The following is a 57671-nucleotide window of genomic DNA, read 5'->3' as shown; positions in this document are numbered from 1 at the left end:
GGGTCTGTCATTACTTCCAGATAACCGGTCATGGAAGTATTAAAAACAATCTCGCTGATGACTTCCCTTGCAGAACCAATGCTGGTTCCTGTAAATACATGGCCATCTTCTAATATCAGAAATGCTTTCATACAATCTCCCTTTCTTATGTCATTTTCTTTCTTATTTTATCCTAAATCTTCAAGATTGTATCATAGCAAAATGCTTTTTTCAACAAAATATGAGCAAAAAAAAATTCTGTTGTGCTGAAAAAAATTGCACAACAGAAAAAAGCTACTGGATCCGAGTCTGAATAAAAGAGACATCCTGTGCCTCACAGCCAACCTTATACGCAACTCTGGCATTCGTAACAAAAGAAAAAAAATAATGCAGGAGATGGGACTTGAACCCACACGATCTTGCGACCACAGGCACCTGAAGCCTGCGCGTCTGCCAATTCCGCCACTCCTGCATTTCTTATGTTTCAATCGCTCTCTCGCGACTGCTTGATTATAATACAACACATTCAGTCAAATGTCAACACTAATTTTCAAAAAAATTTGAAAAATTTAAAAAATATATTTTTGTATCCTTTAGGATTCCGACAGAGATTTGTTCTTAGTCCATTTTGGTCTTTTTACCTATTCCAGGGGAACCGCAATTTATAATGAAATCAACCGTTATCCACCTGTGGCTGACGGCTGATACTATTTATACTTTTACACCAGAGAAATGAAATATGACGTACAAAAGAATCAGAGAGCTGCGGGAAGATCATGATCTGACACAGAAATACATGGCTCACTATCTCAATGTGATCCAGCGTACCTACTCACGTTATGAACGAGGGGAAAGGATCATCCCTCCTGATGTCTTATGCAAAATTGCAGACTTCTATAATGTAAGTGTAGATTATCTGCTGGAACGCACAGATACAAAGCAGCCTTATCCTCCCTCACTGCTCTCCCGAAAAACAAAAGACACCTAGTGCACTGTGCCAGGTGTCTTTTGTTTTCTGTCTCAGATTATTTTTTCCTGTCTGAAAATAAATTTCCTGCTGCCCACAGAATGGTACCTGCAGCAATACATACGTCAGACAGATTAAATACGATCTTACGAAGTTCTTTGTTCTTCACATTCAGGCTCACATAATCTGTAACATATCCTTTATTTCGACGGTCTGTGTAGTTGGACATTCCACCACCCAGGATCATGGCAAGACCAGCTCTGCTAAGCTTATTTCCGCCGTGGAGAAGCTGGTGCCAGTATTCCCCTGCCACACAGCCCATACCAGCTGCTGCAAGCTCCTGACAATTCTCCCTGCCGATTTTTACCTTACCAAGAATCTTATCTTTATTGTGACAATTCCGAAGGAGCAGTCTGCCTCCCAGCACTTCTTCTTTGCTTCCCTGAAGGCGGGTACTGTCAATATGTTCTTTTATCTTATAATCCAGCAGAAAGATTCCACCGGCAATTGTTAGCGAAAGCATAGATGCTGCCTCCTTATTTACTAGGTAAATCCTGGTCACTTTCCTCAGTTTCTGTTGAAACCTTTTCTGCCTCTGCACCTGCCTCATTCTCTGCCAGCTTCTCTTCCGTCTCTTCTACAGGTTCTGCAGTCTCAGTGTCCACCACATCGCCCTCAGCTTTCTCTGGTTCCGGAGTCGGGCATACAGAGCCACAGTATGGACAAAAGGAGACACTTCTGTCTACAGATTTTCCACATGCCGGACAGATTTTCCGTCCCTTCATCTCCGCTGCTGCATCCTTATATCCGTCAATAATATCCAGATGCTGCTCAATCTCTTCGCAGAACCCCTTAAGAGCTTCTTCTACCTCTGCACCTTCTTTGTACTTCTCAAAGATCACATTTCCAATATCTGCTTTCAGTTTCTGTACCATCTGCTCTTCACTGGAAATCTTGCTTCTGATCTTCTGTGCCTCATAAAGCTGACCAGCTTTTTTTCCAAGATCTTTGGTTGTCCTTGTAATTGTGTCACTTAACTCGTCAAAAAAATCGCGTGCCATAATACTGTCTCCTTTACATATAAAAAGTGTTGTAACTATTCAGTACTTTTACGGCTAAAAGCTGTCTCCTGAACAGCTGCAAAGTGATGAAACACCTGTTTCCCTGTCTACTGAGCCATCCCGATCAGGGGAATTTCCTGTCCGCGAAGAAGGATTCTCGGACCGCCTGTACCTTCAATATATTCTCTGGTAATGATCACCTGTCCAATACTGTCATCTTTCGGAATCTCATACATGATATCCAGCATATATTCCTCCAGAATGGCGCGAAGGCCTCTGGCTCCAGTGTGCTTCTCCAGTGCCTTGGCCGCAATTGCGTGAAGCGCATCTTCCTCATAATCCAGCTTCACCTCATCCAGGGCAAGGAGCTTCTGATACTGTTTCAGAATTGCATTCTTCGGTTCCTTCAGGATCTGCACCAACATATCCTCATTCAGTCCGTCCAGTGTATATATAATCGGCAGACGTCCGATAAATTCCGGAATCATGCCAAATGCACGGATATCATCTACTGTCACTTTTTCCAGAATATGTGGATCATTGTCATATTTGTCCTTCAGGTCTGCGTAAAAGCCGATAGATGCCTGCTTATTCAGTCTCTCCTTGATAATATTCTCCAGATCCGGGAATGCTCCTCCACAGATAAACAGAATATTTCTGGTATTTACCGTTACCATAGGAACCATGGCATTTTTGCTGTTGGCTCCGACCGGCACCTCTACCTCACTTCCCTCCAGAAGCTTCAAAAGTCCCTGCTGAACCGCTTCACCGCTTACATCACGCTGATTGGTGTTCTTTTTCTTGGCCAGCTTGTCAATCTCATCAATAAAGACAATCCCATGCTCTGCTTTCTCCACATCATTATCTGCTGCAGCAAGAAGCTTGGAGATCACACTCTCAATATCGTCACCAATATAGCCTGCCTCTGTAAGAGAAGTAGCATCTGCAATAGCCAGCGGCACATCCAGAAGTCTGGCAAGAGTTTTTACCAGGTAGGTCTTTCCGCATCCGGTAGGTCCGATCATCAGCATATTGGACTTCTCTATCTCAATCTCATCCATAGTGTCTGTAGCCACACGCTTATAATGATTATAGACAGCAACAGACATTACTTTCTTGGCTCTCTCCTGACCAATTACGTATTCGTCAAGACTTGCCTTGATCTTATGTGGTGCCGGGATCTTCTTAAGATCAATCTCTGGCCTGGCATCTTCTTTTTTCTTCTTTACTTTCTTCGGACGGGGAATTGCATCCTGAATACTGCCCAGATTGATCATACTCACATTAGGCATATTAAGAAGATCGTTCAGATTCAGTCCGTTATTCATCTGCTGGGTCATGGTGTCAAAGCTTTTCTGCATACAATCATTACAGATATGTATATTGTTAGGAAGCTCGATCATTTTGCCTGCCTGGCTCTCCGGACGATGACAGAGAAAACAGAATTTCTCATAATCGCTGTCATCTTCGTGATCATCGTTCTTCTCTGTTATATCGCCATCGATGATTTCGTCTTTTTCATCGTCAAAATGTTCAGTCATATAATTATTTCCTTTCCTGCTGCTGTTATCAGGCTGACCAGCAGTCTTTCCTATCTTATGTAAAAATCATTTTTGTTTTCTTATTGTACCATACTTTTCTCTGATTTAGAAATTAACTTTTTATAAAATGTGAAAAGGGAAGCCTTATCTGGTTACTGTTCACTCCGTTCATAGTAACACGCTTCGCGATGCACAGAAATCATGCTTTGCATGATTTCGCGCCGCAACTCTCGGGTTTTCTGTGAACTTTGTTCACAAAAAACACCTCGCGGAATGTTACCAGTGAACAGTAACCTTATCTGCTCCCCTTGCATATTACTGATTACCATCCGGTCTTGCACTCAATGTAACAGTTACTGTCGATTCCTCATACTCTCCGTTATTTAACCGTGCCACCTCAATTTCGATTTCTTCACCAGCTGAATAATACTGAAGCTTATCGTTGATATCAGCCTTACTTGAAACCTTCTGGCCATCCAGCTTGGTAATAATATCGCTTTTCTGGATTCCGGCATTATCTGCTGCCTCTCCCGGATACACATCCATAACAAATGCACCAGATGGCATATTATACATCTGGATTGCTTCTCTGGAAAGATCGGCGAATTTAACTCCCAGATAGCCAATCTGTGACTCATCTGAAACTTTATCCCTTGTCTTACGATTCATAAGTTCTTCCAGAATGGGCTGTGCCTTGGAAATCGGAATGGCATATCCGGTTCCCTCTATACTGCTTGATGCAATTTTGGCACAGTTAATTCCAATCAATTCTCCCTGCATATTTAAAAGGGCACCACCACTGTTGCCAGGATTGATTGCTGCATCTGTCTGGATCAGCTCCTCATAAGTATTAGAATCGGACTGAACAGTGCGGTCCAGGGCACTTATCCAGCCAGATGTTACAGTCTGACCATAACCAAGTGCATTACCAATGGCAACCACCTGCTCGCCAACAGCAAGATCATCCGAATTGCCAAGCTGGGCAATTTTAATCTGGCTCATGGTTTCTTCCGGAATGTCACTTTTTTCAACTGCGATCACCGCAAGGTCTGTATCCTCGTCAGTTCCTTTTATCTTTGCGGAAACTGCACCATCAATATTCAAGTCTCCATTTCCATTTATATAATTCTCAGTTTCCTGTTCTGCACTTACCACATCACTTCCGATAAAGCAGACACTCAGTGTAGTGGCGCCCTCCACTACATGATTGTTGGTAGCAATGAGAAGTTCGTCATCATTCTCTCCGACAATAATACCAGAACCGCTTCCTGTGCTGGGATATTCCATTCCGTAGCCGAAAAAGCTGCGAATTTCCTGCATGCTTACTGAAGTGATTGCCACGACTGAGGGCATTGCAGCCTGAGCAACCCCTGCAACGGGACCTTTTTCATTTGCTACAATTTCTGCATTGATGCCTTCGCCTGCATCTGTGTTTTCTTCTGCCGTGGTACTGGCAGATGCTGAAGAAGTAAGTGTCTCTGCAGTTCCTACTGCAGTCTGAGTTTCTTTCTTAAAATATTTATCTGACACCATATTCACTGCCTGAAATACCAGACCTGCCACCAGACCAAAAATCACTGCCAGCGTAATGGTATTTCCTGCTTTCCTTCCAAAACCTGAAGATGCTGCCTTATCCTTATGAAGTCTGTGATGTTTTTCTTTTTTCTTTTCTTCTGGCTTCTTCTCCTGTTCATCAACCTGATAATGCGCATATCTGGGCTCCGAAGATTGAGACTGAAAATTGCTGTCTTTGGATGAATTTCCGGAAGTATCTGAATTATTGCTGGAAGCGTAATAATTTCCATTGTCTGTGTTTCCTGCACCATCTGAATTTCTGCTGCTGGTATATTTGTAATGATAAGTTACATTTTCATTCAGTTCATCTTCGGGGGCCGCTGTCTGATCCGATGCAGCCGATCCGGATTCACCTGTATTCTCTGGCTGTTGGGAGCTGCCATCCGTTTTCTCTGGCTCCTGTCCCCAATTCCATTCATCACTCATATTCTGCTCCCTTCTATGTTCATAAACAGTGCTGCTGTTCACGTTGGAATCTGCAGCATTCTGTAACATTTTCTTTTATTTATGGTACAAGTTTAGCAAGCAATTGTGTTGAAAATGTGATAGATTCATTAAGAAAAGGTGACACGAAAAAAAGTGTCACCTTTCATAGCCACAGTCCCTGTTCACGAAGTGCATAACTGTGAAGACACTGAACAATTACTCATTTTTCCAATATTCACGGTTCATAGTACAAAACAGGATCACCTTTTTCGGCAGCATTTTATATCTTTTTCCAAGAAAATATCCCATATATTTGAAGCCACTTTGCCCTGCCAGCTTGGGAACCAGCCAGATATGCCCTGTTTTTATAAGATAAGCCAGGCTCTTTTTCACAAGGCGAAGTCCCTCTCCCTCTGATGGTACTCCCTCAAAAATCTCCGGATGATCTGCCTGGGAAACACCCAGATCAAAATTCCGGTGAAACTGCTGTCTGCATGAATAATTGTGTGAATGAATCACACAGGCATCTGCAGCATAGGCAATTCCATATCCCCGCTTTGCCATAGTTCCTGCATAGATCATATCTTCATTAAAGATAGCTTTTTTTACAAATCCGCCAATTTCCTCATAAATACTTTTCTTATAAGCTGCACACACATTGGAGCAAAAATAAGTTTTTATTCCATATGTGTCAGTATCTTTTTCCCATTTTATAGAAGAAGTTTCCGGATAATTAAATCTTCTGGTGTATTTTTCCAGATAAGCACAGTCCTCCCGGGCCAGCTGTCTTGCGTAGGAAGCTCCAACTTTAGAATTTTCCTGCAGTGGACGAATCAGATTTCCAATCAGATTTCTGTCTGCCGGAACTGCATCCTGGGTCATAAATACCATAATATCTGAATCAGACAGTCTTGCTCCCTGGCATCTGGTTCCACCGTGGTCAAAATCTGCCTTTTTCAAATGTACCACGTTCACTTTTGGAAATTTTTTCTCCCAGGCCGTGTTCCAGAATTTTTCTTCTGTATTCATAACAAGAATTTTTTCCACTGGATAATTCTGTGTGGAAAGAGAATCCAACAACTTCTCAAATTCATTTCCCGGACGGTATGCGGGAATAATTATGTCAACTGTTTCCATAGTATCTCTCCTCTTTCAGGCTCAGCACGAATAAATATACTTTCGTAATATAGTAACAATGCTGGCAGAGCGCACGTCTTTTTCGCGAAAAAGGGACCACTTCCTTTCGGATGGTCCCTTTAAATTTTCAATCAAGGAATATTTATCTACTGATCAATATCCGCTTCCATCTTCGAAGCCTCCATCGCCGGAGCTGTCTCCACTATAATCTCCGCCGCTGTAGTCTCCTCCATTATCGTAACTGCTGCCAGAATCACTTCCACTGTCATAACTGCCATCACTATAATCGCCGCTATAGTCTCCACTATAGTCGTTTCCGCTGTCATAACTATTGTCGTAGCTGTTATCATAGCTATTGTCGTAATCGCTTCCACCATAATCGTTGTAATCATAGTTTCCGCTTCCGTCACCTTGCCATACAATATCAGAAGAATTTCCAGCTTCATTACTTGCAATCGGAGACTGGTCAACCAAGGTATCTGCACCGCCTACAAGCTCAATGATCCGGGCATTCGCCTCCACAATGTTCTGTGACGGCTGGTAATTCTCATCAGCACCATACAGAAACTTATGAAGTTCCTTTACATTATCCTCCAGCGTGTCTGCAACAACCATGCTGGCCTTCTTCACATCCGCAAATTTGTACTTGGCTGGGAAGCCGGTAGTATCTGCAATGTTATATCCCATCAGAGTCGGAATCAGATTCAGAATCTCAGTTTTCGTGATGGATGTGGAAATCATAGGAAATACCTCGTCCATAATATTGAAAATAGTGGTAATTCCTGCTGACTTTGCTTTGTCAACCATCATTCCGATCACACGGCGCTGACGCTCAGTACGTCCCATATCCATGCTTGCAGTGTAACGGATACGGCAGTAAGAAACTGACTGCACACCATTCAGATGGTATGTTCCAAGGATTTCTTCCTCATTCTCCGGCTTGGGATCTGGCAGTTCTACTGGTGTGTAGCTTTTGCCGGTCTCCTGGGAAGTTTCTACACAATAGTCATTCATAAACACCATTTCCGCATAAGAAAGAGGAATATCAAGACCGCCAAGTGCATCTATTGCAGCTACCATTGCATTAAAATTAACAGTTACGTAATCCGTAATTTTCAAGTCAAGCATGGTATTCAGCATGGAAATGGCCTGTTCCGGACCGCCATATGCGTAAGCTGCATTTGCCTTGGTATAAGTATCATTTCCAATATCCAGAAGAGTATCACGATATACGGAAGCAAGCTTCACCTCTTTGGTATCATTATTGATACTTGCAATGATAATGGTATCACTGTTCTGTGCATCAAGCGCAGCATTCTTGGAACGCTGGTCGATTCCGAAAAGTGCATAAGTTGTATAGCCAGACATCTGTGGTGCTGTCACATTCGTAACAATCTTGCTCTCATCCAGCTGAGGTGTCTCAATCTTGTTCAATCTGGAATCAATCTGTCCATATACATACAATCCGCCAATAAACAGCAAAAGACAGATAATTTCCACAATAAACAAAGCAGTCCTCTTTTTTCTACCAGGTCTTGCCATTTTTCTTTCCTTTCTCAATACGCATTCTTATTAATGAATCCTTTAAAGATCGTCATAAACATTATCTTGATATCAAGCCCTACAGTCCAGTTCTCGATATAGTAAAGATCACACTCAATCCTCTTGCGGATGGAAGTGTCACCTCTGTATCCGTTTACCTGTGCCCATCCGGTCAGCCCGGGTCTTACCTGGTGCTTCACCATATATCTCGGAATCTCTTCACGGAACTTTTCCACAAAAAATGGTCTCTCAGGTCTTGGCCCTACCAGACTCATATCTCCCTTTAAAATATTAAAAAGCTGGGGAAGTTCATCAAGGCTGGTTCTTCGCATAAATCTGCCGATTGCTGTAACCCTGGGATCATTTTTTACTGTCCAGGCTTTCTTCTCCTCTGCCTCCGGCTGAATCTCCATAGAACGGAATTTATACATCCAGAAAGTCTGATTATGGAGACCCACACGTTCCTGACGGTAGATCAGCGGTCCAGGAGAAGTGAGCTTTATCAGCGCACATAGTACCAGCATGATCGGCGACGCCACAATGATTCCAATAATGGAGCCACAGATATCCATTATTCTTTTTATCATGGCATTAAAAGTATTACTAAGAGGAACATACCGGATATTGATCACCGGAAGTCCCAGAATATCCTCTGTATATGGTTTCGTAGGAATAATCTTATTATAATCCGGAATAAATTTTGTATGCACTCCTGATTTCTCACAAAGCGCTACAATCTCCTCCAGTCGGTAATATTCACTTAATCCCAGTGTAATCGCAATCTCGTCAAGCCTGTTCTCCGGCAGGATCACGTTTAGATTGGCAATTCTTCCGATCACCTTGACGCCTTTATACATGGTACCTGCAGTAATATTGTCATCCAGAATGCCTCTTACCACATATCCCCACTGAGGGTTCTGCTGAATGCGGTCAATATACTCTTCTGCTGCCCGGCTGTACCCAACCAGTACTACCTGTTTCTGGTTCAGTCCTTTCTTTCGCATTTTGCGCAGGCTGTAGAAAATGAACATTCTTGCTCCCCAGCTTGCCACAATGCAGATTCCGTAAAACATATACAGTACGGAACGGGAAATATCGCCTTCTTCAATGGTATACAAAATAAATGTAGTGATCAGAATACCAAGAGAATTGGCTTTCACAATATTAGACAGCACAAGACGTCTTCCCTGCATACGCATTGGTTCATACAGCGAAAACGCATGATACAGCAGAATATATGCCGGCAGAATAAATACCAGTGCAGACATATACTGCTGGAAGCTTCTGGCCCGGACTGCATTTGCTGCAAAAGGTCCGATAAATCTCAGCGCCCAGGCAAACATATAAGATAACGTAATTACACAGGCATCTATAACGACATGGAGCCGACTGAAGTTCTTCTGATTATCTTTAATCAATCTCTGCCACCTCTGCCCTTCTTCGCATGTTGCTGGTTCTGTCACTCACAGCAACCTTCACAAACCTGTTCCTGCTGCGCGTTTCATCCACATCTCACGCTTTAAGCACTATCTGGTCTGTGACTTTCTCTATCTTATAATAGATAAAACAGAATTGCAATAAATTCTTCATACATTAATGTGAAAAATAGTTACGAAATACTAACGAATCACTTCTGCACAAACTTTTTATACCATAAATCTGTAAATTATATTCCACCACAGTTCCAGCTGGATTCTGGCGTATCTTCCAAGATTTCTCATGTGGAACTTCACTTTTTTATTTCTATGACTGATCTGGAACCCATTTTTGATTCCTGCCACATACTCCCTGCCCATTCCCTTCTGGGAAAAAAACAGGATCTTCATGCCAAAGCCCGGCACCAGAAAAGGAAGATTCAAAATAATCTGAAGAACCGGCATATTTTTGTAGATCAGATAAATATTATTTCTTGAAGAATATCTGGTCTTAAACTGATTGTATCTGGATCCGCTTGTTCCGCTGCCTACATGATAGACCAGTGCAGCTGGCACATACCAGTTCTCATATCCAAAGATCCTGGCACGATAGCCCACATCAATATCTTCCAGATATGCAAAATGCTCTTCATCAAAATATCCGATTTTCTCAAAAACCTTCTTACGGTAAATAGCTGCGCCAGCGCATGAAGCAAATATCCGCCCTTCCTTCTCAAAGGAATGAATATCCTTTCCTTTGCCCCGGGCATATGCCCAGCCAAGAGCAGAATAATAATTTCCTGCATCATCCAGTTTATTCCGGTCATGATAACAGATCATCCTTGCACTGCAGGAGAAGGCCTTCTTATGACGCTTTATAGCTGCCAGCATTTCCCCCACAAAATTCTTATCTACTTCTGTATCGTTATTCAAAAGGAGCACATAAGGTGTCCGTGATGCATAAATCCCCTCATTTACAGCTCTTGAAAAGCCGAAATTATCTGGCAGCTCCACAATGTGTACCCAGGGAAAGTTCCCCATTACAAAGGCAACGCTTCCATCTGAGGATCCATTGTCCACCAGAATGGTCTCAAAATTCTGAAACGCCTGCTGCTCCAGGCTTGAAAGCACACCCTCCAGATATGCCATCCCATTATAATTGGGAATAATGACTGATACTTCCTGCATAATGTCTTCTTAGTCTTCCTCCTTTTTGCCGGTCATGCCCGGAAGTGGTCTTAAAGAATAATTCCACTTGGTCAGGGAAAGATTCTTATTATAATTGGGATCACCGTTCTTCAGAATATCGATCCAGTTACATCTCATATATTCGATTTCCCGCTGGAAACGTCTGACTTTCACCTCATTGTTCTCTGCTCCGCGGGTCTTGGATTCCATATGGTAAAGCCTTGCATAAGGATCATAAACCACCAGATAACCTGCTTTCGTAGTCTTCAGGCACAGATCCACATCGTTAAAGGCGACTGCAAGTTCTTCTGTGAAGCCGCCCACTTTGTCAAAAGCACTGCGCTTCATCATCATACAGGCTGCAGTTACAGCGCTCATATCCTGTAAAATAGACGCCTTGTGGAGATATCCGGTACGATCCGCAGGCATATCCACAAACATATGACCTGCAATTCCACCAATTCCGATCACACAGCCTGCGTGCTGGATGGTATTGTCCGGATAGATCAGTTTCACACCTACTGCTCCCACTTCTCTTCGCTGACACACCCCCAGCATTTCTCCCATCCAGTCCTCTGTAATGACCGTTACATCATTATTCAGAAAAAGGAGATATTCACCTCTGGCATTTTTAACCCCAAAGTTGTTGATCGCGGAATAGTTGAATTCCTTTTTCCAGCAGATCAGATGGATCCTGGGATCCTCTGAAATCTTCCTGTAATAATCAAAAATCTCATCTGTAGTGCTGTTATTCTCCACGATAATGATCTCATAATTGTCGTAGAGTGTGTTCTTCTTAATAGATTCCAGGCATTTCTCCAGAGTTTCCTTCTCGTCTTTATTGGGAATGATAATGGAAACAAGCGGATGTCCCTGTACCGGGTATTTCACTCTGTAAAATCCAAGATCCGGAGTATGGCTTACAGTGCCTTTTACTCCAGTCCTCTCAAGATGCGCCTCGATAGCACGTTTGCCTGCTTCAAAAGCGTACATCTTACTTGCAGGATTATCAGCAGTAGATGCCTTGTGGGTACGCCAATGGTACAAAATCTCCGGTACATGCACCACTTCCCTGGCTTTTTCCACACAACGGAAAATAAAATCATAGTCCTGTGCACCGTCAAATTCCCTGCGGAATCCGCCCACTTCTTCTACCAGCTGCCGCCGCACAACAAAAAAGTGACAAATATAGTTATTGGAACGAAGCAGATCAATATTAAAATCCGGCTTCAGATGCGGCTGAAAATGCTCGTCCAGTTCAGCAGTCACTTTATCCTCATCTGTGTATACTGCATCCCCGTGCTCATGCTGGTTCAGTGCATTCACAACCTCGTAAAGAGCATTTGGCGCAAGAAGATCATCATGATCCAGAAGCCCTACAAATTCTCCCTTTGCCATGGCAAATGCAGCATTGGTGTTCTCTGCAATCCCTTTATTCTCAGTGAGCTCCTGCCAGCGTACTCTCCTGTCCCTGCTGCTGTATTCTTCCAGCACTTTTCTCATAGACTGATCTTCCGGACTTCCATTGGCAATGCAAAGCTCCCAGCTCTCATAGGTCTGTGCTTCCAATGAATCAATCATCTGCCGCAAGAATAATTCCGGAGTACGATAAGCCGGAACTACCACGCTGATAAGAGGTGCGTAAGCAAATTTTTTCTTTCTTTGTTTGTCAAGGACCGTCTGGTCCGGCACATATGCCGCGTACCAGGGACCATAAGGGATCTCCTCCGGCTCAAAGCGCTCGTGCAGCCGTATCCAGAACTCCCTGGGACCATAATGCTTCAGATACAAAAGTCCCTTCTGGATCATGTAAGGAGATAATTTTTTGAAGAAACGAGACCACTGGATCCGTCCCTCTGATCCGTTTTTATCGCTCATATTAAAATCCTTTGCTTTTATAATGACCCTATTTTAACATTGAAGAAACAATTTTGCAAGGAAGCTGTAAAAGAAAGGTTGAATTGAACCACATTTTAGGATATGATTATATTTGTATTATATTTTTTTATTTTACAGGAAAAATATACTATATGTTATACTTGCAGCAGAATTGTATCTGCACTGTCAGAAAGAGTGTTACGATGCTGTTCACAGACATCACTGCAGATACCATTATTTTAATACAGGAGTTCATTATACTATGAAAAAGCGAAAGATAACCTCAGTTTTTCTGGCTCTTGGTCTTTTCGCATCTCTTCTTTTCCAGGTTCCCATATCTGCAGAAGAGGCAGACCAGAGTGCAGCAGTTGAAGCATCAAGTACCATATCTACCAATTCCATTTCCGGATGGCCCCAGGCTTCCGATATTTCTTCTGAAGCGGCTGTAGTCATGGAGAATACCACCAATACCATTCTCTATTCCAAGAATGCAGACGAAGTACTTTTCCCCGGAAGTACAGTCAAGATCATGACTTGTCTTCTGGCTCTTGAAAATACACAGCTCACAGATGAGGTTACCATGACCGCCACCGGAGTTTCCGGTGTCACAGACGGTGGTGCCAGTATTTCCTCACAGGTTGACGAAGTCTTCACTGTAGAGCAGTGCCTGTATGCCATTATGGTTGCCTCTGCCAATGATATTGCACTGCAGATTGCAGAGCATGTAGGCGGTTCTGTAGACGGCTTTGTCCAGCAGATGAATACCCGGGCACAGGAGCTTGGATGTACCAATACCGTATTCACGAATCCCACCGGACTTCCGGATGACAACCAGCACACTACAGCCCACGACATGGCGCTGATCATGCAAGCCGCCATCCAGAATGAGTCTTTCAGAACCATCGCAGCAGCCACCAGCTACACGATCCCTGCCACCAATAAAGCGGCAGCCCGTAACCTGACCAGCAAATTCACCATGACAGATACTGGCAGCACTGGATTTTACGAAGGATGTATCGGCGGTAAGGAAGGTTATACGGAAGCCTCCGGAAGTACACTGGTATGTGCAGCCCAACGAAATGGCATGACTCTGATCAGCGTAGTCCTGAAAGGTGCTTCCGGTCAGACAGCTCCTGATGCAGCCTCTATTCTCAATTATGGATTCGATCAGTTTGTAACTTTATCCCTTGGAGACAGCGATTTCAGCATTATCTCCGGCGGTGACGTAGTAGTTCCAGCCGGCACCGGTGCCGATAGCCTTACCACAGAAGATTCCCAGAACGGCGACCAGATTGACCGCACCTACCTTTTTAACGGCACTTCTGTGGGATCTGCAGTCCTTGAAGTTGTTCAGTCTGATGATACTGCTTCCGTCCAGGAAGGTCAGCAGCACATGCAGGCGGCCAAGGACTACTCCGATAATCACACTGAAATTCCGTATTTTGTAATTGCCGGTGTATTCTTACTTCTTCTGATTCTTTTGATCTGGAGGATCGTGAAAATTGTAAAATCCTAATAAAAAGCCCAGTCAGGACAGGGTATCTTCCTCTCCCGACTGGGTTTTTATATTAGTTCTGCATCAAACTATTTCATCCTTCTTCTCATACGCCATCCTGAATGCACAATCCCCTCTCACAATACTCAGATTCGGATTGTAATACGGATCACCCTTTTTCAGAAAATCTCCGTAACGTTCCCGGAAATGATCCACCTCTTTCTGAAGACGCGCCTTCTTCTCCGGCGTATTCTCCAGTCCGCGTGACTTAGATTCATAATGGTACAGGCAGGCCTCCGGAGTAAATACAACCAATTTACCAAGTGCCCTTGCCCTAAGACAGAAGTCAATATCATTCAGTCCCACTGCAAAGCTTTCATCCAGCCCATGAAGTTCCTCAAAAACGCTTCGCTTCACCATCAGACAGGCGCCTGTTACTGCACTCTCATCCTGTGTAGTTGCCAGTCTCCACAAATATCCTGTGGCATATCTGTCATATCCGGTAAGAATATGTCCTGCAAAACCTGCGATTCCTACCACGACACCAGCATGCTGAACCGTATTATCCGGGTAAAGGAGCTTGGCACCTACAATGCCCACATCCTTTCTCTGGCAATAGCCCATCATGTTCTCCAACCACTCTGGAGTAATAACCTCTGTATCATTATTGAGCAGAAGGAAATAATCTCCATCCGCATATTTTGCACCAAAATTGTTGATTGCTGAATAGTTGAAGGGACCATCCCATGTAACCACTTTTACCTGAGGATACCGCTTCTCAAGTTTCTCATAATAGTGGAAGGTCTCTTCCCTCTCACTGTTATTCTCAATTACGATAATCTGGATATTTTTCCAGGTGCTCTTCTCCAGAATGGAAGTCACACATTTATTCAGATCCTCTGTATGATCCTTATTCGGAATCAGAATGGATACCTTCGGGTCACCCTCTATAACAAAACGGGTTCTGAAAACAACCGGGCATCCAGTGTATTCCACCTCTGCCTTAATTCCCATGCGCTCATAATGCCCTGCAAGTGCCTTTTCTCCTGCGATCACTGCATATGGCTTGTCATCCGGATTTCCCGCTGTGGAACCCTCATGGCTTCTCCAGTGATACAGAATTTTGGGAATATGGCGGATCTTCTCACTGTCTGTATGCTCCGTGCAGCGAAGCAGAAAATCAAAGTCCTGAGAACCGTCATATTCTGGCCGCAGAAGCCCTGTTCGGTCAAGAAGCGTTCTCTTTACAACCACCAGATGGCAGATATAATTTACGCAGCACAGATAATCAGGGTTAAAATCCGGCTTAAAATGAGGGAAAAGCCGATTTCCTCTTATATCAATAATATCCTCATCAGAATAAATAAGATCCGCCTCCGGATGCTGTGAGATTTCCTTTGCCATCTGATAAAAAGCTTCCTCTGCCAGGGTATCATCATGATCTGCAAATGCAATATAATTTCCAGTGGCAATTCCAATAGCAGCATTTGTATTGTCTGAAATCTGCAGCTGTTTCTCATTGAAAACAACTTTGATCCTTGGATCCTTTTTCTGATACTCTTCCAGAATACTGCGGATCGGAGAATCTGCTCCACTTCCATCTGAAAGGCAAAGTTCCCAGTTGCTGTATGTCTGCGCCAGCACAGAATCCACAAGAGCCTTCAAAAGATACTTATCCGTCTTATAGAGAGGAACCACAAGGCTAAACTTAATGTTCTCCCGAAAAACAGTCTTTCTCTGCTGATTCAGTTCTTTCTTAGTAACCCTGTTCTCCTTCAGCCAGGTCTGGTAAAGACCGTCTCCCTTGCTCAATGCTTCCAGCTTGATCAGCGACTTCCGGATCACAGTATGAATGCCATTGGAACGATAATTCTCCATTGCCTTTTTCGAATAAAGGCTGGCTTTTGCCTTAAAGCGTTCGCCCTTTGAAATACCAATCTGGTAGACTGCCTTTTTTCCGTTCTCATCCTTTGCAACAAGATAAGCCTTCTTTCCAGATACATTTTCTGCCTGGATATGGAATCCGCAATCCTTATTCACTTCGCATTCCCGAAACATTTCTGCCACGTCCATTCGGGTATTCCGCTTCAGGGTTATTTTCACAGGCTTTTTATTTTCATCATATACCTGCAGGGAAACCGGTGTAGTTCCTACCGCCCAGCCGGCAAGGATAACCTTCTTCTGCTCTCTGACTATAGATTCCCCATCAACAAAAAGCTGAGGTTTTCCCTGTTTTCTCATAAGATCCGAGGTTTTCATCTTATACCAGAGGAAACGCTCCTTTCCGTTAACAGCGTACACCTCAAGTTTTTTGTAATTCTGCAGATTTTCAGGCAGGGTAACTAATACCTCCACCCATTTGCCTCCTGGATTTTTCGTCTCCACAGCCCTCATAAATCCGGTCATCACAGTAATCAGGTTTGCCTCAGAAGGAAGGCGGATACCATCCAGATAACACTCTATATCTGCTTCCTTTGAAACCCTTCCTATGATCATATATTTGTAATTATCATTCAAAAGAAACCGTTCTTTTTCAACCAGCATTACCTTTTGATTCATTCTACTTTCCTTTCTTTGCAGAAGATTCCCAACCATTTTTCAAACGGCCCACTGCTTCTCTCGCCCGCTCTCCAAGCACTCCTTTAAGACTGTGGCTTCTCACCTCAAGGGAACAGATCTCATTCAGCATATCTTCCTTTGCCTCATCAATCTCCAGATTCAGTGTAAGATTCTTAGCACCTTCCGGAACCTCTATATCTACAATACAGGGATCAAACCGCGAAAGGAAAGCCCAGCTGCCGCAGATTGTTCCTTCGGGTGTCAGAACCCCGTCCAGGGAAGCTGGCATCCTGTCAAAACGGATTGCTGCAAGATGTACCGTACACGGATGATCACCTGGATCAATTCTAATAAACCTGCAGCTTTTCGGCAGATTCAAGGTGCATTTTACCTTTCCGGCCATAATAGGTCTTTTTACAGAACTTGCTTCGGAATACATACCTCTTTGTTCTGCGAAATATACCTGCAGCGGTCCCAGATTACTCAGGGACAAATATTCCACCCCTGGAGTCATTGTGGCATACATCTCCCTCATAGGAACATGCATGCCTGTAATATATACCTGAAAACCGCTTTCCATTCTGGAAAAACTGGTTCTCATCACTTCTGAAATACCAAATTTCTCATAAAATCCGGCTGCATTCAGCACTTCACGCACTTTATGCGTCTGTATATAGTAATGGATGATCCGATACAGTACAAATTCACAGGGAACAGGAAACTCAAATGTCCATTCATAGTCCAGAAGTGTATATGGACGGGTCATTACAACATTGTCACAGATCATATCAATATTCGTAACATCTGTACATGTCAGTCCGCCAGGCATAGGCACATCACCGAAAACATTTTTGAATTCCTCAGTTATTGTGAACGGCTTTTTGCTGTGAAGCTTCTGTACGTTTTCCAGATATTCCGTAAAAATTTTCTCAGCTTTTTCCTTTTCTCCCTTTCCCAGCAGATCATCCAGATATTCTGCAAGATTCTCCTGTTCCAGATACTCAAAATAAGCACAGTCTTCGCCTATCTCGCACTTGTTGCTCAGAAACGGAACTTCCCCATACATCTGATCAAGCTTCTGATTCCATTTTTTCATGCGAAGAACATGTTCTTTTCCTTCCGGATACAGCCATTTTTTCTCCAGCCATCTTTTCCCATCTTCTTCCACAATGTCAGTGCGAATTGCGAAGGAACGGCTTCTTTCATTGGAATATTTACTGAAAATAATCTCTTTCATTTGTTTTCCTTCCTTTCCACAATCACCAGGAATGAATTGGAAAATTCCTGAAAAAGTCCTGCATCAGTGAGGGAATCGTATACTTTCCCCTCATTGAACAATTGTATTCTGTTACGGTCAAAATTACAGAAATTATCCCGAAGCTCGCCTTTCTTCGGCAGACGCTTGTCTGAATAAATAGTCATCGGGAATTTATAATCCGGATATGGATAATAGAAAGTGGTCTTAAATTCACCAGCCTGGTCAATAATATCAGACAGTTCCTTTCTGGAAAAAGTCCGCACACTTCTGGTATCCGGATAGTTCTCCAGTCCTTCAAAATATTTTCCCACATGATCTTCGGTGCAGCCGGCCCAATATTTCAGGCCAAGTCGGTTCTCAATCGCGATCACGATTCTGCCTCCCAGTGCCAGATGGCGGGCAATGCGTCTGAGCATTTCCACATAAGGCTGTGCTGTCCCGATATAGCCCTGGGAATATTCAAACACACCGATCAGGGTAATGTAATCATATTTCTCAGTAAGGCTACTCTCCACATCCTGAAAATTTCCTACCATAATTTTCACATTATCACATTCGCGATTTCGATATGCATTGATGGTGCTGCGCATTTTTGACAGATCGATACAGGTGACACTTTTGGCTTTTCGCGCGAGAACTCCTGTGATCGGTCCACATCCGGATCCGATTTCCAGAACCTTCTGTTCTTTTGTGATAGGGAGCCACTCCAGAATGTTCTGGCGAATATGTGAAAAATGATAAAGAACCGGCCAGCTGTTTCGCTCATAGATCAACTGGTTTAGTTCCTTCTCCTGATAATTTTTCGCAATTTCAAGAAGCTCTTCTTCCACAGGACCATCGCTGTACAGATCCTCGCCTGGGTAATACTCATAATCTAATGTTACGTTTCCGATTTTTTCCTGCATATTTTATTATTCCTCTATCCACACTTTGGAATTCATATCGTAGAATCCAACTGTATTTTTGGAAGAAACCACAGTTATGTTGCATGCATCATATAAACGATGGAATACGGTAAAATCTCCATTCCGATAGCCGGTACAGCCAAAGGAGAGAAGATATTCCCCACCCTGCATATCCATTTTCTGCTCAAAAACCACTACACACTCATCCCCTGCGTCTGTGTGTTCCACATTCACACCTTCATACATAGTGTTGGTTCCTGTGATCTCAGTTCCCTGAATATTCTTGAATGTGAAAGCCATAATAGGCTGCTGAATGCTTTCATGAAAATGAATGCGCATTTTAATCTGAAATTTAGACCCCTTCTCGATCGTGTTGGTCTGAAGGCTCTTGGAATCCATTACAACGAAGTCTGTGATCTCAGCCTGTTTTTCCCCATACTCCAATGTGTTCGGGTTCACAAGGAATCCCTGTTTCCAGTCTTCTTTCTTTGTCTCTGAGCCTTCTGCCTGTTTCACCGGATCCTGATGTACCAAAAGCTGCTTATACATGTCTACCATAGCTTTAGGCGTACCCTCGTCCAGCATGACACCCTGATTCAAAAGAATAACACGATCGCAGTATTTGGAAATGCTTCCCAGGTCGTGACTTACAAACAAAATAGTTTTGCCCTGTTTCTTAAATTCCTCAAACTTATGATAGCATTTCGCCTGAAAAAATACATCACCTACAGAAAGTGCTTCATCCACTACCAGGATCTCCGGATCTATGTTGATAGCCACAGCAAAGGCCAGGCGTACAAACATACCACTGGAGTAGGTCTTTACCGGCTGATGGATAAAGTCACCAATATCTGCAAAACTGAGGATTTCATCCAGCCTTGCGTTGATTTCTTCTTCGGAAAAGCCTAACATGGTACCATTCAGGAAAATATTTTCCATACCAGAATATTCCGGATTAAATCCGGCTCCCAGTTCCAGAAGAGCCGAAATTCTTCCATTTACGGTTACGGTTCCGGTTGTAGGAGCCAGTACACCGGTAATAATTTTCAGAATAGTGGATTTTCCGGAGCCGTTTGTTCCAATAATACCAACGCATTCTCCTTCTCCAATATCAAAACTAACATCCTTAAGTGCATAATGCTCTTTATACAGCTTCTTACGACTAAGCCCCAGAGAATCCTTCAGGCGATCCAGTGGTCTGTTATAGAGCTTATACATCTTGGACAAATTTCTTATTTCAATGGCGTTTTTACTTTCCACGTTGTTTCCTTTCTTTTCTATCCGCATCATAACTGCTCAGTTCTTCTACAGTTCTGTACTTCATCGAACATGTCTCATGAGCCGTTACCTTTCCTCTTCGCTGAATACATTTCGATTCATAACTGCTTTTCTTCTTTTTACAGAACATCTGCAAAATGAACCCGAAGCCGCTTAAAAATCCAGTTTCCAAACAGGAAGCAGCAGATGGCAAATACCCAGAAATATAATGTCCAGACTGGTCTTTCGAAGAACCAGCGCTTGATAATAAATGCGTCACGATATCCTGATACAATATAAAATACAGGATTCAGCTGAAGAATTTTGTATAGAAGGCTGTTGGTACCGATCATGCTCTCTGACACCCACATAATAGGAGTCAACCATACTCCAACCTGTAATCCGATACCAATAATCTGGTTCAGATCGCGGAAAAGGACTGCAATTGCGCTGGTAGCATAGCAAAGTCCCAACACAAGAAAAAAGACGCATGCACTATAATACAATATCTGAAGGTAGTACCAGTCAGGAAATCTTCCGTTACATATATAAAGAATAATTGCCAGAAGTACAAAAAAGCCATGTACAAATAAAGCGGAAATTATTTTTACCACTGGAAGGACGCTAATGTTGAACACTACCTTTTTTACAAGGTAATTGTATTCCAGAAGCGAATTGGTACCTCCGGAAAGCGCATCAGAAAAGAAAAACCAGGGCACAATACCAGCTACCAGATAAAGCACAAAAGGGACTCCCAGTTCATCTGTGTTGGACCGGAACCCCACTGAAAATACAAACCAGTATACCAGAATTGTTACCACTGGCTGAACGAAAGCCCAGAAGGTTCCAAAATAAGAACCTGCATATCGGGTCTTGAAATCATTTTTTGCCAGTTTCATAACCAGCCGGCGGTTTTTATATAAATCCGCCGGCAGGGAAAAAATAGACTTAAGCATTTACAGTCTCCTATCTGTTAAGTTCCTTAAAGCTGCCCCATTTCTGATCCTTGTCAGAGAAGATCAGCTCCATACCTTCCGGAATCGGCCACTGTACATTGATGTCCGGATCATTCCAGATCAGACCGCCCTCATCGTTTGGATGATAAAAATCGGAGCATTTATAAGTAAACTCCGCATTCTCAGAAAGAACCAGGAAGCCATGTGCAAATCCTTTCGGAATAAAAAACTGTTTCTTATTCTCTGCTGAAAGAACAACTCCGTACCATTTTCCATAAGTTTTGGAGCCCTCTCTTAAATCTACAGCCACATCAAACACTTCTCCGTTTACTACGCGGACAAGTTTGTCCTGTGGATAATGAAGCTGGAAATGGAGACCGCGAAGAACACCATAACGTGAGCTGGACTGATTATCCTGTACGAATTCTACGTCAATTCCTGCCTCTTTGAAGTCATTGTAATTATAAGTCTCCATAAAATAACCTCTGGAATCTCCAAATACGGTTGGCTCGATTACTTTTAATCCTTCAATATCATCACAATTTGTTACTTTAATTTTTCCCATTTTCTTTTCTCCTTATTTATCTTTCATTTTATATTCAGTCAAATTTACAGTCTTATCGACTTCTTGGAACGTGTTTAAAAAGGTTTTCTGCAAGATGTGCGTCACAATTTGTGGGAGATCTTTCAAACACGCTCTAATATACATGATTCCGTCTGATAAATCAAGATTATTGGTTACTGTTACTGGTCATCCTATCTGTATTGTTTGGTACATACACCATTTTTGTTAAATACGGAAACGAGTCCATCTGCACTGGTCAGGCTCAAGTTCTGCGCACGTACTCCTGCGCCAGCACCCGTTCCGCGGTAGAAATAATATTTTTTTCCTTTGATAGTGTACCAGCCCTTATAAGCCTTTCCATTTTTTCCAAAATAATAAGTATTCTTCCTGCCATTCTCTGTGAGGGTGATAAACTTGTTCTTTGCACGGTAACCTTTACTTCCAAAATAGTAAATGCTGCCGTTGGCTGCTACATATTTGTAATTCTTTTCCATGGCAAAGGATGTAGTGCTGAAATAATAATATTTCCTGCCCACCTTGCGCATACCTGTCAGGGCTTTGCCATCTGCTCCGAAATAGTAGGTCTTGCCTTTCTTTGTCACAACTTTATTTTCTACACGTACGCCGTTTTTGTCCACGTAATAAGCAGTGCCGTCTTTCTTGATCAGCTTGCTTTTATATAAGTGTCCGTCTACGGAACTAAAGCAGTAATACTTGCCATCAATTTCCAGCCAGCCTTTGGCCTTTTTATCATTTGTGTAGTAATATTTTCTGCCTTTAACAGTGGTCCAGCCATTCTTGTGAAGCTTGGGATCTGAATATAAAGGCTGTTTTGCAGGGGTATAGCCTTCCTGAGAATTCCATCTGGGAACAACCTTGGTTGTATAATCTACATAGCCAAAGTTCAGATCCACATTGTTCTCTTTTGGAACACCGCTGATCAGCTTCTTGGTACTGATCATACCTGGAACTTCATCACCAGCTGTGCACTGCCAGATGGTGTATTTGTATTTGCTGGCGCTCGGTGCAAGAATTGTATCTCCGTAGCTTGCAATCCAGACATCCAGACCGGAGCCTTCCAGAACGTTCCAGTCTACAAAATTATTATACCAATTCAGATTCATGTAGAGAATTGGTGTATATCCTGCCTTGCGGATCTCATCACAGAATGTGAGAGCAATCTGGGAAATTTCCTTTCTGGTCAAGGTTCCCAATGTAGCTTCATCTTCCAGGTCAAAAGCTACCGGATAGGAAACCTTATGTCCCTGCATCTGACGAATAGCCAGCTGCGCTTCAGCAAGTGCTTCTTTGTTTGTCTTGGCAAGACTGTATACATAAGTTCCCACCGGCACATCTGCTGCTTCTGCCTCAGTCATATTATAGTCATAATAATCATCCAGATGTCTGGTTCCATAGGAAATACGCACAAAGGCAAAATCCAGATCTTTCTTGGCTTCCTTCCAATTGATCTTTCCCTGCCATTCTGAGACATCCATGCCTCTGGTAATGGCTCCTTCTACTTTCTTTCCGCTTCCATTGTAGCAGACTCCGTCAATTTTGTGCCATGCCTTTGAGCTTGTCTTGGAAGAGGAATCTCCTACACTTGGTGCCAGATGCGCATCTGGTGAAACATTTTCAATATTATATGGCTTATTTCCTGCATTGGCACTTACATCTGCAGTTGGTCCTGCAATTATTGCAGTTCCAAGCATAGCTGTAAATAAACCGGCAGACAGCCATTTTTTCCATTTTCCCATATCTCCTCCTGATAAACAGTTTCAGGTTACGTTCCTTACCGGACCAGTAGTGTTTACCGTTTACCCTTATTCGCTTGTTTCTTACAAGATGTTAAAAATGTGTTACTTTGTTATTATACAGTTTCCATTTTCAAATTTCAATGTTATTCTCCAAAACAGTAAAAAGGTGCCTTAAAATCATCAAATCTGATAATTTTAAGACACTCTTTTTGGCTTTTTATGTCGTTTTTTTATCAACAACTATCTTTCAGAGTAAGCTATTAAGCTGCCGGATCGGTCGGATCGTAGTATCCGCCATTCTTAATTCCCCTCAGCGGTGTAATTGCGCGACGTCCCAGCGGTCCTTTGAATACCTCATCAGATTTATAGGTTCCATCGAAAATATAAATAGTGGAACCATTGCAGTTCTCATATACCCATTTTGCATCGGCAACACAGGTACGGATACAGCCATGGGAAGCCGGGCTTCCAAGCTTAAGATATGCACTTACCGGCAAATTATAGCTGTTTGCTGAGCCGCATGCAATAGAGTGGACGAAAATTCCGCCCTGACCAGCACCATCTACATGAGTACCATACTGTCCCCAGGACGGTCCCATAAGCGCCTGCCATCTGCTGTATCTTGTCAGTTTATATCTACCTGTCGGAGTATCTGTTCCAGGATTTCCAACTGAAACACGAATGGTCTTAACCGGAATTGTACGGTTCGCATCTGCATAAATTGTCATAACACCATTTATACGGTCCACTTCAACTGTATATCCGGATTTGTAAATATTTGTCACGTCATTGATTCTGTAACCATTCTTATCAAAATAATACAGCTTACCATCAATCCACTTGGATTCATTTTGCACAAAGCCCTTCTTATCCGGGTTAATGTAACGAACCAGATTCTGGGAATTGTCTACAACCACCCAGCCTGTAGTGAACTTACCAGTAGCATCTACATATCCGTATTTTTTGCCTTTCTTCACGAATGCATTCTTCACAAGACTCATATTCTTGAAGTAATACCAGTTTCCATCAATCTTCTGCCATCCGCTCTTGCGAAGTACACCCTTAGAGTCTGCAAAATATGTTTTTTTCTTGTAAACAAACATTTCATTCTTAACCATCTGGCCATTTCTTGTATTAGATGTAGATGGTTTAAAGAAATAACTCTTGCCATTGATCACGGTAACTCCGCTGGCAAGTCTTCCGTCAGCTTTGAAATAATATCCGTTTCTCAGTGTATTGGCATAATGATTTCCTTTTTTATTGAACAGGAACCAGCCATAGAATTTCCCCTTAGAGGTGGTTACTTTCTGCCATCCGGTTTTCTTCACGATCCGGCCAGCAGTAGAACCAAAATAGTACATTCTGTTTCCAGCCCCAGGACAGCGATGCCATACCTTTTTCCAGGTTGCTCTTGCACCAGTTTCTGTTACATAATATTGTTTCTTTTTATAAGTGACAATACGATTCTTATAAATACAGCCATTCTTATCTGTCAGATAATATTTGCCATCTGTGGCTTTCTTCATAGTCTTCTTAAGAAGATAGCCATTCTTATCGATCAGATAGGAATTTTCCGCATCTTTACGTCCGTCAAGCTCTGTTACAATAACGCCATGAACCATAAGCTGTCCAATCTTACTGCTGTCCAGCTCACCGGAATCATAATATTTCCATTGCTCACCGGCTGTTCCTGCAAAACTCTTCCATCCATCACGGTACATCTTTCCTGGAATTTCCTGATCTGTTTCTGCTGGCTGGAAGTAGTACTGTGCAGCTACTCCGTTTACTGTCAGAGTAACATCCCCTGTACGTGGTGTTCCATTCTCATCCAGACAATAATACTCATCATTGATCTTATAATATCCTGTATATGTATTATTTGCCTTGGCGGCTTCATCCAGCTGTGCGGTGGTTAATGCCTTACCATCTGCGCCATAATAATGGAAGTTTCTGCTTTCTTTGTTCCACAGCCAGTAATCCTTCTTCATCTGACCAAGTGTGGTCTTCCACGGTACCAGTGCAGCACCCTGTCCATTATATTCTGTATATGCCTGTGCACTATCGGAAGCTGTAAAATAGAATTCACCAACAGCCCCATTTGCACTCTCCGTTCCAGCTAAAGTCTTAATGCCGGTAACCAGAAATCCATTGGCATCAAACAGATAACTTCCTGTATGAATTGCGCCAGCCTCGTTTCGTGTAGTAATCTCTACAATGCCATCTGCTGCAGTATAATATTCAGTCTGGGCAGCTGTTCCTTCAGCCTCTACACTTTCCGTACCTGCTGCTTCGCCATTCTCCTGGACTTCATCAAAAGCCTGAATCTCATCAGAACCAGCCACATTCTGAGCCTCAGCAGCTGCACTTACAGCTGATTTCTTCTTGCGAAGCTTAAAACCATCAGCTGTCTGCTCCCATTCTTTCCAGTCAAATACTCCGTCTGAATTATCTGCCTGTACTTCCTGAGTCCCATCCAATGTGCCTTCAGGAACAGCTTCAAATCCATCTACCGGAGCAGTACTTCCATTCTCCTCCACTGTTTCACCTGAAGTAAAGCCATCGAAAAAACCATCTGTACTTTCTCCTGAATTTTCGCTGTCTGTATGTTCTTCCTTGTCCTGGCTTTCCTGTACCTGCTGCTCCTCAGCTGCTGCCGTATCTGCAGGCACCTCTGTATCCTCAGACGGCTGTACTGCTTCGGCTCCGTCTTCTGTTTGCACATCTGCTGCCTGTTCAGATGTAAATCCGGATTCAAATCCGCTATCCAAAGCTGCGGCTGGAACTTCCAGACCCATGGACACACTTAACATAATCCCTAAAACTGCGGCTGCTACTCTCTTTTTCACTTTTATGCCTCCCTATTGTAACGTTGTAAATCTTATTCTCCTAAACCATTGTTGATAACAGTTACAAGATTTCTTAAAGCCTCTGTTTCGTCCTCGCCTTCGCAAAATATAGTAATCTCATCACCACATTTCACACACGCGCCCAGAACACTGAGCACGCTTTTGGCATTGGCAGACCCCTGACCATACTGAAATGTTATAAGAGATTTATATTTCATAGCTTCCTTACAAAGAATGCCTGCCGGTCGTAAATGAAGGCCGGAAGGATTGTTCACCCTTACTTTCTCACTTACCATAGTTTCTCTCCCTTATTGCTGCTGTTCTCTAGATCCATGGCAATATATTTCGCCAAACGTTATCCGTAAACAACAGCTCATTCATTATTAGTATCTGAATTGGAAACTTCTGATATAGTCACATCTGCAACCACATCATCCAGAAGTTCAAATCCCTTAGGCAGCTTCACAGTCACAGGAATCTGATAGCTTCCTACTTCCATATCCTTCAGATCAACAGAAGCTTTCACTTCGTCAAGATTAAAGTCATCAAGCTCTCCAGCTGTTGCTTTCACGCGGATTTCAATCTTATCTGTTCCAAATGTTACCAGAAGATTATCAGCAAGGTTATCTACCGTAACCTGATTGGAGGGAAGACCATATGAATGACTTCCAATAGGTAAAATACTTACCTTCACCCAAACGTCCTCACTGGTTCCGCTTGTCAGCTTCACATCCTCAGGAAGCACATCTTTCAGACTGACTTTCTTCTCAATATCAGTTGTCTCTCCTGTAATATCAATATCAGTACCGCCTATCCAGATCGTGTTGTCATTCTGCTTCAGAGTCTCCAATGCCTCATCTGTTCCCGCAATACTTACAGTATCCGGAACAGTAGTCACACTCTCCACCTGATAGCCATCTGCCGGCACACCTACATAGTCCGCACCAATATTAACGCCTGTGCGAATCTTCCAAAATTTAGTTGTAACAACAACTTTGGTATTATCTATGGTGAGATAAGCCATTCTTCCGGCAAGACTGTCCTGATTCTTATCAATAATATTCAGTTCTGCCTCTTCGGAAAAATCCTTTGTTCGGCCATCAACATCAACGGTCGCATTTACTTTATCAATTTTATTCACAAGAGATTTCGGACCTGTAATTTTAACTTTCTCCGGACTTGCAGTCTGGGAACCAACCTCGTAGCCCTTGCCCGGCTGGCTGGAACCGTAATTTACATTAACCAGAAACTCCTGTGTTACTTTTTCTTCCAGTCTGACACTGAGATACTGTGGTGTCACTTTAATATTCTCGGGGCTGATTCCCGGACAGGAGGCAGTGATTGGAACCATAACCGGATCTGTATCAAGGCTTCCTGCCTGCTGCAGATCTGCCGTCAAGGTTATATTGGTCTGAGTAATCCTGGAAAGAAGTCTTCTCTCTCCTGTGATTGTAACCCTTATAGGATCCGGATCATCATCCTGCATACACATCATGTTTGCACTATCCACATAAGCCGTATTCTGGAGTTCTACATTTTCTCCGGCAATGGTGATACTTTTACTGGATACCGGATTGTCCACATTTACCACAATAAACCAGATCAGAAATCCGATGAAAACAGACATGATCTTCAAGGTAAAATTCCTAGTCAGCTTTGTCTTCTTCATGTCTCATTCTTCCTTTCAACAGATGACGCAGTTTACTGTTAGTTACAACCTTTTTATTCTGAGCCTTGATCAATGCAGATCTCAGTTCAGCACTGGTAAGACCTCTGCTGAGCTGTCCGTTCTGGGCCATGGACACCTGCCCGGTTTCTTCTGAAACAATAATTGTCAGGGAATCACTTACTTCACTAATTCCCACACCAGCTCTGTGTCTGGTTCCAAGCTGTTTGCTCAGCTCCATATTATCGGAAAGAGGCAGATAACAGGTAGCTGCTACAATTCGATTGCCACGCACCAGGACAGCGCCATCATGGAGTGGTGTATTATGTTCAAAAATATTGATCAGGAGCTGACTTGTAAGAACTGCATCCACATTGATTCCTGTGCGCTCATATTCACTTAAGCGGATATTCTGCTCAATGACGATCAATGCGCCAGTTCTTACTTCTCCCATGTCAAAACATGCCTTCACAAGCTCATTGATTGTTTTATCTGTAAACCTTTCCTGTACCTCTTTGCCGGCATCCAAAGGGAAAATAGAAGCCATAAACTTCTTCTGTCCCAGCTGCTCCAGCATTTTCCGAAGTTCTGGCTGGAAAATAACAACAACACTGGTAAGAAGTATAGTAGAAAGATTCTTAATGATCCAGAGGATCGTATTCATTTTCAACACATATGCAAATAAAATAAAAAGGAGTACTATCAGAATTCCCTTCAACAGAGTATAAGCGCGGGTAAACTTGATCCACACCATAAACTGATAGATAAAGAAGGAAATCAGGGCAATCTCCAGTATGTCTGTTACTCCCAGACTGGGCAGGGAGAGTTTTGACAAATATCCTGATAATCTGACTGCCATATCCTGCATAGTGTACTCCTTTCTTTGTTACCATTCACTGCCAAGCAGTAACCTTAAAGATCTTTAAGAGATTCTTCAAGCTTTTTTTCAAAATCAATATCCTTAGCAGCAGGTTTCTCTGCCTGTCTTGGCTTTCTGTCTGCTGCTGGAGAAGCTTTCTTTCTTTTAGGCTTCTCATCCTGTCGGAAGATTGGATTGGCATAAGTACCAGAGTTGTCCTCTGCCTTGCGCTCTTCACGAACAGGTTCTGCATTTATTTTCTTAATACTTCTCTCGGAAGTTGCAACAGAAGCCTTGGGAACTGCTTTTACATAATAGAAGTACTCATCATCCTCATACTCCAGACGCTCTGCACGGCTGTAATCTCCTCCAAATGCAAAGAACTCAAGCACAAGTGCCAGGAGAACAGCTGCAATCGTACAGATCAGAAGCGGAACCATTGCAACAGTTGCATTCAGGTTCATTCCAAAACTTCCAACAAGCATTATAAACACATAGGCAACACCGCCTGTAATAATCGATATCCTCCATGCATGATCAAAAGAGCGGGTACGGATCAGATGTACCAGAAGGATAACTGCTACAAAAGCAACAACTGCAATCCACATTCCCCAGTTCTGTACCAGACCGTCAGCCATGATCTGCAGCTTATCTGTCATCTCCAGATCCGGATTCACAAGAATTGTTGACTGTGATCTTAAAAAACGGATAAAATAATACATAACCACACCGCAGCCAGCCGGAATTGCAGATAAACTGCTCTCCATAAGTCCGCTTCCAATAGGAAGTAATGCCGGAAGGCTGAATGCAAAGGAAAGCGGTGTAAATACAAATGTTACATTCTGTTCACCACTGAACCTCAGGAAAAAGATCATCATCAGAAGGATCAGAACAAGCATAAATGCCGCAATTTCAATTCCAAGTGCATAACTGTGAACAAGGATCAGCACAAAACCAATATACATCATAGCGGAAGACGGCAAAATGGAACAGATCAATGCCAGGATCAGTACTAAAAATACATTATTCAGGCGAGACATATATCCCATATTCGCATTGATCCACAGGAAATAAACCAGTGCAAGAACAAACTTCATTACAGGCAGGATATACATTTCATACTGTCCGTATATTTCTTTTATTTTCTGCTTTAACTCAAGTAATGCTGTCATTTTCTATATCCTCCTGACATTTCACGTCCTGCGAATTTCTTTTCTTCACGAGTATAGATTTTCTCTAATTTCGTCAGCTGAGTGTAATACTGTTTTACACTCTTCTTCGCCTTATGGTACTTCACAGTGTACTGGATATATGTCAGCACAGAATATAATACCAATATCCCTATATATCCCCCCAGGACTACAACTCCAAGAGAGATCAGATCCATCTTGTGCACATTATCCAGCAGATATTCCAAATTATACGCTGCAATCACAGCCAGTATCAATCCATATCCAATTGTTACAAGAAAGAAATTCTTAATCAGCGCCAGACCAATATAGTCACTCCTGTAGTACTTGCTTACTGGAAGATACTTTCTGCCTTCCTGTTTCTCATATACAGCAAGCCGGTCCATTATCTTTACTTTTTCTTCGTTTATCATAAATGGCTCCTTATGCGTTTCTTTTAAAGCTGAAAAGCTATACTCATACAGGATGATTGTATCATATATCCCATGCCATGAAAAGCATTTTTTTACCTGTTGTTTCCAATACACAGCGTGAGAAAATATACATGGGATGCTCCCTTTTCCAGCAGAAGCTTTGCCAGCACATCCATGGTACTTCCAGTAGTATATACATCATCAATAAGCAAGATACGCATTCCTGCAGGATTTCCTACAACCTGAAAAGCTTTTTGAAGATTCTTCTTTCTTTCAGCCGCATCCAGTTTTTTCTGTGATCGGGTAGCATGGCACTTTTTTAGAATAGCAGTATCTACAGGAATCCCAGCATAACGGGACAGTTCTTTCGCCAGAAGTTCAGCTTGATTAAACCCTCTTATGCGCTGTTTTCTTCTATGAAGCGGAACCGGAATGATTATCTGCGGCTTCCATAATGCAAGCATATCTTTTCCGTAAATATACAATGCTTTTCCATAAAAGCGGCTGTATTCCTGACAACCAAAATATTTATATTTCATTATAGAGTATCTCATCCGGTCATCATAGAGAAAAATCCCGCGTCCCTGGTCAAAAGCGCCTGGATGGGCGCCGCAGTCCCTGCAGTATTCTTCATCTCCATTTACCGGTTTTCCGCATTTGTAACACCGTGGCCCCGATACAGGTCTTAAATCTCCGGCACAGTCCAGACAGATCAACTGATGGCTGTTCCTAAGAATCCTGTGACACAGAGGACACCGTCTTGGATACAACAGATCCAGAAAGTTCCTGTATCCTTGCCCAAAGAGAGCTGTAACGTTTCTGTTGCTTCTCATTGCGGATCATCTCCCCGAAAGTCTCCTCACTTCCAACTACAGTAACACATTTCCGTGCTCTTGTAACACCTGTATACAAAAGATTGCGGTTCATCAGCATCTTGGGGCCGGAAAGGAGCGGCAGAATAACTGCCGGATATTCTGAGCCCTGGGATTTATGTATGGTTATAGCATAGGCAAGTTCCAATTCTTCCAGCTGCTTAAAAGAATAGTCAGCGAAACGGCCATCCTCAAATTCCACAGTGGCAGTCTCTGCAAATTCATTGATTTCCTTCAGAATGCCAGTATCTCCATTAAATACGCCCACCCCTTCTTCTACAGGAATTCCGTATTTCCCCCGGACTTCCCATTCCAGCTGATAGTTGTTCCGAATCTGCATAACCTTGTCTCCCTCACGGAAAAGCCGGTCTCCAATTTCTTTCTCTTTTTTACCTGATTCTGGTGGATTCAGGTATCTCTGTAAGATCTGGTTCATCCTCTCTACGCCCAGAAGCCCCTTTCGCATTGGAGTCAGAACCTGTATTTCAAAAGGTCTTGCATCCACATACTTCGGCAGTTTCTCCTGAATCAGTGCGATGACCACGCGGATAATAATATCGGCATCATATCTCTTCAGGAAAAAGAAATCGCGGCTTTTGTTATCAAGGGAAACCTGCTCTCCGTTATGGATCTTGTGTGCATTTACTACAATATCACTGTGAGAGGCCTGCCTGAAAATTTTCTTCAGTTCTACTACTGGAAAAACGCCGCTTTGAATAATATCCCGCAGCACATTTCCAGGACCTACACTTGGCAGCTGGTTCTCATCTCCTACCAGAATGATCCTGGTTCCCGCAGTCACCGCAAGAAGCAGTGAATGCATAAGAAAAATATCCACCATAGACATCTCATCAATAATGATTACATCTGTATCCAGCGGATTCTCTGCATTCCGTTCAAAATGAACACCCTGAGACTCTCTGCCATCCTCATCCGGCACACCGTTCAATTCTAGAAGCCGATGTATTGTCTGTGCTTCATAACCTGTAGCTTCTGTCATTCGCTTGGCTGCTCGTCCTGTAGGTGCTGCCAGACGAAGAGTTGCGCCTTCGCCCTCGAAAAAACGAATAATTGCATTGATCGTGGTAGTTTTACCGGTACCTGGTCCTCCTGTAAGTACAAAAAGGCCATTTCCAGCAGCCTCTACAACAGCCTTCTTCTGCATTTCCTCCAAAACAGTACCTGTTTCTTTCTCAATCTGGGCAATTCTTCGCTCCATCATCTGCTCATTCTGTGGATAACGGATATTTAATTCAGTGAGCATTCTTGCTGTATTCAGTTCCAAGCGGTAATACTGGCTTGGATAAACCAGTACCTCTCTGTCATTCTCTTTTAAAACAACTTTCCGGTCAATTGCCATATCCATCAGATGTTTCTCCATATAAGAAACATCTACCTGAAGCAGCTGGGAAGCTCTGTCAAACAGTTCGTCCTTCGGAAGATATACATGTCCTTCCCCTGAAGCCTGGAGAAGAGTATACATCATACCGCTGCGGATCCTGTAATCTGAATCTGCATGTATACCAATACGTGACGCAATGGTGTCTGCAATTTTAAAGCCAACTCCCGAGATATCATCTGCCAGACGATAGGGATTCTCCTGAAGCACACTGTATACGGACTGACCATATTTCTGATATATCTTTGCTCCAAGATTCAGGGAAATGCCATATTTCTGCAGAAACATCATGGCTTTTCGCATATCTGCCTTCTCAGTCACCTGTACTGCAATCTCTCTGGCTTTCTTCTCACTGATTCCCTTGACTTCCGCCAGCCTTTCCGGTTCTTCTTCCACTATTCTAAGGGTATCCTCGCCAAAACACCGCACAATTCTGGCAGCAAGTGCTGCACCTACCCCTTTAATCGCTCCGGAACCCAGATAACGTTCCATAGCCTGGGTGTCCTCTGGTGCCTTTTCCGCATAAGACTGGATATTAAATTGTCTGCCGTATATATGGTGCTGGGAAAACTGTCCCTCAGCTTCAATGGTCACACCCTGTGTAACGTCAGGAAATGTTCCTACACAAGTCAGCTCTTCCTCTGAATCCGCGGTCTTAAGAACCATAACTGTATATCCATTTTCATCATTGCGGAATATGACATGATCTATATAGCCTGTAACTTTCTCACTCATTTGTTCTTCTCCTGCCGCCAGCACTAACCAAAGGGCACTGCTAGAATGTGTTTGAAAAAGTATTCCCGCAATCTGCACGCCCCACTTTGCAGAAAGCCTTTTTCAAACACGCTCTAGAACGCAGTACCCTTTTCATTATAGTTTACATAATATTTTATCTTTTGCAAAACAGAATAGCCAAATTATATGTTACTGTTTACGCTTTTCAAAGCAATCAGATTATTCTTCCATCCTGGTAATTACTTCCGCATATTTACCGGTTCCCACCACAACCGCAGACATAGCATCCTGCACAGTAAGAGTGCTTACACCGGTCTTCTGCTCAATGAGGGTGTCCATTCCATGGAGCAATGCTCCGCCACCTGTGAGAACAATTCCTCTGTCTACAATATCTGCAGCCAGTTCCGGCGGAGTTTTCTCAAGCACTCCGTGCACAGTCTCCACAATCTGATTGGTAGCATCCCTCAATGCAATACGGATTTCTTCTGAAGTCAGAGTTACAACCTTGGGAAGTCCGGTGATCACATTTCTGCCTTTTACCTCCAGCATCCGCGGAGATGCTTCCTGGCAGGCAGTTCCGATTTTTATTTTTATGTTCTCAGCGGCCTCTTCCCCAATAAAAAGGCTGTGATTTTTTCTCACATAGCTCATGATTGCCTGGTCGAAATTATCTCCGGCAACCTTTACGGAAGCAGACACAACAGAGCCAGCCATGGAAATCACGGCAACATCAGTGGTTCCGCCTCCTATATCCACGATCAGATTACCAAAAGGCTTCGTCACATCTACTCCGGCACCAATTGCAGCTGCAATCGGCTCTTCCACAAGAAACACTTCCCTTGCTCCAGCCTGATAAGTAGCTTCCTCTACTGCCTTTCTTTCAATCTCTGTGGTTCCGCTGGGGATACAGATACTGATTCTAGGCTTTCGAAAGGCATGGCGACCCATTGCCTTGGAAATGAAATACTTCAGCATCTTCTCCATAACCGTATAATCTACGATCACTCCCTGGCGGATTGGCCGGATTACTTCCATATTTGATGAAACATGTCCGGTCATCTGTCTGGCTTCCTCACCGATTGCTTTTATTTTCTCTGAGTTCTTATCATAAACCACTACAGACGGCTCACTGACTACCAGCCCCCGTCCAGTGGAATATACCTGACTGTTTCTGGTTCCCAGGTCAATTCCAATATCACTGGCAGGCATTAAATTCCCCTTTCTCTCAAAACACTTTGTCACACTTTCTCTGCAAGAATTGTGCAATAAATGATTACCATTCATATTCCGAACTGTAATCATAAACACCACATTCTGCAGATGTGACTTTATAATTGTCTCATAGATTTTTCATAATTAATAGTCTTCGTACCATTATAAACAAAAATGCTTCAATTGGAAAGAGGTTTATTATCAGAATCACTTCAAATATTTCGCAACATAACGTCCTGTATAAGAAGCTGGATTCTTCGCCACTTCTTCAGGTGTTCCCTTGGCAACAACTGTTCCCCCGCCATCTCCGCCTTCCGGTCCGATATCAATTATATAATCAGCGGTCTTGATCACGTCCAGATTGTGTTCAATTACAACAACCGTATTTCCACCATCCGAAAGTCGACGCAAAATCTCCACCAGTTTCTGAACATCTGCAAAATGCAATCCGGTGGTAGGCTCATCCAGAATATAAATAGTCTTACCTGTACTGCGCTTACTCAGCTCTGCAGCCAGCTTAATACGCTGTGCTTCTCCGCCGGAAAGAGTGGTGGAAGGCTGTCCGAGACGAATATAGGAAAGACCGACATCATATAAGGTCTCTATCTTCCTTCTGATGGATGGAACGTTCTCAAAGAACGTCATTGCCTCCTCAACTGTCATATTCAGTACATCGTAGATGCTCTTATCCTTATACTTCACTTCCAGAGTTTCCCGATTATAGCGCTTCCCCTTGCAAACTTCACAAGGGACATAAACATCTGGCAGGAAGTGCATTTCAATTTTAATAATACCATCACCACTGCAGGCTTCACATCGTCCGCCTTTTACATTAAAGCTGAAGCGCCCTTTCTTATATCCCTTTGCCTTGGCATCTGCTGTAGCAGCAAAAAGATCTCTAATCTGGTCAAACACGCCTGTATAAGTAGCAGGATTAGATCTTGGTGTACGGCCAATTGGAGACTGGTCAATGGCAATTACCTTGTCCAACTGGTCTATTCCAATAATTTCATCATGCTTTCCCGGGATCACGCGGGCCCTGTTCAGATCTCTTGCAAGATGTTTGTAAAGGATTTCATTGATCAGAGAACTCTTTCCAGACCCTGAAACACCTGTAATACAGGTCATAATTCCAAGAGGAATATCCACGTCTATATGTTTGAGATTATTCTCTGCCGCCCCCTTAATAGTCAGATAACCAGTAGGTTCCTTTCGTACTTCCGGAACCGGGATTTTCAGCTTTCCGCTGAGATATGCTCCTGTAATGGACTTCGGATTCTGCATAAGTTCCTCAGCAGTGCCCATTCCAACAAGCTGTCCACCATGTTCTCCTGCTCCGGGTCCGATATCTACAATACAGTCCGCCGCGCGCATGGTATCCTCATCATGCTCAACCACTATAAGACTGTTTCCCAGATCTCTTAGGTGCATCAAAGCTCCAAGAAGTTTATCATTATCCCTCTGATGCAGACCAATACTTGGCTCATCCAGAATATAGGCAACCCCGACAAGGCCGGAACCGATCTGGGTAGCAAGACGGATTCTCTGTGCCTCTCCGCCAGACAGAGTACCAGTGGCACGTGCCAGGGAAAGGTACTCCAGACCTACATCTGCCAGGAACCCCACTCTGGCTCTGATCTCCTTTAGTATCTGCTTTCCAATAAGCTGCTGCTGCGGAGACAGCTGCATTTCTGCCAGAAATCTCTTCAGTTTATCAATGGACATATTGGTAATTTCATAAATATTCTTATCCGCTACCGTAACCGCAAGTGACTCCTTCTTCAGTCGCTGACCCTTACATGCTTTACATGGAGTGATCTGCATAAAGCTCTCGTATTCCTGTTTCATAGATTCAGAGCCAGTCTCTTTATAGCGCTGTTCCACATTCCTTATAAGGCCTGGAAAAGCCACATCATAAACACCCTCTCCGCGCTGTCCCTTATAATAAACCTTCACAGAATGTCCGCCTGTGCCGTATAGAATAATATCCTGTATCTTCTTGGGATAATCTTTAAAAGGTGTATCCAGATCAAAACCGTATTCCCTGCAAAGGGCATTCAGAATAGCATTGGTAAAACTGCTCTTATCTGTGCAAGACTGCCAGCCCATCACTACAATAGCCCCTTCAGAAATGCTCAGAGACTTATCCGGGATCATAAGATCCGGGTCAAATTCCATCTTATAACCAAGGCCAAGACACTCCGGGCAGGCCCCAAATGGGTTATTAAATGAAAAACTTCTTGGCTCGATCTCATCAATACTGACTCCACAATCCGGACAGGAAAAGCTCTGGCTGAAATTCATATAATCTCCGTCCATTGTATCCACCACAGCCAATCCGTCAGCCAGATTCAATACTGTCTCAAGAGAATCTGTAAGTCTTTTCTCAATTCCAGGCTTCACGATCAGACGGTCTACAATAATGGCAATCGTATGTTTAATATTCTTATCCAGGGTAATCTCCTCAGAAAGTTCATACACATTTCCATCGATTTCCGCACGTACATAACCGCTGCGTCTGGCCTGATCCAGTAATTTCGCATGGGTACCCTTGCGTCCTCGTACTACCGGTGCAAGAAGCTGGATCTTGGTGCGCTCCGGCAATTCCATAATCTGATCCACCATCTGGTCTACTGTCTGCTTGGCGATCACCTTGCCGCATTTCGGACAATGTGGAATACCAACACGGGCGTATAAAAGACGGAAATAATCATAAATTTCTGTCACCGTTCCTACTGTGGATCTGGGATTGCGGTTAGTAGACTTCTGGTCAATAGAAATAGCCGGTGGAAGTCCCTCTATGCTCTCCACATCTGGCTTCTCCATCTGGCCAAGGAACTGTCTGGCATAGGAAGACAGAGATTCCATATATCTTCTCTGCCCTTCTGCATAGATCGTATCAAATGCCAGTGAAGACTTTCCTGATCCGCTTAAGCCGGTAAGAACTACAAACTTATCTCTGGGAATATCCACACTGAGATTCTTCAGGTTATTCTCATTGGCTCCTCTGATTCTGATAAACTGTTTCTTATTCTCTGCTGCCATCTGTTCCTCCATTTCTTAACCGGAAAGCACCGGCTGTAACTCCCTGTATCCTGATCTGATCCGGAATCCTCCGGCTCAGACATTTCTTAATGTGTTCTTCAAGAATATCACAAGAACATTTGTTCGTCAACCATTTCTAAATTCTTTTTTCACCAAAACTTACAGCAAAAAATCTGCCATCACTGCATTACTCACATGAACGCCTTCTCTTGATAAAAATATCCTGCCGCTTTCTTCCAACAGCAGTCCCTGTTTCTTATATTTTTTCAGAACTTCTCCATATATATTCTCTATTACAGTGCCGAAATACTCCTGAAATTCCTTTTTGGACACACCCTGTGTCATACGAAGTCCAAGAAACATAAACTCTGCCATCTCATCTTCTCTTGTAAGAAGTTCCCTGTTTTTTCGAATTTTTTCTGGTGCACTGCTGTTTTTCAGATATTCCTGCATATCGGAAGTATTGGAAAAACGTTCCTTTCCCAATAAGGAAGCCGCTCCAAGCCCAAGCCCCAGATAATCCTTTCTCTGCCAGTATCCTTCATTATGTCTGCATTCACACCCTGCTTTTGCATAGTTGGAAATCTCATACTGATGATAGCCATACTCTTTCAGAACTACAGCAACATCTTCATACATGCGGTACTCCGTATCTTCATCAGGCAAATCCAGCTTTTTTCTGGAAAAAGGGGTGCCCTCTTCAATAATAAGACTGTATGCCGAAATGTGCTCCGGGCCAAGTGCCGCCACCATCCGAAGGTTCTCTATCCAACCTTCATAACACTGTCCCGGAATGGCAAACATCAGATCCACATTTATATTGGAAAAGCCAGCCTCTCTTGCCATCTGAAAGCTTTCCAGAAACTGTGCATAATTATGAATTCTTCCAAGCATAGCCAGTTCCTTATTGTTTGGCGACTGTAAGCCAATGCTGATCCGGTTAATTCCGTATTTTCTGTAAATAGAAAGTTTCTCAGGCGTCAATGTTCCAGGATTTGCTTCAATCGTTACCTCCGCATCCGCCGAAAACAAAAAATAATCTCTCAGCCCCTGTAAAAGCTTTTCCATTACATCACATTCCGGCACAGAAGGTGTTCCCCCGCCAATGAAAACTGTATCTACCGGACGTTTTTTCAGATTCTTTGAAACCGTCTCCATTTCCCGTAAAAGTGCATAAATATAAGCTTCCTGCCCGGCCCTGGTAGAGGGACCTGACAGGAAGTCACAATAATCACATTTCTTTATGCAAAACGGGATGTGAAGGTACAATTCCAAACCATTCTTCTTTGTTCCCATTCTGATTTTCTCCACATTGTTTATTTTCTTCTGTTTACAATGCTGTTTCTGTAAAATTAATCTCCACTACCGGTCTCAGTTTCTTCATCTGTTGAATTTCCAGTAGCATCACTGCCGCTGTCAGACGAATCTGCAGCAGTCTGCTCTTCTGAAGAGCCGCTCTTACTGCTGCCTGCAGCCTTTCCCTCTTCTTTTTGAACCAGATACTCATTCACCATAGTCACGCTTCCGCTTTGCGCTACCGCATCTTTATTTACCTGGCGAGGTACCGGCGTAGGTGTTGCTGTAGGGATCGGCGTGATCTTCATTACGCCCTGCGACTCTGCGTCTGGTGCTTTCACCGTTTTCTTCCCACATGCACAGCTGCCTGCAAAAATTACGATCACCAGCAGGATCACTGTCAAAATCCCGCCCTTGATCCACTGTTCCCTGTCTTTTTTATAACTTCTCTTTATTCTTCTTATCAAAATACGTATCTTAGCTTTCATCGGATACCTCCGCGTCTGATGCCAGCTGGCATATATCTTATGTCAATCAGTCACACTCAGACACCTTTATTTGTTGCTTTTCACCACAGGATTGACAACAATTAATTTTCATCCAGTTTCAGTACGCTCATAAATGCTTTCTGCGGAATCTCTACGTTTCCAACCTGGCGCATTCTCTTCTTACCTTCCTTCTGTTTTTCCAGAAGTTTCTTCTTACGAGAAATATCACCGCCGTAGCACTTGGCAAGAACATCTTTACGCATAGCCTTAACCGTCTCTCTGGCAATGATTTTGCTTCCGATTGCGGCCTGGATTGGAATTTCAAAGAGCTGACGCGGAATCTCATCTTTCAGCTTCTCGCACATCTTGCGGCCTCTTTCATAAGAAGTATCTGCATGCACAATAAAAGAAAGGGCATCCACTTCTTCTTTATTTACCAGAATATCCAGTTTCACAAGCTCACTTCTCTCATAACCACAAAGTTCGTAATCCAGAGACGCATATCCTCTGGAACGAGATTTCAGGGCATCAAAGAAATCGTAAATAATCTCATTCAATGGAAGCTTATATTTCAGAAGAGCTCGTGTCTCTTCCATATATTCCATGCCAAGATACTGACCACGGCGCTCCTGGCAAAGATCCATAATGGCACCGATAAATTCTGTAGTTACCATAATCTCAGCATTCACGATTGGCTCTTCCATATATTCGATCTCAGATGGATCTGGAAGATTGGTCGGATTTGTCAGATCAATCACTTCGCCGTTTGTCTTGTGTACTTTGTAAATAACGCTTGGAGCTGTAGTAACAAGATCCAGGTCATATTCACGTTCCAGACGTTCCTGAATGATTTCCAGATGAAGCAATCCAAGAAATCCGCAGCGGAAACCAAATCCAAGAGCAACAGATGTCTCCGGCTCATAGAATAAAGAGGCGTCATTTAACTGCAGTTTCTCCAAAGCATCACGAAGATCCCCGTATTTCGCTCCGTCAGCCGGATAAAGGCCGCAGTAAACCATTGGATTTACTTTCTTATATCCAGGCAAAGCCTCCTCACATGGACGGTTATTGTCCGTAATAGTATCACCAACACGAGTGTCTCTTACGTTCTTAATGCTGGCGGTAATATAACCTACCATTCCAGCTGTCAGTTCCTCACATGGAATAAACTGCCCAGCTCCAAAATACCCAACTTCCACAACTTCTGCCACAAATCCAGTGGCCATCATACGGATGGTTGTGCCTTTGCGGACTTTTCCATCTACCATTCGGCAGAAAACAATGGCACCCTTATAAGAATCATAAATGGAGTCAAAAATAAGCGCCTTCAGCGGTGCATCCGGATTTCCTGCAGGTGCCGGGATCTTAGCCACTACCTGCTCCAGAACCTGATCTACATTCAGACCTGTTTTTGCAGAAATCTGCGGTGCGTCCTGGGCTTCAAGTCCAATCACATCCTCAATTTCATTGATAACACGCTCTGGCTCTGCACTTGGAAGATCAACCTTATTGATTACTGGAATAACCTCAAGATCATGATCCAGTGCCATATAAACATTTGCCAGCGTCTGCGCTTCAATTCCCTGTGCAGCGTCAACTACAAGGATGGCACCGTCGCAGGCTGCAAGGCTTCGTGAAACTTCATAGTTAAAATCCACATGTCCAGGTGTATCGATCAGATTGAAAATATACTCTTCTCCATCTTTTCCATGATATACCGTGCGGACAGCCTGGGATTTGATGGTAATTCCACGTTCTCTCTCCAGTTCCATATTATCCAGAACCTGGGCCTGCATTTCCCTCTCAGTCAAAAGTCCTGTCATCTCTATAATTCTGTCGGCCAGTGTAGATTTACCGTGGTCAATATGTGCAATAATACAAAAATTTCGAATTTTACTCTGGTCTGTCATTCCAGACATTCCTCCTCTGGTTATGCTTTACTGTTTATTCTATCAAGAGATTATAGCACAGATTAAATCTGTTTGTCACTTCCTTTTATATGGTTCCTGTTCACTCCGTTCACAGTAACATTCTTGACGGGATAAATTATATTATTTTTATCCTGTTCCGCAGCCCTTTAACACTCTGTTCAAAATGTCTGCAAAGGGTTCCATGGCGTTTTTTACTTCCTGCACCGTATTTGTCTGGGCACCGGCTTCCAGAAGCAGGGCTCTTTTTCGTAAATGAAGATTGTAGCGCAAGCCCGCCAGGTAAATCCCTCTGTAAAAATCAGGATAATACAACGCCGCCTGATATTCCAGCTGAAAAGAAAAAGCAAGATTGTCCTGTATGTAAGGATTTGGCAAATAAGAAACCTTCCCCTGGTCATTCGTGTAGCTAAGGCCATTATAAAAAAGAATCTGCGCAGTATCTTTTCCGTTTATTTCAGTTACCAGCCGTCTGTCTTCATCGATGCCATCTCTGTGCAGATCAATAACCACCTCCACAGACGGATTTTCTTCCAAAACCTTTTCTACGTAATCACAAGCATAATTATAGGCCTTATTCCGATCCAGTTCTCCGCTCATCATATCAAAAGCTTCTTTTATATGGATCACCTGATAACCATATTTTTCTGACAGCAAACTGGTCAGATAATTTCCAACACCCACAATCGTATCTTCCTCTTCTCCTTCCCTGGAATCGGAAAACGTTTCCTGGGAGTGACTGTGATAAATAAGAATCTGCGGCTCCAACGGTCCATGACTCAAGGAAAAATCCTCTGCCAGAAATTCAGCAGCATTTATTTTTACGGCAGATGCATCTGTGTTCTCATCTACAATGTAAAAATTGTTCATTAGATAATCGTAATCCGACAGCTTGTCTCTGGACAGATCCAGAATTGGATGCGGGAGAACGATGTTAGACTGAGGAAGGGTATTTGCAGGCTGAGTTTCTGAATTTAAGTGATTTTCACTATTTTCTATGATTTCTGACATCTCAGAGTTATCTTTATTTTCTATTTTATCTGTATTATTTATTTTTTTACTTTCCTCAGAAACACTGCTGTTTTTTTCCAGATTGGCTTCCTTGGATTTCTTTGCATTTTCCTCTCGCAAATTACGCTCATTCTCTGCAACTTCTTCTAAATATGCTCCATTTCTCTTCTCAATCTCAGCCAGAGTTTCCCCATCCATTTCCATCCAGGTTTCCTGTGCTTTTTCCTCTGTAAAATAATAGAACGGAAACTGCCTGTACACATTATGCACAATTTCCCGCATGGAAAAAGGTCCTGGCAGCATAGCCAGAACCGCAAAAAAACACAGACAAAGAAACACGCAGAAAACCTTCTGGACTTTTGTCACGAAATCACCTCTTTAAGGTTATCCTATGACAGATTTTTCCTCCGTATGTTTCTTTTTTTAGGCTAACTTTCCATATTTTCAGTATTTTTCCACAGCTCACCACCTTTACATCAGCTTCATGCGCCAGAGCGTGTTTGAAAAATCATTCCCGCAATCTGCACGCCCACTTTGCTGAAGATTTCACCCGAATTCGGTTGCCGTAGCCCGCTACGATGCCCTCATCTAGGCAAAATCTCCCACAAATTGTGACGCACATCTTGCAGAAAGCCTTTTTCAAACACGCTCTAATAGATCTCTGCAAAAGTCATATTTAATCCTTCTGAAATCGTAAAACTCAGATATTTTATGGTCTCGTCCACATCTTTCGGCGTCACAAACATTCCATGAAGATGTGGGGAAATCATTTCTTCCAAAAATTCTTTCTGTTCGGCCTCGTCCAGTGTCTCAAGCAAATGAGCCATAGAATCATGAACAATAGTCGCCGCATCCACCACCGTAGGCACTCCGATCCCAATCACTTTTACATTCAGATTTTCTTCTGTAAGACCATTTCTGTGGTTTCCCACCCCTGATCCCGGAGTAATTCCTGTATCCGTGATTTGAATGGTCCGATTAAGGCGCCTGGTATTTCTTGCGGCAAGAGCATCCACAGCGATCACTACATCTGGCCGTGTTATTTCCACCACGCCCTCCACGATTTCCGAAGTTTCCATTCCAGTCTGCCCCATTACTCCTGGAACAATTCCGCTGATTGCATGAAGAATCTGCTTTTCTGTACTTTTCAGTCCATACTCGCGGATCAGATGGCGTGTCATATGAAGATTCCCAATTACTTCCGGTCCCAATGAATCCGCCGTAATACCCGGATTTCCAAGCCCAACAATAAGCACGGACTTTTCCTTTTCCAGACCGATCAGCTGGCGTAAATGTCTGGAAAGTTCTTCAGACACTTCCCTGTGATAGTCCTCATCTGGCGCTGAAAGCCCTTCCGATTCAATTGTAATATATGTCCCCTGAGGCCTCCCCATCGCCCTGGCACCATTTTCCGTGGTTATTTTCACCACAGTGGTTCGAATGTCTTTTTCCTCATTATAATCTTCCTGAACCTCCACCCCGCGCACTTCTACATTGTCCTCTGTAAAGCGTTCTCTTGCCTCTACCGCCAAATCGGTTCTGATCTTATAAGTTCCCAGCATATCAGTTCCTCCATACTTTCCCAAATTCTCCCATATCACCGGCTCCGCCCTGCTGTTTTCTATGTGCAAAATGTATTTCTCATTGCAATTCATACCTTTCACAGCCACACCTTTCGATTTTTATATAATCTCCCCACTTTTTTGCAAAAATATGTATGTCAAGCATTTTTGTAAAAATATGTATTGACAATCCAAGGTAATTATTATAAACTATATAAGCATGTTCATAGGAACGCCCGTGTCTGTTCTTATGATGCAAAAAATTAATCATCATTCACGAATTGGAGGTGTACGAATTGGCTAACATCAAATCTGCAAAAAAGAGAATTTTAGTTAACAGAACAAAAGCTGCGAGAAACAAATCCATCCGTTCTGCTGTTAAGACTTCCATCAGAAAAGTTGACGCGGCAGTAGCAAACAACGATAAGGCAGCAGCAGAGGTTGCATTAAAAGAGGCTATCTCTACAATCAGCAAAGCAACTTCCAAAGGTGTTTATCACAAAAACAACTGCGCAAGAAAAGTTTCCCGTTTATCCAAAGCCGTTAACAGCATTGGCTAATAGATATCTGAATTTTTAGTTATAAGCTTATAAGTGAAAATTAAGGCAGTCGAACCGTCATCGACTGCCTTTTTTCTGTATTTTTTTGCATTCCTGTTCAGCCCACTGCCTATTTTTGCAAACATCATAGCCTACACCAAAACGTCATCTTCTGGCTGAACTATACTTCACGATCAGTAATTCCACACTAAGCACATCCTGCAATCTGCCTGTCTTCACAGCTTCCTCTGCATCCACAAAATCCGTCACTGCCTGACGAAGTTCACTGATTCTATAGGATCTTGCACAGACTGCAATATTTTTCACCACAAAAGACGGCACTCCCAGTCTTGATGCCATCACCGGCTGAGGGATTCCTTCTTCTGCATATTCTTTTACCAGAAGCAGCTGGCGAAACTGTTTCGCCAAAAGAAAAAGAATTCTCATCGGGGGCTCCTTCAGCGTGAGAAGATCATAATACAGATCCAATGCTCTCTTCTGATTTTTCTCCGTTACTGCCCGGACCATATCAAAAATCTTATTCTGGGTCTGAGTGGTACAAACCTGCTGAATATCCTCTCCCGTTACCACATCCCGGTCACCGGTATAGGAAATTATCTTTTCCAGTTCCATCCGCAGGTTTCCCATGTCCACGCCAGTCATGGTAAGAAGGAGTTCCATATCCCGCTGGGTGATCATCTTGCCTTCTTTTTTCAAAAGCCCGGCAGCCCAGCGCATTAGCGTTTTCTCATCCTGCTGCACAAATTCTCCGATTCTACCTGCTGCCTTTACGGCTTTATACATACGGTTTCTTTTATCTACCTCATTTTCTACAAAAATAAGGCAAAGATAGTCTGGCAGTTCTTTCATATAATCAGCCAGTTCATCACATTTATTCTTAAAAAAGCCGGTATCTTCCAACAAAACCACCCTACGGTCTGCAAAAAAAGGCATGGTCTCACAAAGGTCGATCAGTTCCTTCACATCAATGTTCCGACCCTCATAATGATTAAAATTCATGGTGTCATCTTCTGGATTCAGCGCCTGCACCAGTTTATGTTTATACTGCTGTTTCAGGTAAGCTTCCTCACCATACAGCAAATACGCCTGTTTAAAATTGCCCGTCTTTATATCTTCCTGGATATTCTTCAAAATATACGCTCCTGTCATCTTCTTGTCGGTCAGGACATTCCCCAAAGGTTACTATTCACGATCTAACCAGTAGCCCCCCAGACTCTTTCAGCCAGGGTGATAGAGCTGTACCCGACATTCTACTAAACCATACCACAAATTGTGTCTTTATAAAAGTGCCTTTTTCGCTCTACATACTATTTCCCTTTTCCAAAAATTTCTTAATCCTTATCCCCTCTTTCTCCCAGCAAACTTTCACAGCACCGCTCTCCATAGTAAAACTGGTCTGGCACCCGGTTTCTTCCAGGCGTTTCGTAATTTCCGGTGACGGGTGGCCATAGGTATTGGTAGAAGAGCAGGAAATCACAGCATATTCCGGGCGCACTGTATCAAGAAACTGTTGACAGGTAGAGTAATGGGAGCCATGGTGTCCCACCTTCAAAAAGTCCACATCTTCCAACAGTCCCAATTCCAGCAATTTCTTTTCCGTTTCTTCCCCGATATCACCTGTCAAAAGGCCAAGAAACTCCTCATATTTTACTTTAATCACCATACCATCTTCATTTACGTCTGCGCCAGAAGCGCTGACAGCAGGAGCAATTATCTGCAATTGCAATTTACCTGCATTCAGGCAGTCTCCTTCCTTCAGGGTTCTCACTGGAATTCCGGCCGCTTTTGCTGTCTGTTTCAGTTTTTCCCATGCAGCAGGAGGATTTTCCCACTCAGGCAGATACAAGCATCCCAATTTTACTGAATTCAGTTTTTTTACAGCCATCTCCAATATTTCCTGTACACCACTGATATGATCCTGATCTGTATGAGATATAAAAATTCCATCAATCTGAGAAATCCCCTGATTCTTCAGATACGGTAAAACCTGATATTGTCCCACACCTGATTTGTTTGTGCTTCCACCATCCACCAGAAAGCAATTCCCTTCCGGCGTCCGCAGCACAAGCCCGTCGCCCTGTCCCACATCCAGACAGCTGACAGAAAATGGTTCCGGCTCACGCCATATAAGAATAGACATGGCAAGGCATACAACTACGAAAGCAATTATTTTTCTCTCCCTCTTCCCTTTCTGTGTAAGTATCCAGACTGCTCCTGCAAACAAAATATAATATACAGCCACCTGCCACAGCTTTGGTTGTCCTGTGATCCAGATACCAAAAGGCAGATTCCCAGATAGTTTACATAACTCTTCATAAATTCCAGCAAGAACCTTTCCAGGCAAAATCACAACACGCCCAACGGAAAAGCTTACACACCCTGCAAGCAATCCAGTAACTCCGCTTCCCAGAACAATTCCTACTGTAGGAAGCACCAGCAAATTTAAAAAAATTCCAACCAGTGAAACTTCTCCGAAAAAATATAAGGAAACAGGAAGCATGGTCAGCTGTATTCCTATAGATGCGCCTAAAGCCAGATTTGCTTTGCAAAAACCTCCGGCAAATTTTTCATATATTTGCCCTGTATGTTTTCCTAAAATCATACAGCAAATATTTTTAAACTTTTTTCCAGCATGTCTTTTCCATGCACTCTTTTTTCTCCGCACATTTTCCCCTTTTTCAATACGGGATAAATCCATACTCTTTGTTAATGCAGGAACCACTACGCCAGCTCCTGCTACCGCGCTAAATGACAAAAGGAACCCACTGTTATATAAATATGCTCCTGAATCTCCAAGAATTAACATAGCCGAAACAGCCAGCGCCGTTGGCAGATCATAAATCCTTCCGGTTATTTTCGCCCCTACAGATATCAAAAACATACAGACTGCACGCATAGTAGACACACTTCCACCAGTCATCACGCCGTATTGAAGCAAAATCAGCAGGGCAATTATCCCAGACGGCCAGATTCCCATTCCAGTCTTCATCAGAAGATTATAAATTCCCATCCCAATCACACTGATATGCAGCCCCGAAATTGCCAGAACATGCACAATACCAGCCATCTGGTAGCGAAGCTTTACTTCCTCATCCAGACTGCTTTTATCCCCGAGAACAATTGCCTGAAAAACCCCGGCTTCTTTTCCACCAATTCCATTCAGAACTTTACTGAGATATTTCCTTAGATCATTCATACCTTGTCGATAAGCAGAATAATTTTCCGATTTTTTTAACAATTCCGCCTTTTTCATAAAATAGAAAATATGCTGGCTGGCATAATACTGTCTGGCATCAAATTCTCCTGGATTTCGCATCTCACCTACTCTCTCCAGATTTCCAGACACCAAAACAACAGTTCCTGCCGGAACATCTTCTTTTTTCTTTAAAAATACTTTTACATTTTCAATAGATATTTTCTTCGGTTGATTTTCCTTTGATTGATTCTTCTTTGGTTGATAAATCAGATATGTATTGCTAAGATAAACAGATTGTGAAAATTCATTTTCTGTGGTCTGTGTCACTTCTCCGCAGATTGTGACCTTGGGATGTTCCCGGATCCAGGAGTCCACATTTTCCGGAACAGGATTTCCTCTGATCAGTGGAAATCCTGCCCGGTCGGCCACACACATAAGGAGCATCAAGACCAGACACACCATGCAAAGCGGTCTTTTCGTCATTTATAAACTCCTTTAGTATTTCATTTTATAAGCGTTATTGATTGATTTTTTCAAACACGCTCTAATTCTCTTTCAGGATCAGATCTGTATTTTTACTGAAAAGACTGTACAAAGATGTTCCATCACTTAACTTAGCCTCTGTATCACCTTCGATTGAAATCTGCACTTTATCAGCAGATGTCGTATCCAGAAGAGAATTTACCACGGAATAGATCATGGTGTTCACCGGGATATCAATTCCTGAATCTGAAAAAGCGGAACTAAAATCCACATAGCACACATTATCAGACACCTCTATTCCCAGAATATCCGTATTCTGCGGAATTGTTGGATAATGCCCTTTCACCATCGGTCCTTTGGCAAGCTGTTCCAGTATTACTCTCTCTCTTGGCAGAATTCTCTTATAATATACATTTCTCTGTTCTGCCACAAGATGCTCTCCTGTCTTGTCTGTAAAATACAGAGTAAAAGTATCATACCGATACGCATCTTTATCAGAGCCCCACATTTCTACAAAAGTGTTGCCATCAAGCAAGCCTACAGCCTGTCCCTTGGAATCGGTAAGCTCCTGATTTCCTATAAAAATCTTTATGCCGGTGATTCCTGGAATCTGAAGAAAAGTTCTTGCCACACCTGCGCGCACCAGAATCTCCCTGGTTCGGGAAATATTACTGTAATCAGCATTAAACTCCAATTCCAGAAGGGATTCATTTAAGCGGTAAGTCACCAGCTGAACTCCTGCTGGAAGCAAAGGCAGGTTCTCTCCGCTGCTCTCCTGTCCATTCAGGATTCCCATTAAATCCTGGAGCATAAATTCTGCACTTTCCTGCTCCGGATAATATCTTGTCTTTGTTACTTTCGTTTCATCTTTGTTCAAGTAATATAGATAGTACTGATTGCTGACACTTTCAGTCTTCTCTCCCTGGCTTTCCACCGAGCATCCGGTAAGAAGGCCAATGATCAGAACCAGAGCCATCGCTGTACTCAACAATTTCTTCATCTGGCACCTCCTACGGAATATATGATAAAGGAATGCGGACAGTAAAGGTAGTTCCCTCGCCTTCCTTACTTGCCACCTGAATAGTTCCATGATGCATGGTCACAGCACTTCTGGTAATCGCAAGTCCAAGACCTGTGCCGCCAATTTCTTTGGAATGGGATTTGTCCACACGGTAAAAACGTTCAAAAATTCTTCCGATGGACTCCTCCGGAATGCCCATTCCGGAATCTGCAACCTTCACATAGAAATATTTATGGTCAGCGTCAAGGGTTACACGAACCCAGCCATCATCCACATTGTATTTAATACCATTCTCAACCAGATTGCTCACGGCAAGAGTAAACTTTACCTCATCCACATCTGCTTCAACAGGGCGGAAACTGTCCAGGATCAGATCAATGTGCCTCTTATCTGCAATTGGACGGAGTCTCTTCAGGATATCCTCCAGAAGCTGATTGATATTCAGGTGCTCCACATTCAGATCAGCTGCTTTCTTATCCATTTTTACAAGAGAAAGCAGGTCTGTGATGATCTTATTCTCCCGATCAATCTCTGCAGTGATATCGCCCATAAACTCCTGATACAGCTCCTCCGGCACCCCTTCCTGGCCCACCAGTGAATCGGCAAGTACCTTCATGGAGGTAAGCGGTGTCTTCAGCTCATGGGACACATTGGAAACAAACTCATTTCTGGACTCATCCAGAATCTTCATTCTGGAAAGCATTTTGTTGAACGCATCCGTAATAAGTGCTGTCTCTGTATAATCCGGGACAGAAATCTCCTCATTCTGGTATCCATCCGTCAAATCCTCAATGGACTTGGTAACTCTGGCAAACGGCTTTACAAGAACCGTAGAAAGCACATATCCAAGAAGGACCGCCAGCACAATAATGATTCCTGTGATCAGAAGACTCTTCTGTTCCAGCTCCAGAATATTCTCTGCAATTTCATTGGAGGAAAAGCTGATCAGCATAGCACCCTGAAGCTGCTTCACCTCCGGGCTTTTCACAGGGAGAGCCATCTCAATCTTCTGTGTCTTACTATTATAGCGGCTGGCTTCCTCACCTTTGAAGCATTTGATCACCATAGTGGAGATCAAAGTTTTTCCCTCATCTACGCCATAGGTATCCTTGATAATCCTGTAATCCCTGTCAACTAACAGAATTCTGCCGTCATACACATTAGACAACAACTCCAGCTTGCTGTTTACATCCTGCGAGCTGGAGTCATTCATATAATTCTCTTTAATTAACAGGTTACACAGAATGTCACACTGCTTCTCAACAGTCTGCTTACGGACAGCCACAGCCTTGCTCTCATAGGCCGCCACCATCACATGAGCAACAATGACACTTGGTACGATTCCCAGAATGACCAGAATGATCAGAATACGAAAACGCAGACTTTTTAAAAAGCTTGGTTTCTTTTTCTCTGGCATGGCTTATGCCTGGAAATAATATCCCACACCCCATTTGGTGTGTACATATTTGGGCTCACTGGGATTCGCCTCAATTTTTTCACGTAAACGACGGATATGTACATCCACTGTACGAACATCACCAGGATATTCATATCCCCATACAATATTCAGCAGGTTCTCACGGCTGTACACTTTATTGGGATTAAACACCAGAAGTTCCAGCACATCAAATTCTTTGGCAGTCAGATTGATTTCCTTACCAGAAATAAACACGCGACGGCTCTCACAATCCATCTTCAGGTCACCAGCCTCTATTGTCTTCGCCTTGTCTTTTTCTTCCTGATTGCTGCCTGCACGGCGCATAATGGCCTTGATTCTTGCCTTTACCTCAAGAATATTAAATGGTTTGGTGATATAGTCGTCCGCGCCATACTCAAGGCCGAGGATCTTATCCATATCCTCACCTTTCGCTGTAAGCATTACAATAGGAACATTTGAAAATTCCCTGATCTGTTGGCATACTTCAAAGCCATCCATCTTGGGAAGCATAAGATCCAGAAGAATAATGTCATATTTCTTCTCTTGGGCCATCTCCAGGGCTTCTTCGCCATCGTAGGCACAATCCACATCCATTCCATCCTGTTCCAGGCTGAAACGGATACCCTTTACTATCAGTTTCTCATCATCTACTACCAAAACTTTCCTGCTCATTTAAGAATCTCCCTTATCCAGTTGATATCTTGTCTTTTATCTTTGAAAAGGTACCCTCTTTGATACCTTCTACATTCATAATCTCTTCGATAGAAGCAAAGTCTCCATGCTCCTCTCTGTATGCAACAATGGCTTCTGCCTTTGACTGCCCGATTCCGCTTAAAGTGGAAAGCTGTCCGGCATCTGCAGTATTCAGATTAATTCGTGTATCATCGCCTACGCCATCTCCGAAACTTCCTGTATCTCTTCCAACAGTTCCCGATGGATTTTCCACTGAGCTGCCTTGAATTTCTTCCAATCCTGAATTCCCAGAATTGTCACCATCGTTCAATGCCTCTGGCACTTTCGCCATAGCAAGTTCCAGGTTCTCAGCCACTTCTTTCTCAGTAGGCACATAAATCTGCTGCCCATCTCCAATACTTCTGGCTCTGTTCAGATAATTTATGGCTGCCTCTGGCAAATATCCTCCCGCTGCATCAACAGCCTGGAAAATACGCGCTCCTTCATCCAGCTCATAAACACCTGGATTTACAACAGCTCCGCATACATCAACGAATATTTTCTGTGGAATTGGCGTTTCTGGCAGCAAATCCAAAGCTGAATTTTCTGTATTTCCCTCTGATCCTGCATCTGAAACAGCAGACTGTTTTTTGGGATTTTCCCCTGCCGCCACGTTATTCTCATACGCAGTGCTCTCTTCTCCGGCTTTTCTATTCGAGTTCTCTTCATCTGAATCCATCTCTTCCAGAAAAACCTCTTCCCGACGTGCGCAGCCTGTCATTGCAGACGCCGTCCAGAGAAAGAACAAAACTGTCCAGATTCCACATCTGTATTTTATTTTTCTTCCCATGCAGGTTCCCCTTTCGCTTTATGCGCAGGTTCCCCTCCACTCATGCTTTACCTAATCTATTTTAACGAAACTTTACATTTTTTACAATACCATTTCTAAATTTTATCAGTCTTTTATCTATTTGCCTTATTTCTCCCATTTAAATATGACAATTCCTACAATAGCCACAGCCATACCAATCAGTTTCCGCCATTGAAAATCCACTTTTTCTACACCAAACAGACCAAATAATTCAATTATATAGGCAACTGCCAGCTGGGAAATTACAATCAGCATAGCAGCCTTTGCAGGACCTAAACTTCCCATGCTTTGAATGACAGTTATGGTAATAAATGCTCCGATAATACCGCCAAGTAAAGTATATTTATTCTCCACCTGCCACAACGCGCCAACACTGTCCCTCCCGGTAAAAATCCACGCCAACACACAGACCAGAAACGCCGAAAACTGTACCCAGCCGGTGGATACCCACAAGCTGGTCTGCTTAGTCATCTCTGTGTTAAAAACACCCTGAATACTCATCAATGCACCAGATATCAACGCTACAAGAAATCCCCACATACAATACCTCCATAAACTATCCTATACTTCCAGATTCTTTCTCTAGAGCGTGTTTGAAAAAGGCTTTCTGCAAGGTGTGCGTCACAATTTGTGGGAGATTTCGCCCGGATGAGGGCGCCGTAGCGGGCTACGGCAACCGAATTCGAGTGAAATATACCGCAAAGTGGGGCGTGCAGATTGCAGGAATGATTTTTCAAACACGCTCTAAGCCAATCAATGTTCTGACAGCCTCCAAAAGGATACTCCCTTTCCCTGGAAGAAAAGGAGGTGCACTTGCAGCAGGCACCTCCATAATAGTATTATATGTATTTTTCAAAGATTCATTCACTTCGCAAGTTTTTCGCTTTTTTTCGTAACGCAGCACCGGCAGTAATTAGACGCCGATAAGATCCAGAGAAAAGCAGGAATGATAATAGCAAGAACGCCCGTATTCCATACCATATGAAGCAGCATGGCTACCAATGTGCAAAAAGGAAGTACCTTTCCAGTCAGCAGATAAGTCTTATAGCTTGCTTCGTAAATTTCTTCCTTCTCTGCTTCGTCACAGCTTGCAAGCCACTGCTCCTGAAAGTTTATAGAAGTAGGATCACCTTTCTTATCCGGATAAATTCTCTGAACCAGCTTTATATAGCGAATCTGCCACATACCAAAATATCCAACCATTCCCACAAACACAACCAGTCCTGCTAAGAACATCCATATCTCACCGTCACTCTGGCTCTCAATATATTTCATAGAGTATCCTGGTGAAATAAGCAGCATCATAAGAACAGTTCCCACTGTACTCGCAATCATCCCCCAGCTGGAGGACACTTCAATATGATACTGCAATTCATGATATTCTTCATCCTCTGCATCCTGTATCTGGCTTCCCATTCTCTTCATCTTTCCAAAATGGATCTCACAGATCATAATACAGATCGCACCGCAGATACATTCCAGCAGCACTGTATGATCACGTACAGCCAAAAGAAATGCATTCATCCCATGCCCAATAGCTGCTATAGAATTCTCCCCAGTGTATGATGTAACAAAGCCAAAAATTCCTCCAACAACACCACCAGCCAGCATAATCAGTACCATTTTTAAATAGGAATTCATTTTCTTCTTAGATTTTCCCTTATTCATCTTCTCCATCCTCCGTATAAGTAAAAATATCTTCCACTGTCACCTGACAGATCTTCGCCAGCTTCAAAGCCAGCGTCACTGAAGGTGAATAGTCTCCCCTCTCAATCAGGCTGATCGTCTGTCTGGACACACCAGCCAGTTTCCCCATGTCCGCCTGATTGATTCCAAGCCTGGCACGATATTCCTTCAATCGATTCTCCAGCGCCATTTCAAAGGCTCCTTTCTCATTCGTAGTGTATTCAATTTTTTGAAATGACTTATTTCATTGTCATTATGACAAGTTTATTTGTCATTCCTTGTATTTGCATAATATCATTGACAACTTTACTTGTCAACAGGTTTTTTATATTTTCCCAAAACAACCTTGCAATCCTGTTATATCTCTACTGAAAACCGCTTTTCCAGTCTTTCTTCTGACATTATGCAAAAATATTTTCGAAATTTTCTATATTTTCCATCTATTCAACAGCTCTCACAATTGATATAATATTTTCAACAAATATGACAGCCGGGCTGGCATGTCAACTTGAAAGGAGAATCACAATGGCAGACGAAAAGAACATTGGTACCCCAGCAGAAGAGGAAATCGAGATCATCACCCTCACCGACGAAAACGGGGAAGACATGGATTTTGAGTTCCTGGACCTTGTTGAGTATGAAGGAAAGCGCTACGCAGTTCTTCTCCCACCTGTAGAGGACGTGGAAGGTGAGGACGAGAACGAAGATGAAGAAGTACTGATTCTTCAGGTTGAGGACGACAGAAATGAAGAAAACGAGAGCTATGTTTTCGTTGATGACGATGACATTCTCACCGCTGTTTTTGACATTTTCAAAGAGAAATTTAAAGACGAATTCGACTTCGCAGAAGAGTAAATTCACAAAAAGCTTTTAAGCAGCTGTACTCTATACAGTGTAAAAAGTTCCATCCCCCAACTTTTGACAAGATGTATGTCAGGATTTATGGGCGATTGCCGGAATAATTTTTTAAAACAGAATCTTGAGCAATAGAAAAAAGGTACCTGAAAACCATTTCAAAGTACCTTTTTTCTGTCATTTTATTCTCATTTATAGCTTAAAATCAACCTACAATGCTTTTTTAGTGAATCTTTTTTAATTTTCACCTATTTTTTCACCAAAACTCCAGCCCTGATTTACGCCAGACATTCATCCAAAATCTCCGCCATTTCATCAATATCCGCCTTGGTAATCACAAGCGGAGGCACAATACGAAGCACGTCGCTTCCTGCAGAAATAACCAGCAGTTTCTTCTCCAGAGCCTTCTTAACAATCTCTCCTACAGGTCGTCCTGCAATGACGATTCCCTGCATGAATCCCATACCTCTTCTTGCTGCAGCACACTCATGTTTTTCCACAAGTTCATCCAGTTTTTTTTCAAGATATGGGGTTAATTCCTGTACATGAGTAAGGATCATATCCTTCTCATAAATGTCAAAAACCTTGCTTACAGCCGCACATACAAACGGATTTCCGCCATAAGTTGTACCATGGTCTCCCGGCTTCAAAGAAGCCTGTGCAACCTTCTTACTCAACACAAATGCACCAACAGGAACACCGCATCCAAGCGCTTTTGCACAGGTCATAATATCCGGCTGTACACCGTATGCCTGCCATGCAAAATAATATCCGGAACGTCCCATTCCGCACTGGATTTCATCCAGAATAAGGAGAATATCTTTCTCATCACACAGTGCGCGAACGCCCTCCAGAAACTCTCTTTCCGCTGGATAAATACCGCCTTCTCCCTGTACGGTCTCCATAATAATTGCACATGTTTTATCTGTAACCTGGGCTTTTACACTCTCAAGATCATTGAAATCAGCAAATTTCACACCACCCATGAGCGGCTCAAAAGGCTCACGGTAATGTGCATTTCCAGTGACAGAAAGTGCTCCAATAGATCTGCCATGGAAAGAATGATTCATGGCAATGATCTCATGATCTGCATGTCCGTCACGTTCATAAGCATACTTTTTCGCAGCCTTTAATGCACCTTCAATAGCCTCTGTACCACTGTTTGTAAAGAAAGCCTTGTCCATGCGGCTTGCATTTACCAGCTTTGCGCCAGCTTCGATAATTGGCTCATTGTAATACAAATTAGAAATATGAGTCAGCTTATCAATCTGTTCTTTCAGTGCTTCATCATATCCAGGATAATGATATCCAAGCGAATTTACAGCAATTCCTGCTGCAAAATCCAGATATTTGGAGCCTTCGGAATCAAAAAGGTGCACACCCTCTCCACGTTCAAAAACAACAGGAAAACGATTATATGTATGAAGAATACTGGACTCCGCTTCTTCCATCTGATTATTCATGTTCATGGTAATATTTCTCTCCATCCTCTCTTAAAATAGCAGTTCCGATACCTTTGTTTGTAAAGATTTCCAACAGTAAACTATGAGGAATTCTTCCATCAAGAATATGAACCCGGTTAACACCATGCTCAATTGCTTCAATACAGTTATTCAGCTTCGGAATCATTCCGCCGCCAACATATCCATCCTCGATCAGTTTTCTGGCATCCTGAATATGAAGCTCAGAAATCAGAGATGACGGATCATCTTTATCCCTATAAACTCCCTCAATATCAGAAAGAAATGCAAGCTTCTCTGCATGTACAGCCTCTGCAATTGCGCAGGCTGCATCATCTGCATTAATGTTATAGCTGTCATAATTATCATCAAATCCGATTGGAAAAACAATCGGAAGAAAATCTTTTTCCAGCAGATCATAAAGAATTTTCGGGTTTACTTCTGTAATATCCCCTACAAATCCAATATCCTCTCCATTGGAATATTTCTTCTTACATTTCAGCAATCCACCGTCTTTTCCACTGATACCAACAGCCTGTACGCCAAGGGATTCCACATGGGAAACAAGTTCTTTGTTTACTTTGGCAAGGACCATTTCTGCTATTTCCATTGTCTGGGAATCTGTTACCCGAAGACCATTGATAAACTTAGCCTCCATGCCTACTTTTCCAACCCATTTGCTGATTTCCTTGCCGCCACCATGTACGATAATTGGCTTAAATCCAACCAGTTTCAGGAGAACTGCATCCTTAATTACATTCGCCTTCAATTTTTCATCCAGCATAGCACTTCCGCCATACTTTATTACAACAATTTTACGGTTAAAACGCTGTATGTAAGGAAGCGCCTCAATCAGTACCTCTGCCTTATCAAGATATTTCTGATTTACCATTTTTTCTCTTAACCTTTCTTTCCTATATCTTTATGTTACAAAAGTCCTACAACTGCATGCCTTTCAGTCTTCCTCTGGCATCTAATTTACACACTCTCAAGCTTTAATATCAAGAACGATAATCTGCATTAATTTTCACATAATCATAAGTAAGATCACAGCCCCATGCAGTTGCTTTTGCGTCACCCATCTTCACATCTGCAATAGCTGTTACCTCATCCTCAGACAGGATTCTGGTTGCCTCTGCTTCATCATATCCTGTTGAAACACCGTTCTCAATAATCTTTAATTTTCCTGCGCGGCTCTCAAAATACAGGTCAACTTTTTCCGGATCAAACTGCACTCCAGAGTATCCCATAGCGCACAAAATCCGTCCCCAGTTTGCATCGTGACCATAAATTGCAGCCTTTGTAAGAGAAGAAGTTACTACGGATTTGCTAAGCGTAACTGCATCTTCTTTTGTCTTAGCGCCCACAATTTTCACTTCAAAAAGTGCAGTCGCGCCCTCTCCGTCACCTGCAATTTTCTTTGATAAACAGGTATTAATATAATTC

51 protein-coding genes, 1 tRNA gene and 3 pseudogenes (1 of these 55 running past the window's edge) are annotated in these 57671 nt (G+C 42.9%); 6 read left to right on the top strand and 49 right to left on the bottom strand.

Annotated elements, in window-relative coordinates:
• Positions 1-131, bottom strand: partial view of a carbamoyl phosphate synthase small subunit gene (locus AB5Z12_RS11780; protein ID WP_148461718.1) — the 5' portion only. The gene continues 946 nt to the left of window position 1, outside the view; only the first 131 of its 1077 coding nucleotides appear in the window; it begins with the start codon at positions 129-131; the stop codon falls past the left edge of the window.
• Positions 132-367: 236 nt separating this feature from the next.
• Positions 368-451, bottom strand: a tRNA-Leu gene (locus AB5Z12_RS11775).
• Between the two features lie 267 nt (positions 452-718).
• On the opposite strand from AB5Z12_RS11775, the gene AB5Z12_RS11770 reads away from it, so the two are divergent.
• On the top strand, positions 719-967 hold the full coding sequence (locus AB5Z12_RS11770; protein WP_118579639.1) for a helix-turn-helix domain-containing protein: 249 nt from the start codon (positions 719-721) through the stop codon (positions 965-967).
• 37 nt (positions 968-1004) lie between these two features.
• Here AB5Z12_RS11770 and AB5Z12_RS11765 read toward each other — a convergent pair whose 3' ends face one another.
• From AB5Z12_RS11765 to AB5Z12_RS11725, 9 genes are all read right to left on the bottom strand, one after another.
• Positions 1005-1469: a signal peptidase II gene (locus AB5Z12_RS11765; protein WP_173719290.1), complete on the bottom strand. Its 465-nt coding sequence runs from the start codon at positions 1467-1469 to the stop codon at positions 1005-1007.
• A 13-nt stretch (positions 1470-1482) separates the two neighbouring features.
• Positions 1483-2007: a zinc ribbon domain-containing protein gene (locus AB5Z12_RS11760; RefSeq protein ID WP_368356905.1), complete on the bottom strand. Its 525-nt coding sequence runs from the start codon at positions 2005-2007 to the stop codon at positions 1483-1485.
• 107 nt (positions 2008-2114) lie between these two features.
• The gene (gene clpX, locus AB5Z12_RS11755; RefSeq protein WP_118579648.1) at positions 2115-3548 is read right to left on the bottom strand and encodes an ATP-dependent Clp protease ATP-binding subunit ClpX; all 1434 of its coding nucleotides are present in this window, start codon (positions 3546-3548) and stop codon (positions 2115-2117) included.
• Between the two features lie 315 nt (positions 3549-3863).
• A complete protein-coding gene (locus AB5Z12_RS11750) occupies positions 3864-5549 on the bottom strand; it encodes a S1C family serine protease (RefSeq protein ID WP_368356906.1) in 1686 nt (561 codons plus the stop codon).
• Positions 5550-5765: 216 nt separating this feature from the next.
• The gene (locus AB5Z12_RS11745) at positions 5766-6686 is read right to left on the bottom strand and encodes a glycosyltransferase family 2 protein (RefSeq protein ID WP_173769626.1); all 921 of its coding nucleotides are present in this window, start codon (positions 6684-6686) and stop codon (positions 5766-5768) included.
• A gap of 153 nt (positions 6687-6839) precedes the next feature.
• Positions 6840-8228 (bottom strand): LCP family protein, encoded by a 1389-nt coding sequence (locus AB5Z12_RS11740; protein ID WP_173769625.1) that lies wholly within the window; start codon positions 8226-8228, stop codon positions 6840-6842.
• Positions 8229-8242: 14 nt separating this feature from the next.
• Entirely contained in the window at positions 8243-9646 is a 1404-nt protein-coding gene (locus AB5Z12_RS11735) for an undecaprenyl-phosphate glucose phosphotransferase (RefSeq protein WP_173734901.1), read from the bottom strand.
• A 228-nt stretch (positions 9647-9874) separates the two neighbouring features.
• Positions 9875-10831: a glycosyltransferase family 2 protein gene (locus AB5Z12_RS11730; RefSeq protein ID WP_148461724.1), complete on the bottom strand. Its 957-nt coding sequence runs from the start codon at positions 10829-10831 to the stop codon at positions 9875-9877.
• Positions 10832-10840: 9 nt separating this feature from the next.
• Positions 10841-12709: a glycosyltransferase gene (locus AB5Z12_RS11725; RefSeq protein WP_173734902.1), complete on the bottom strand. Its 1869-nt coding sequence runs from the start codon at positions 12707-12709 to the stop codon at positions 10841-10843.
• Positions 12710-12971: 262 nt separating this feature from the next.
• Here AB5Z12_RS11725 and AB5Z12_RS11720 point away from each other — a divergent pair, with 262 nt between their 5' ends.
• On the top strand, positions 12972-14225 hold the full coding sequence (locus AB5Z12_RS11720; RefSeq protein ID WP_148461726.1) for a D-alanyl-D-alanine carboxypeptidase family protein: 1254 nt from the start codon (positions 12972-12974) through the stop codon (positions 14223-14225).
• Between the two features lie 63 nt (positions 14226-14288).
• Here the strand turns inward: AB5Z12_RS11720 and AB5Z12_RS11715 are convergent, their stop codons facing one another.
• From AB5Z12_RS11715 to AB5Z12_RS11600, 24 genes and pseudogenes are all read right to left on the bottom strand, one after another.
• Positions 14289-16763, bottom strand: a complete 2475-nt coding sequence (locus tag AB5Z12_RS11715; RefSeq protein WP_368356907.1) for a glycosyltransferase — start codon at positions 16761-16763, stop codon at positions 14289-14291.
• Position 16764: 1 nt separating this feature from the next.
• Positions 16765-18000 carry a hypothetical protein gene (locus AB5Z12_RS11710; protein ID WP_195477725.1) on the bottom strand — a complete coding sequence of 412 codons (1236 nt, stop codon included), beginning with the start codon at positions 17998-18000 and terminating at the stop codon, positions 16765-16767.
• On the bottom strand, positions 17997-18926 hold the full coding sequence (locus AB5Z12_RS11705) for a class I SAM-dependent methyltransferase (protein WP_148461728.1): 930 nt from the start codon (positions 18924-18926) through the stop codon (positions 17997-17999). Before AB5Z12_RS11705 ends, AB5Z12_RS11710 begins: the two co-directional genes overlap by 4 nt.
• 6 nt (positions 18927-18932) lie before the next feature.
• On the bottom strand, positions 18933-20186 hold the full coding sequence (locus tag AB5Z12_RS11700) for an ABC transporter ATP-binding protein (protein ID WP_347708380.1): 1254 nt from the start codon (positions 20184-20186) through the stop codon (positions 18933-18935).
• Positions 20187-20323: 137 nt separating this feature from the next.
• The gene (locus AB5Z12_RS11695; protein WP_148461729.1) at positions 20324-21139 is read right to left on the bottom strand and encodes an ABC transporter permease; all 816 of its coding nucleotides are present in this window, start codon (positions 21137-21139) and stop codon (positions 20324-20326) included.
• A gap of 10 nt (positions 21140-21149) precedes the next feature.
• The gene (gene rfbC, locus AB5Z12_RS11690; protein ID WP_118579668.1) at positions 21150-21704 is read right to left on the bottom strand and encodes a dTDP-4-dehydrorhamnose 3,5-epimerase; all 555 of its coding nucleotides are present in this window, start codon (positions 21702-21704) and stop codon (positions 21150-21152) included.
• Between the two features lie 191 nt (positions 21705-21895).
• The gene (locus tag AB5Z12_RS11685) at positions 21896-23461 is read right to left on the bottom strand and encodes a GH25 family lysozyme (RefSeq protein WP_173734904.1); all 1566 of its coding nucleotides are present in this window, start codon (positions 23459-23461) and stop codon (positions 21896-21898) included.
• Positions 23462-23721: 260 nt separating this feature from the next.
• On the bottom strand, positions 23722-26307 hold the full coding sequence (locus AB5Z12_RS11680; RefSeq protein ID WP_368356908.1) for a L,D-transpeptidase family protein: 2586 nt from the start codon (positions 26305-26307) through the stop codon (positions 23722-23724).
• A gap of 32 nt (positions 26308-26339) precedes the next feature.
• Complete coding sequence (locus tag AB5Z12_RS11675; protein ID WP_118579680.1) at positions 26340-26603, bottom strand: HPr family phosphocarrier protein; 264 nt, start codon at positions 26601-26603, stop codon at positions 26340-26342.
• 77 nt (positions 26604-26680) lie between these two features.
• On the bottom strand, positions 26681-27976 hold the full coding sequence (locus AB5Z12_RS11670) for a YbbR-like domain-containing protein (protein ID WP_148461731.1): 1296 nt from the start codon (positions 27974-27976) through the stop codon (positions 26681-26683).
• Positions 27954-28841: a diadenylate cyclase CdaA gene (gene cdaA, locus AB5Z12_RS11665; RefSeq protein ID WP_118579686.1), complete on the bottom strand. Its 888-nt coding sequence runs from the start codon at positions 28839-28841 to the stop codon at positions 27954-27956. The genes AB5Z12_RS11670 and cdaA overlap by 23 nt, the downstream gene beginning before the upstream one ends.
• Positions 28842-28885: 44 nt before the next feature.
• Positions 28886-30004, bottom strand: a complete 1119-nt coding sequence (locus tag AB5Z12_RS11660) for a hypothetical protein (RefSeq protein WP_118579689.1) — start codon at positions 30002-30004, stop codon at positions 28886-28888.
• Entirely contained in the window at positions 30001-30435 is a 435-nt protein-coding gene (locus AB5Z12_RS11655) for a hypothetical protein (RefSeq protein ID WP_118579692.1), read from the bottom strand. The genes AB5Z12_RS11660 and AB5Z12_RS11655 overlap by 4 nt, the downstream gene beginning before the upstream one ends.
• A 92-nt stretch (positions 30436-30527) precedes the next feature.
• Complete coding sequence (locus tag AB5Z12_RS11650; protein WP_173719278.1) at positions 30528-31268, bottom strand: ComF family protein; 741 nt, start codon at positions 31266-31268, stop codon at positions 30528-30530.
• On the bottom strand, positions 31165-33441 hold the full coding sequence (locus AB5Z12_RS11645) for an ATP-dependent RecD-like DNA helicase (protein ID WP_195699130.1): 2277 nt from the start codon (positions 33439-33441) through the stop codon (positions 31165-31167). The genes AB5Z12_RS11650 and AB5Z12_RS11645 overlap by 104 nt, the downstream gene beginning before the upstream one ends.
• 36 nt (positions 33442-33477) lie before the next feature.
• Positions 33478-33534: pseudogene (locus tag AB5Z12_RS11640) on the bottom strand (DUF6783 domain-containing protein); the annotation flags it as partial.
• A gap of 126 nt (positions 33535-33660) precedes the next feature.
• Entirely contained in the window at positions 33661-34650 is a 990-nt protein-coding gene (locus tag AB5Z12_RS11635) for a rod shape-determining protein (protein ID WP_148461733.1), read from the bottom strand.
• A 210-nt stretch (positions 34651-34860) separates the two neighbouring features.
• A complete protein-coding gene (uvrA, locus tag AB5Z12_RS11630) occupies positions 34861-37698 on the bottom strand; it encodes an excinuclease ABC subunit UvrA (RefSeq protein WP_368356909.1) in 2838 nt (945 codons plus the stop codon).
• Positions 37682-37828 carry a hypothetical protein gene (locus AB5Z12_RS11625; RefSeq protein WP_302672223.1) on the bottom strand — a complete coding sequence of 49 codons (147 nt, stop codon included), beginning with the start codon at positions 37826-37828 and terminating at the stop codon, positions 37682-37684. Before AB5Z12_RS11625 ends, uvrA begins: the two co-directional genes overlap by 17 nt.
• A gap of 29 nt (positions 37829-37857) precedes the next feature.
• Positions 37858-38994 (bottom strand): radical SAM family heme chaperone HemW, encoded by a 1137-nt coding sequence (gene hemW / locus AB5Z12_RS11620; RefSeq protein WP_148461735.1) that lies wholly within the window; start codon positions 38992-38994, stop codon positions 37858-37860.
• A gap of 56 nt (positions 38995-39050) precedes the next feature.
• The gene (locus tag AB5Z12_RS11615) at positions 39051-39482 is read right to left on the bottom strand and encodes a hypothetical protein (protein ID WP_148461736.1); all 432 of its coding nucleotides are present in this window, start codon (positions 39480-39482) and stop codon (positions 39051-39053) included.
• Positions 39483-39583: 101 nt separating this feature from the next.
• Positions 39584-41392, bottom strand: a complete 1809-nt coding sequence (gene lepA / locus AB5Z12_RS11610; RefSeq protein ID WP_330382770.1) for a translation elongation factor 4 — start codon at positions 41390-41392, stop codon at positions 39584-39586.
• A 147-nt stretch (positions 41393-41539) separates the two neighbouring features.
• The gene (locus AB5Z12_RS11605) at positions 41540-42787 is read right to left on the bottom strand and encodes a stage II sporulation protein P (RefSeq protein ID WP_226840970.1); all 1248 of its coding nucleotides are present in this window, start codon (positions 42785-42787) and stop codon (positions 41540-41542) included.
• Between the two features lie 116 nt (positions 42788-42903).
• Positions 42904-43064: pseudogene (locus AB5Z12_RS11600) on the bottom strand (DUF6783 domain-containing protein).
• Between AB5Z12_RS11600 and AB5Z12_RS11595 the strand changes: the two are divergent.
• A pseudogene (locus AB5Z12_RS11595) lies at positions 43020-43118 on the top strand (DUF6783 domain-containing protein); the annotation flags it as partial. The pseudogenes AB5Z12_RS11600 and AB5Z12_RS11595 overlap by 45 nt on opposite strands.
• Here AB5Z12_RS11595 and gpr read toward each other — a convergent pair.
• Complete coding sequence (gpr, locus tag AB5Z12_RS11590) at positions 43072-43983, bottom strand: GPR endopeptidase (protein WP_118579888.1); 912 nt, start codon at positions 43981-43983, stop codon at positions 43072-43074. The pseudogene AB5Z12_RS11595 and the gene gpr overlap by 47 nt on opposite strands.
• 296 nt (positions 43984-44279) lie before the next feature.
• On the opposite strand from gpr, the gene rpsT reads away from it, so the two are divergent.
• Entirely contained in the window at positions 44280-44543 is a 264-nt protein-coding gene (gene rpsT / locus AB5Z12_RS11585) for a 30S ribosomal protein S20 (protein WP_330382769.1), read from the top strand.
• A gap of 144 nt (positions 44544-44687) precedes the next feature.
• Here the strand turns inward: rpsT and holA are convergent, their stop codons facing one another.
• The 8 genes from holA to AB5Z12_RS11545 all read right to left on the bottom strand — a co-directional run bounded on the left by holA (position 44688) and on the right by AB5Z12_RS11545 (position 52919).
• On the bottom strand, positions 44688-45674 hold the full coding sequence (gene holA, locus AB5Z12_RS11580; protein WP_148461738.1) for a DNA polymerase III subunit delta: 987 nt from the start codon (positions 45672-45674) through the stop codon (positions 44688-44690).
• Positions 45675-45843: 169 nt separating this feature from the next.
• The gene (locus AB5Z12_RS11575) at positions 45844-48222 is read right to left on the bottom strand and encodes a ComEC/Rec2 family competence protein (RefSeq protein ID WP_148461739.1); all 2379 of its coding nucleotides are present in this window, start codon (positions 48220-48222) and stop codon (positions 45844-45846) included.
• A 61-nt stretch (positions 48223-48283) separates the two neighbouring features.
• On the bottom strand, positions 48284-49222 hold the full coding sequence (locus tag AB5Z12_RS11570) for a GerMN domain-containing protein (RefSeq protein WP_173716154.1): 939 nt from the start codon (positions 49220-49222) through the stop codon (positions 48284-48286).
• Between the two features lie 10 nt (positions 49223-49232).
• Complete coding sequence (locus AB5Z12_RS11565; RefSeq protein ID WP_148461740.1) at positions 49233-50660, bottom strand: cell wall metabolism sensor histidine kinase WalK; 1428 nt, start codon at positions 50658-50660, stop codon at positions 49233-49235.
• Positions 50661-50663: 3 nt separating this feature from the next.
• Complete coding sequence (locus tag AB5Z12_RS11560; protein ID WP_148461741.1) at positions 50664-51353, bottom strand: response regulator transcription factor; 690 nt, start codon at positions 51351-51353, stop codon at positions 50664-50666.
• A 13-nt stretch (positions 51354-51366) separates the two neighbouring features.
• Positions 51367-52203 (bottom strand): helix-hairpin-helix domain-containing protein, encoded by an 837-nt coding sequence (locus AB5Z12_RS11555; protein WP_226815247.1) that lies wholly within the window; start codon positions 52201-52203, stop codon positions 51367-51369.
• Positions 52204-52329: 126 nt separating this feature from the next.
• Positions 52330-52764, bottom strand: a complete 435-nt coding sequence (locus tag AB5Z12_RS11550; RefSeq protein WP_118579731.1) for a DMT family transporter — start codon at positions 52762-52764, stop codon at positions 52330-52332.
• A complete protein-coding gene (locus tag AB5Z12_RS11545) occupies positions 52746-52919 on the bottom strand; it encodes a DUF6783 domain-containing protein (protein ID WP_308768404.1) in 174 nt (57 codons plus the stop codon). The genes AB5Z12_RS11550 and AB5Z12_RS11545 overlap by 19 nt, the downstream gene beginning before the upstream one ends.
• Here AB5Z12_RS11545 and AB5Z12_RS11540 point away from each other — a divergent pair.
• Complete coding sequence (locus tag AB5Z12_RS11540) at positions 52839-53120, top strand: DUF6783 domain-containing protein (RefSeq protein ID WP_308768403.1); 282 nt, start codon at positions 52839-52841, stop codon at positions 53118-53120. The two genes, AB5Z12_RS11545 and AB5Z12_RS11540, sit on opposite strands and share 81 nt — an antisense overlap.
• Here AB5Z12_RS11540 and AB5Z12_RS11535 read toward each other — a convergent pair.
• A complete protein-coding gene (locus AB5Z12_RS11535) occupies positions 53089-53892 on the bottom strand; it encodes a DUF3169 family protein (RefSeq protein WP_173716155.1) in 804 nt (267 codons plus the stop codon). The genes AB5Z12_RS11540 and AB5Z12_RS11535 overlap by 32 nt on opposite strands.
• On the bottom strand, positions 53885-54094 hold the full coding sequence (locus AB5Z12_RS11530; protein ID WP_330382771.1) for a helix-turn-helix transcriptional regulator: 210 nt from the start codon (positions 54092-54094) through the stop codon (positions 53885-53887). Before AB5Z12_RS11530 ends, AB5Z12_RS11535 begins: the two co-directional genes overlap by 8 nt.
• Before the next feature lie 341 nt (positions 54095-54435).
• On the opposite strand from AB5Z12_RS11530, the gene AB5Z12_RS11525 reads away from it, so the two are divergent.
• Positions 54436-54765, top strand: coding sequence for a DUF1292 domain-containing protein (locus tag AB5Z12_RS11525; RefSeq protein WP_148461742.1), 330 nt, complete (start codon positions 54436-54438; stop codon positions 54763-54765).
• Between the two features lie 278 nt (positions 54766-55043).
• Here the strand turns inward: AB5Z12_RS11525 and AB5Z12_RS11520 are convergent, their stop codons facing one another.
• From AB5Z12_RS11520 to AB5Z12_RS11510, 3 genes are all read right to left on the bottom strand, one after another.
• Positions 55044-56234, bottom strand: a complete 1191-nt coding sequence (locus tag AB5Z12_RS11520) for an aspartate aminotransferase family protein (RefSeq protein ID WP_118579743.1) — start codon at positions 56232-56234, stop codon at positions 55044-55046.
• Positions 56221-57117, bottom strand: a complete 897-nt coding sequence (gene argB, locus AB5Z12_RS11515) for an acetylglutamate kinase (RefSeq protein ID WP_118579746.1) — start codon at positions 57115-57117, stop codon at positions 56221-56223. Before argB ends, AB5Z12_RS11520 begins: the two co-directional genes overlap by 14 nt.
• A gap of 109 nt (positions 57118-57226) precedes the next feature.
• Positions 57227-57671, bottom strand: a 445-nt coding sequence (locus AB5Z12_RS11510) for a bifunctional ornithine acetyltransferase/N-acetylglutamate synthase (RefSeq protein WP_368368663.1), incomplete at its 5' end; no start/stop codon positions are given.

The sequence above is a fragment of the Ruminococcus sp. RTP21358st1_G6_RTP21358_211008 genome, from assembly GCF_040908885.1.
GTDB classification, from domain to species: domain Bacteria; phylum Bacillota; class Clostridia; order Lachnospirales; family Lachnospiraceae; genus Blautia_A; species Blautia_A faecis.
Note: the sequence above shows the minus strand (reverse complement) of the source record. Positions and strands in the feature narration are given on the sequence as shown.

Bases quoted from the DNA above. Each gene is read 5' to 3' on its own strand.
- AB5Z12_RS11770 (WP_118579639.1), top strand. From the start codon at position 719: ATGACGTACAAAAGAATCAGAGAGCTGCGGGAAGATCATGATCTGACA.
- AB5Z12_RS11765 (WP_173719290.1), bottom strand. From the start codon at position 1,469: ATGCTTTCGCTAACAATTGCCGGTGGAATCTTTCTGCTGGATTATAAG.
- AB5Z12_RS11760 (WP_368356905.1), bottom strand. From the start codon at position 2,007: ATGGCACGCGATTTTTTTGACGAGTTAAGTGACACAATTACAAGGACA.
- clpX (WP_118579648.1), bottom strand. From the start codon at position 3,548: ATGACTGAACATTTTGACGATGAAAAAGACGAAATCATCGATGGCGAT.
- AB5Z12_RS11750 (WP_368356906.1), bottom strand. From the start codon at position 5,549: ATGAGTGATGAATGGAATTGGGGACAGGAGCCAGAGAAAACGGATGGC.
- AB5Z12_RS11745 (WP_173769626.1), bottom strand. From the start codon at position 6,686: ATGGAAACAGTTGACATAATTATTCCCGCATACCGTCCGGGAAATGAA.
- AB5Z12_RS11740 (WP_173769625.1), bottom strand. From the start codon at position 8,228: ATGGCAAGACCTGGTAGAAAAAAGAGGACTGCTTTGTTTATTGTGGAA.
- AB5Z12_RS11730 (WP_148461724.1), bottom strand. From the start codon at position 10,831: ATGCAGGAAGTATCAGTCATTATTCCCAATTATAATGGGATGGCATAT.
- AB5Z12_RS11725 (WP_173734902.1), bottom strand. From the start codon at position 12,709: ATGAGCGATAAAAACGGATCAGAGGGACGGATCCAGTGGTCTCGTTTC.
- AB5Z12_RS11720 (WP_148461726.1), top strand. From the start codon at position 12,972: ATGAAAAAGCGAAAGATAACCTCAGTTTTTCTGGCTCTTGGTCTTTTC.
- AB5Z12_RS11715 (WP_368356907.1), bottom strand. From the start codon at position 16,763: ATGAATCAAAAGGTAATGCTGGTTGAAAAAGAACGGTTTCTTTTGAAT.
- AB5Z12_RS11710 (WP_195477725.1), bottom strand. From the start codon at position 18,000: ATGAAAGAGATTATTTTCAGTAAATATTCCAATGAAAGAAGCCGTTCC.
- AB5Z12_RS11705 (WP_148461728.1), bottom strand. From the start codon at position 18,926: ATGCAGGAAAAAATCGGAAACGTAACATTAGATTATGAGTATTACCCA.
- AB5Z12_RS11695 (WP_148461729.1), bottom strand. From the start codon at position 21,139: ATGCTTAAGTCTATTTTTTCCCTGCCGGCGGATTTATATAAAAACCGC.
- rfbC (WP_118579668.1), bottom strand. From the start codon at position 21,704: ATGGGAAAAATTAAAGTAACAAATTGTGATGATATTGAAGGATTAAAA.
- AB5Z12_RS11685 (WP_173734904.1), bottom strand. From the start codon at position 23,461: ATGGGAAAATGGAAAAAATGGCTGTCTGCCGGTTTATTTACAGCTATG.
- AB5Z12_RS11675 (WP_118579680.1), bottom strand. From the start codon at position 26,603: ATGGTAAGTGAGAAAGTAAGGGTGAACAATCCTTCCGGCCTTCATTTA.
- AB5Z12_RS11670 (WP_148461731.1), bottom strand. From the start codon at position 27,976: ATGAAGAAGACAAAGCTGACTAGGAATTTTACCTTGAAGATCATGTCT.
- cdaA (WP_118579686.1), bottom strand. From the start codon at position 28,841: ATGCAGGATATGGCAGTCAGATTATCAGGATATTTGTCAAAACTCTCC.
- AB5Z12_RS11660 (WP_118579689.1), bottom strand. From the start codon at position 30,004: ATGACAGCATTACTTGAGTTAAAGCAGAAAATAAAAGAAATATACGGA.
- AB5Z12_RS11655 (WP_118579692.1), bottom strand. From the start codon at position 30,435: ATGATAAACGAAGAAAAAGTAAAGATAATGGACCGGCTTGCTGTATAT.
- AB5Z12_RS11650 (WP_173719278.1), bottom strand. From the start codon at position 31,268: ATGAGAAGCAACAGAAACGTTACAGCTCTCTTTGGGCAAGGATACAGG.
- AB5Z12_RS11645 (WP_195699130.1), bottom strand. From the start codon at position 33,441: ATGAGTGAGAAAGTTACAGGCTATATAGATCATGTCATATTCCGCAAT.
- AB5Z12_RS11635 (WP_148461733.1), bottom strand. From the start codon at position 34,650: ATGCCTGCCAGTGATATTGGAATTGACCTGGGAACCAGAAACAGTCAG.
- uvrA (WP_368356909.1), bottom strand. From the start codon at position 37,698: ATGGCAGCAGAGAATAAGAAACAGTTTATCAGAATCAGAGGAGCCAAT.
- hemW (WP_148461735.1), bottom strand. From the start codon at position 38,994: ATGGGAACAAAGAAGAATGGTTTGGAATTGTACCTTCACATCCCGTTT.
- AB5Z12_RS11615 (WP_148461736.1), bottom strand. From the start codon at position 39,482: ATGAAAGCTAAGATACGTATTTTGATAAGAAGAATAAAGAGAAGTTAT.
- lepA (WP_330382770.1), bottom strand. From the start codon at position 41,392: ATGACAGACCAGAGTAAAATTCGAAATTTTTGTATTATTGCACATATT.
- gpr (WP_118579888.1), bottom strand. From the start codon at position 43,983: ATGCTGGGAACTTATAAGATCAGAACCGATTTGGCGGTAGAGGCAAGA.
- AB5Z12_RS11575 (WP_148461739.1), bottom strand. From the start codon at position 48,222: ATGACGAAAAGACCGCTTTGCATGGTGTGTCTGGTCTTGATGCTCCTT.
- AB5Z12_RS11570 (WP_173716154.1), bottom strand. From the start codon at position 49,222: ATGAAGAAATTGTTGAGTACAGCGATGGCTCTGGTTCTGATCATTGGC.
- AB5Z12_RS11565 (WP_148461740.1), bottom strand. From the start codon at position 50,660: ATGCCAGAGAAAAAGAAACCAAGCTTTTTAAAAAGTCTGCGTTTTCGT.
- AB5Z12_RS11560 (WP_148461741.1), bottom strand. From the start codon at position 51,353: ATGAGCAGGAAAGTTTTGGTAGTAGATGATGAGAAACTGATAGTAAAG.
- AB5Z12_RS11555 (WP_226815247.1), bottom strand. From the start codon at position 52,203: ATGGGAAGAAAAATAAAATACAGATGTGGAATCTGGACAGTTTTGTTC.
- AB5Z12_RS11550 (WP_118579731.1), bottom strand. From the start codon at position 52,764: ATGTGGGGATTTCTTGTAGCGTTGATATCTGGTGCATTGATGAGTATT.
- AB5Z12_RS11535 (WP_173716155.1), bottom strand. From the start codon at position 53,892: ATGAATAAGGGAAAATCTAAGAAGAAAATGAATTCCTATTTAAAAATG.
- AB5Z12_RS11525 (WP_148461742.1), top strand. From the start codon at position 54,436: ATGGCAGACGAAAAGAACATTGGTACCCCAGCAGAAGAGGAAATCGAG.
- AB5Z12_RS11520 (WP_118579743.1), bottom strand. From the start codon at position 56,234: ATGAACATGAATAATCAGATGGAAGAAGCGGAGTCCAGTATTCTTCAT.
- argB (WP_118579746.1), bottom strand. From the start codon at position 57,117: ATGGTAAATCAGAAATATCTTGATAAGGCAGAGGTACTGATTGAGGCG.